This is a genomic window from Paraplanobispora siamensis, from assembly GCF_016863175.1.
Taxonomy (GTDB): Bacteria; Actinomycetota; Actinomycetes; order Streptosporangiales; family Streptosporangiaceae; genus Planobispora; species Planobispora siamensis.
Genome location: NZ_BOOJ01000035.1, coordinates 1 through 43,896 on the forward strand (window position 1 = coordinate 1; position 43,896 = coordinate 43,896).

34 protein-coding genes and 1 riboswitch are annotated in these 43,896 nt (G+C 71.1%); of the genes, 9 read left to right on the top strand and 25 right to left on the bottom strand.

Annotated features, from left to right (window positions below; all coding sequences use genetic code 11):
- Positions 1–1,066: DMT family transporter (locus tag Psi01_RS21560; RefSeq protein WP_204065883.1), on the bottom strand; the 1,066-nt coding region annotated here is incomplete at its 3' end.
- 160 nt (positions 1,067–1,226) lie between these two features.
- On the opposite strand from Psi01_RS21560, the gene Psi01_RS21565 reads away from it, so the two are divergent.
- The gene (locus Psi01_RS21565) at positions 1,227–1,523 is read left to right on the top strand and encodes a hypothetical protein (RefSeq protein ID WP_204065884.1); all 297 of its coding nucleotides are present in this window, start codon (positions 1,227–1,229) and stop codon (positions 1,521–1,523) included.
- A gap of 63 nt (positions 1,524–1,586) precedes the next feature.
- On the opposite strand, the gene Psi01_RS21570 is transcribed toward Psi01_RS21565, so the two are convergent.
- From Psi01_RS21570 to Psi01_RS21625, 12 genes are all read right to left on the bottom strand, one after another.
- The gene (locus Psi01_RS21570; protein ID WP_204065885.1) at positions 1,587–2,573 is read right to left on the bottom strand and encodes a phosphotransferase family protein; all 987 of its coding nucleotides are present in this window, start codon (positions 2,571–2,573) and stop codon (positions 1,587–1,589) included.
- Positions 2,574–2,608: 35 nt separating this feature from the next.
- Positions 2,609–3,505: an aldose 1-epimerase family protein gene (locus Psi01_RS21575; RefSeq protein ID WP_204065886.1), complete on the bottom strand. Its 897-nt coding sequence runs from the start codon at positions 3,503–3,505 to the stop codon at positions 2,609–2,611.
- Between the two features lie 99 nt (positions 3,506–3,604).
- Positions 3,605–4,612: a LacI family DNA-binding transcriptional regulator gene (locus Psi01_RS21580; RefSeq protein ID WP_204065914.1), complete on the bottom strand. Its 1,008-nt coding sequence runs from the start codon at positions 4,610–4,612 to the stop codon at positions 3,605–3,607.
- Positions 4,613–4,645: 33 nt separating this feature from the next.
- Positions 4,646–6,070: a GH1 family beta-glucosidase gene (locus Psi01_RS21585; RefSeq protein WP_204065887.1), complete on the bottom strand. Its 1,425-nt coding sequence runs from the start codon at positions 6,068–6,070 to the stop codon at positions 4,646–4,648.
- Positions 6,067–6,948: a carbohydrate ABC transporter permease gene (locus Psi01_RS21590; RefSeq protein ID WP_204065888.1), complete on the bottom strand. Its 882-nt coding sequence runs from the start codon at positions 6,946–6,948 to the stop codon at positions 6,067–6,069. Before Psi01_RS21590 ends, Psi01_RS21585 begins: the two co-directional genes overlap by 4 nt.
- A complete protein-coding gene (locus Psi01_RS21595; RefSeq protein ID WP_204065889.1) occupies positions 6,945–7,925 on the bottom strand; it encodes a carbohydrate ABC transporter permease in 981 nt (326 codons plus the stop codon). Before Psi01_RS21595 ends, Psi01_RS21590 begins: the two co-directional genes overlap by 4 nt.
- A gap of 82 nt (positions 7,926–8,007) precedes the next feature.
- Positions 8,008–9,345, bottom strand: coding sequence for an ABC transporter substrate-binding protein (locus tag Psi01_RS21600; protein WP_204065890.1), 1,338 nt, complete (start codon positions 9,343–9,345; stop codon positions 8,008–8,010).
- A gap of 888 nt (positions 9,346–10,233) precedes the next feature.
- Positions 10,234–11,043, bottom strand: a complete 810-nt coding sequence (locus Psi01_RS21605) for a calcium-binding protein (RefSeq protein WP_204065891.1) — start codon at positions 11,041–11,043, stop codon at positions 10,234–10,236.
- Positions 11,044–11,369: 326 nt separating this feature from the next.
- Positions 11,370–12,068 (bottom strand): CHAP domain-containing protein, encoded by a 699-nt coding sequence (locus Psi01_RS21610; protein ID WP_239127907.1) that lies wholly within the window; start codon positions 12,066–12,068, stop codon positions 11,370–11,372.
- 61 nt (positions 12,069–12,129) lie between these two features.
- Positions 12,130–12,265, bottom strand: a riboswitch (cyclic di-AMP (ydaO/yuaA leader).
- 229 nt (positions 12,266–12,494) lie between these two features.
- Positions 12,495–13,322: an aldo/keto reductase gene (locus Psi01_RS21615; protein ID WP_275424587.1), complete on the bottom strand. Its 828-nt coding sequence runs from the start codon at positions 13,320–13,322 to the stop codon at positions 12,495–12,497.
- A gap of 25 nt (positions 13,323–13,347) precedes the next feature.
- Entirely contained in the window at positions 13,348–13,926 is a 579-nt protein-coding gene (locus Psi01_RS21620) for a TetR/AcrR family transcriptional regulator (RefSeq protein WP_204065894.1), read from the bottom strand.
- Positions 13,927–13,941: 15 nt separating this feature from the next.
- Positions 13,942–14,814 (bottom strand): oxidoreductase, encoded by an 873-nt coding sequence (locus Psi01_RS21625; RefSeq protein WP_204065895.1) that lies wholly within the window; start codon positions 14,812–14,814, stop codon positions 13,942–13,944.
- 224 nt (positions 14,815–15,038) lie between these two features.
- Between Psi01_RS21625 and Psi01_RS21630 the strand changes: the two genes are divergently transcribed.
- Both Psi01_RS21630 and Psi01_RS21635 read left to right on the top strand, forming a co-directional pair.
- Positions 15,039–16,058 carry a hypothetical protein gene (locus Psi01_RS21630; RefSeq protein WP_239127908.1) on the top strand — a complete coding sequence of 340 codons (1,020 nt, stop codon included), beginning with the start codon at positions 15,039–15,041 and terminating at the stop codon, positions 16,056–16,058.
- An 11-nt stretch (positions 16,059–16,069) separates the two neighbouring features.
- Entirely contained in the window at positions 16,070–17,290 is a 1,221-nt protein-coding gene (locus Psi01_RS21635) for a DUF6716 putative glycosyltransferase (protein WP_239127909.1), read from the top strand.
- 101 nt (positions 17,291–17,391) lie between these two features.
- On the opposite strand, the gene Psi01_RS21640 is transcribed toward Psi01_RS21635, so the two are convergent.
- A complete protein-coding gene (locus tag Psi01_RS21640) occupies positions 17,392–18,717 on the bottom strand; it encodes an alpha-2,8-polysialyltransferase family protein (protein WP_204065898.1) in 1,326 nt (441 codons plus the stop codon).
- A 43-nt stretch (positions 18,718–18,760) separates the two neighbouring features.
- The gene (locus Psi01_RS21645; RefSeq protein ID WP_204065899.1) at positions 18,761–19,690 is read right to left on the bottom strand and encodes a glycosyltransferase family 2 protein; all 930 of its coding nucleotides are present in this window, start codon (positions 19,688–19,690) and stop codon (positions 18,761–18,763) included.
- Between the two features lie 248 nt (positions 19,691–19,938).
- Between Psi01_RS21645 and Psi01_RS21650 the strand changes: the two genes are divergently transcribed.
- Complete coding sequence (locus tag Psi01_RS21650) at positions 19,939–20,802, top strand: SDR family oxidoreductase (RefSeq protein ID WP_204065900.1); 864 nt, start codon at positions 19,939–19,941, stop codon at positions 20,800–20,802.
- 861 nt (positions 20,803–21,663) lie between these two features.
- Here the strand turns inward: Psi01_RS21650 and Psi01_RS21655 are convergent.
- The 3 genes from Psi01_RS21655 to Psi01_RS21665 all read right to left on the bottom strand — a co-directional run bounded on the left by Psi01_RS21655 (position 21,664) and on the right by Psi01_RS21665 (position 26,028).
- The gene (locus Psi01_RS21655; RefSeq protein ID WP_239127910.1) at positions 21,664–23,076 is read right to left on the bottom strand and encodes a phytoene desaturase family protein; all 1,413 of its coding nucleotides are present in this window, start codon (positions 23,074–23,076) and stop codon (positions 21,664–21,666) included.
- Positions 23,077–23,446: 370 nt separating this feature from the next.
- Positions 23,447–25,567: an N-acetylneuraminate synthase family protein gene (locus Psi01_RS21660; protein WP_204065901.1), complete on the bottom strand. Its 2,121-nt coding sequence runs from the start codon at positions 25,565–25,567 to the stop codon at positions 23,447–23,449.
- Between the two features lie 248 nt (positions 25,568–25,815).
- On the bottom strand, positions 25,816–26,028 hold the full coding sequence (locus tag Psi01_RS21665) for a hypothetical protein (protein WP_204065902.1): 213 nt from the start codon (positions 26,026–26,028) through the stop codon (positions 25,816–25,818).
- 207 nt (positions 26,029–26,235) lie between these two features.
- On the opposite strand from Psi01_RS21665, the gene Psi01_RS21670 reads away from it, so the two are divergent.
- Positions 26,236–27,156, top strand: a complete 921-nt coding sequence (locus Psi01_RS21670) for an NADP-dependent oxidoreductase (protein WP_204065903.1) — start codon at positions 26,236–26,238, stop codon at positions 27,154–27,156.
- A gap of 21 nt (positions 27,157–27,177) precedes the next feature.
- Here Psi01_RS21670 and Psi01_RS21675 read toward each other — a convergent pair whose 3' ends face one another.
- Positions 27,178–28,221 (bottom strand): alpha/beta hydrolase, encoded by a 1,044-nt coding sequence (locus tag Psi01_RS21675; RefSeq protein WP_239127914.1) that lies wholly within the window; start codon positions 28,219–28,221, stop codon positions 27,178–27,180.
- Between the two features lie 265 nt (positions 28,222–28,486).
- Between Psi01_RS21675 and Psi01_RS21680 the strand changes: the two genes are divergently transcribed.
- The 3 genes from Psi01_RS21680 to Psi01_RS21690 all read left to right on the top strand — a co-directional run bounded on the left by Psi01_RS21680 (position 28,487) and on the right by Psi01_RS21690 (position 31,727).
- Positions 28,487–29,269, top strand: coding sequence for a hypothetical protein (locus Psi01_RS21680; RefSeq protein ID WP_204065905.1), 783 nt, complete (start codon positions 28,487–28,489; stop codon positions 29,267–29,269).
- 395 nt (positions 29,270–29,664) lie between these two features.
- The gene (locus tag Psi01_RS21685; protein ID WP_204065906.1) at positions 29,665–31,092 is read left to right on the top strand and encodes an AAA family ATPase; all 1,428 of its coding nucleotides are present in this window, start codon (positions 29,665–29,667) and stop codon (positions 31,090–31,092) included.
- A 26-nt stretch (positions 31,093–31,118) separates the two neighbouring features.
- Positions 31,119–31,727: a DUF4276 family protein gene (locus Psi01_RS21690; RefSeq protein WP_239127912.1), complete on the top strand. Its 609-nt coding sequence runs from the start codon at positions 31,119–31,121 to the stop codon at positions 31,725–31,727.
- 68 nt (positions 31,728–31,795) lie between these two features.
- On the opposite strand, the gene Psi01_RS21695 is transcribed toward Psi01_RS21690, so the two are convergent.
- The 3 genes from Psi01_RS21695 to Psi01_RS21705 all read right to left on the bottom strand — a co-directional run bounded on the left by Psi01_RS21695 (position 31,796) and on the right by Psi01_RS21705 (position 33,058).
- Positions 31,796–32,245, bottom strand: coding sequence for an SRPBCC family protein (locus Psi01_RS21695; RefSeq protein WP_204065908.1), 450 nt, complete (start codon positions 32,243–32,245; stop codon positions 31,796–31,798).
- Positions 32,242–32,478 (bottom strand): hypothetical protein, encoded by a 237-nt coding sequence (locus tag Psi01_RS21700; protein ID WP_204065909.1) that lies wholly within the window; start codon positions 32,476–32,478, stop codon positions 32,242–32,244. The genes Psi01_RS21695 and Psi01_RS21700 overlap by 4 nt, the downstream gene beginning before the upstream one ends.
- Positions 32,479–32,563: 85 nt before the next feature.
- Positions 32,564–33,058: a hypothetical protein gene (locus Psi01_RS21705; protein WP_204065910.1), complete on the bottom strand. Its 495-nt coding sequence runs from the start codon at positions 33,056–33,058 to the stop codon at positions 32,564–32,566.
- 104 nt (positions 33,059–33,162) lie between these two features.
- Between Psi01_RS21705 and Psi01_RS21710 the strand changes: the two genes are divergently transcribed.
- A complete protein-coding gene (locus Psi01_RS21710; protein WP_204065911.1) occupies positions 33,163–33,639 on the top strand; it encodes an NUDIX domain-containing protein in 477 nt (158 codons plus the stop codon).
- Between the two features lie 48 nt (positions 33,640–33,687).
- On the opposite strand, the gene Psi01_RS21715 is transcribed toward Psi01_RS21710, so the two are convergent.
- The 3 genes from Psi01_RS21715 to pulA all read right to left on the bottom strand — a co-directional run bounded on the left by Psi01_RS21715 (position 33,688) and on the right by pulA (position 43,622).
- On the bottom strand, positions 33,688–35,589 hold the full coding sequence (locus Psi01_RS21715; protein WP_204065912.1) for a serine/threonine-protein kinase: 1,902 nt from the start codon (positions 35,587–35,589) through the stop codon (positions 33,688–33,690).
- A 93-nt stretch (positions 35,590–35,682) separates the two neighbouring features.
- Positions 35,683–37,533 (bottom strand): carbohydrate-binding module family 20 domain-containing protein, encoded by a 1,851-nt coding sequence (locus tag Psi01_RS21720; RefSeq protein ID WP_239127913.1) that lies wholly within the window; start codon positions 37,531–37,533, stop codon positions 35,683–35,685.
- 188 nt (positions 37,534–37,721) lie between these two features.
- Positions 37,722–43,622: a pullulanase-type alpha-1,6-glucosidase gene (pulA, locus tag Psi01_RS21725; RefSeq protein WP_204065913.1), complete on the bottom strand. Its 5,901-nt coding sequence runs from the start codon at positions 43,620–43,622 to the stop codon at positions 37,722–37,724.
- Positions 43,623–43,896: the final 274 nt, after the last annotated feature.

Consider the following 43,896-nt stretch of genomic DNA (forward strand, 5'->3'; position numbering starts at 1 on the left):
CGGCAGGGCCACGGGACTCGGCAGGGCCACGGGACTCGGCAGGGCCACGGGACTCGGCAGGGCCACGGGACTCGGCAGGGCCACGGGAATCGGGCCCGGCGGCTTCCCCGGATCCCGGCCCTGCGGTCTCCCGGGATCCCGGCTCGGCGCTCTCCCCGCGCCGTTCCCGCCGCAGCCCGCCGGGGGCGCGACCGTGCCGGCGGGCCTCGTCCGGGGAGGACAGGACACCCCAGACCGCTCCGGCCAGCACGATCGCGCCACCGGCGAGCTGCGACGCGGACAGCAGCCCGTCCAGCAGCAACCAGGCGGCGACCACCGCGACCACGGGTTCGAACATGCTCAGAAGCGACGCGCGCACCGGGCCGAGCGCCGAGGACCCCACGAAGAACAGGCACATCGCGATCACGGTCGACACGATCCCCACGACCGCGGCCCAGCCCCACCCCGCGGGCGCGAACCCGAGGTCCGGCCCGCCGCGGGCCAGCTCCAGCAGCAGGAAGGAACCCGTCGCGAACATCGCCAGGTAGGCGGTGGTGACCGCCGGTGACAGCTCCGCCGACACCCGGCTGCCCACCACGACGTAGCAGGCGTACGCCAGGGCGGACCCGACCGCCGCCAGCAGGCCGACCGCGTCGAGCCCGGCGTCCAGGGGCCCCACGACCAGGGTCAGACCGGCGAGCGAGACGAGCAGCGCGCCGGTGACGGACCAGCCGGGCGGGGTCCTTCCCGCCGCCGCCATGATGACGGAGACGAGCGCCGGATACAGGTACAGCAGCAGGACGGTCAGGGCCGGCGAGATGCGCTGGACCGCGGTGAAGTACAGCAGCGACTGGGTGGCGTACACGCCCCCGCCCAGCAGGGCGAGCAGTCCCCACTGCCGCCGGGTCGGGCGGACCATCCGGCCGCGCAGCCCGAGCCACGCCAGGAACACCGCCGCCGCCGCGGCGAAGCGCAGCATGAGCAGCGTCGTCACCGCCATGCCCGTGTCGTACGCGTAGGACGCGAAGACCGGCATGAGCCCGAACGCCGCGGCCGAGACCAGCGTCGCCGCGACACCACGCCGCATCGGCATCCCACCTCCGGGGAGCCATTGTGACCGACGGGTAGCCCGGCGGCACCCCCTCTGAACAGGGATATCGCCACTGTGTCATTTCGCGTGCTCAGTCGGTTACATCTCGATAGGCAGGGGTAACGATACGTACGAACCATCATCGGGGGGTTGAGAAATGATCAGCATGCTTCACAAGATGGGCGTGAAGTCCGGCATGATGTACGCCGCCGGAATCGGCTCGATCGGCCTGTCCTTCGTCTCGTGGCTGACGTCGAAGACGGCCGAGAACGCCGGTCTCGATCGGGCCGACCGCTGGGGCATCTTCATCGGCGAGTGGGCGCCGACCTTCTTCGCGATGGGCATCGCCCTGCGCATCGAGGAGACCCACAGCAGTAACGCCCAGACGGCGGAGCGTGAGATGTTCGACAGCTCCTACGCCGAGGGCAGGATGCCGTCGCACGCCCGGATGTAGCCGGGACGGAGCACATCACGGGCCGTGCCCTCGCCGAGGGCGCGGCCCGTGGCGTGTCCCGGGTCAGGCGGCGGGGGAGCCCAGGAGCTCCAGGGCCCGGACGACCGAGGCGGCGCTGTTGTCGCGCAGGGGGGCGTACTCCTGCTCGGGATACTGCCGGGGCCCGTTCTCCACGAGCAGGATCAGGCCCAGATAGAGCCGGTAGCAGGCCATCCGCAGACGCGCCGCCTCGTCGAAGGGCACCACGCCGCCCGCCTCGCGGTAGCCGGCCACGATCTCGTCGGTCTCCCGCAGCTCACCGAAGATCGTCGGGGTGACGAAGTCGGCCAGCGGGTCGCCCCAGAACGCGCGCTCGTGGTCGATGATCGCCTGGACGCGGGGAGCGCCGTTCGGCGGGCCCGGGGTGAGGAAGACGTTGCCGGGCCAGACGTCGAAGTGGACCAGGCGGGGCGAGGTCACCTCGTCCAGGGCGCCGGCGCGGGAGCGGACCGCCGCCATGATCTCCTCGGCCGTGGCGGGCAGCGCGATGTCGTAACGCCGGGCGTCGTCCAGGAGCGCCCCCACCATCGTCAGGAAGGCCGAACGCCAGGTGGGCCCGGTCAGCCCGGCGTGCGGGTAACCGTACACCTCGCCGGTGACGGTGTGCAGCCTGGCCAGGTGCCCGCCGACCTCCCGCCACAGGTCTCCGGTCTCGGGCGGCTTGGCGTGGTTCCACGACACCCCGTCCAGCGCGGACAGGATCAGGTAGTCGCCGCCGAGCACCGGATCGTCGAACCCGGCGCACAGCAGCTCGGGACCCGGCAGGGGGGCCAGGCCGTAGACCATGGCCTCGGTGCGCAGCAGGTCGCGCTCGTAGCGCAGCTGCTCCAGCTCCGGCGGGGGCGACAGCTTGAGCACCACCTCGCGGCCGTCGCCCAGGGTCAGCCGCCACACGGCGTTGGCGAAGCCGTCGGTCAGCTCGGCCGAGGAGACCACTCCGGTCCCCATGGCCCTGCGCAGCAGCGCGTCGAGCTGGCCGGGGGTGAGAGACCGTTTGGTTTTGCTGTCCATCGCCGTCCTCTCCGGGGGGGTGCACCCGCCGGGTCTCAGCAGGGAGAGATCGTCCAGGAGTGCTCGGCCTTGTCGCCCGGCTGCAGCACGATCAGGTCCGTACCGGAGTTGTAGGCGTCCGGCGGGCAGCTCATCGGCTCCACGGCCAGTCCCGCGTAGCCGAGCCCGGTCCCGGTGCACACCTGCGCCCAGGGCATCGAGGCGGCCTCCCAGGCGATCTCGACGCCTCCCTCCGGGCCGCGCACCCGGATCCGGACCAGCCCGTCACCGTCCGGGACGAGCCCGGCGAAGGCGTGGTCCACGGGCGTGGCGCCGATCGCACGCGGCGTGCGGAAGTCGTACGGCGTCGCGGCGACGTCCTCCAGCGAGCGGGGGAGCAGCAGGTCGTCCACCAGCAGCACCCGCTCGGCGGGCACGTGCAGCTCGTAGTCCTCGACGACGGGCCCGGCCAGCAGCCAGGGGTGCGGGCCGGCGCCGTACGGCGCGGCCTCCCGGCCGATGTTCTCGGCGGTCAGCGTCGTGGTCAGCCCCTCGGGGGTCAGGGCGTACAGCACCTGCAGGGCCAGTGTGAACGGGTAGCCGGGGACCGGGGTGATCGTGTGCGTCAGCCGTACCGAACCGTGCCCGTCCCGCTCTCCGGACCACTCCACCATCTCCCAGTCGACCTCGGCGACCAGCCCGTGCAGGGCGTTGCCCAGGTTCTCCTCGTTGACCGGCAGCCGGTGGGTCCGCCCGGCGAAGGAGTAGCGGGCGCCGCCGACGCGGTTGGGCCAGGGCGCCAGCAGCGTGCCGCTGTAGCAGGGGATGGGGCCGTCGGCGGGCCAGCTCGCCACCAGGTCGCGCTCACCGTGACGGAGCACGCGCAGGGCCGCGGCCCGCTCGGTGATCTCAGCGCTCAGGGCGCCGCTGCGGAGGGTGAACTGCCGGGACACAGGGGTCCTTTCGCCGAGGGGGACGGGGGAGGGTGGTGGGAACACAGGGAGACAGCGGTCATCCGGGGACGCGCGCGGGGTGTCCGGGACGGACGCCGATCACGCGGAGTCCCGCTCGACCAGGTGGGTGTCCAGGATCACCACGGGCTGCTCGAGCTGCTCGCCGTTGATCCGGGCGACCAGCAGGTGGGCCATCTGCCGTCCCATGGCCTCGGTGGGCTGGTGCACGCTGGTGAGGGTGGGCGAGGAGTGCGCGGCCGCGGGGGAGTCGTCGAAGCCGATCACCGCGACGTCGCCGGGGATGCTCCGGCCCGCCTCGCGCAGCACGCGTATCGCGCCCAGGGCCATGGGGTCGGAGGCGGTGAAGACGGCGTCCACGTCGGGATTGCGCTCTAGGAGAGCGCGCATGGCGATCATGCCGCTCTCCTCGCTGAAGTCGCCGTAGGCCACCATCTCCGGGATCCCGGTGGCCAGCAGCGCGTCGCGGTAGCCCGCCAGACGGTCGACGCCCACGCCCATGTCCTGCGGACCGGCGATCGTGGCGATCCGGCGCCGGCCCTTGCCCAGCAGGTACTTCACCGCCTGCCGGGCGCCGGCCCGGTTGTCCACGTCGACGTAGCTGTAGGGGTCCAGGCCGATCGGGCGGCCGCCGATGACGGTCGGCACGCCCATCTCCTCCAGCCGTCCGGGCAGGGGGTCGGCCCCGTGCAGGGAGATCAGCAGCACGCCGTCGACGTGCTGGCCCGTCAGATAGTGCTCAAGCCGTTCGTGTTCCTGCTCCGACTGGGCCATCGCCAGGATGAGCTGCAGACCGGTCTCCGACAGCGCCGATCCGATCCCCCGGATGGTCCCGGCGAAGTAGGGCTCGTCGAAGACCCGCAGCTCCGACTCGGAGACCACGAGGGCGACGGTGTCGGTGCGCCGGGTGACCAGGGCCCGGGCGGCCCGGTTGGGGACGTAGCCGAGCTCCTGGATGGCCCGGTGCACCGCGTCGCGCGCCTTCTCGCTCACCTTGGGTGAACCGTTGATGACCCGCGACACCGTGCCACGGCCGACACCGGCCAAGGCCGCGACCGCCTCTAGCGTCGGACGACGGTCGCCGTTCATCTGCTTCGCCCCCATGGATGGACTCGTAGCGTCTTATTCTGCCGGACCGTTCAGGCCTCCGCGCCTGATGGTCCCGGAATACCAGAGAGCGCTCTCTTTCGGAACCCTGCGCTGGGTTCCGTAATCGACGTGAACCAGTCCGAACCGCTTGCCGTAACCCCAGGCCCACTCGAAGTTGTCCATCAGCGACCAGGCGAAGTAGCCCTGCAGCGGCACGCCCGCCTCGATCGCGGCGTGGCAGGTGCGCAGGTGCGCCTCGATGTAGGCCAGACGCTCGTGGTCCAGTACGGCGCCGGCCTCCGTCACGACGTCGTCGAAGGCCGCGCCGTTCTCGGAGATGACCAGCGGGACCCGCGGGTACTCCCGGGCCAGGCGGAGCAGGATCTCGTACAGCCCGGAGTCGTCGATCTCCCAGCCCATGGCCGTGACCGGCCGCCCGGCGTTGACGAACGACACGTGCTCGCTGCCCACCCACGGCGAGCCGCTGTCGGTGGGGGCCGCCGCCGCCGAGGCCGCGCCGCCCGGAACCCCCGAGACGGTGAAGCGGCTGTAGTAGTTGATCAGCAGCATGTCCAGCGGCACCGAGATGACGTCCATGTCGCCGTCGCGGACGAAGTCGGCCATCGGGCCCAGGTCCTGCAGCACGTCCTCGGGGTAGGCGCCCTTCAGCAGCGCGTCCAGGAAGAACCGGTTCTGCAGCCCGTCGATGCGGCGGGCGGCGTCCACGTCGGCCTCGGAACCGGTCTGCGGGGAGATCGCGTAGAGGTTGACGCAGCCGCCGATCCGGGTGTCCTGACGCTGGGCGCGCATGGCCTGCACGGCCAGTCCGTGCGCGCGCAGCAGGTTGTGCGCGGCGTGCATGGCCTTGGCCGGCTCGCGCCGTCCGGGGGCGTGCTCCCCGGAGGCGTAGCCCAGGAAGGCCGCGCACCACGGCTCGTTGACCGTGCTCCAGTTGCGCACCCGGTCGCCGAGCGCGTCGTGCACGATCGCCGCGTAGTCGGCGAAACGCTGGGCGGTGTCGCGGGAGGGCCAGCCGCCCGCGTCCTCCAGGGCCTGGGGCAGGTCCCAGTGGTAGAGCGTCACCCAGGGGTCGATGCCCTTGGCGAGGAGCTCGTCGACCAGCCTGCTGTAGAAGTCCAGGCCCTTGACGTTGACGGCACCGCTGCCGTCGGGCTGGATCCGGGGCCATGAGACGGAGAACCGGTAGGCCCCGAGGCCGAGGTCGGCCATGAGCGCGACGTCGTCGCGGTAGCGGTGGTAGTGGTCGATGGCCACATCGGCGTTCTCGCCGTTGACCACCCGGCCGGGCTGACGGACGAAGGTGTCCCAGATCGAGGCGCCCCGACCGTCCTCGGAGACGGCCCCTTCGATCTGGTAGGCGGAGGTGGCCGCTCCCCAGGCGAAGTCGGTCGGGAACACCAGGATCGGGCTCTGAGTATGCGTCTCTTGCGTGGTCACGCCTTGACCGCACCTTCCATGAGGCCGCCGACGATCTGACGGCCGAACAAGATGAACACGACGAAGAGGGGGAGGACCGAGGCCGCCGTGCCGGTGAAGAGCATGACGTAGTCGGTGCCGTGCGCCTGGTTGAGCGCGGCGATCGAGGTCTGCACCACCGGGTTGTCGGGGTTCAGCACGATCGACGGCCACATGAACTCGTTCCAGTTCTGCATGAAGGTGAGCAGAGCCAGAACGGCCATGCCGGGGCGGACCGCGGGCAGTACGACGCTGGCGTAGATGCGCATGGTGGAGGCCCCGTCGACGCGGGCCGCCTCGACGAGCTCGTCCGGGACCGCCTGGGTGGTGTACTGCGTCATCATGAAGACACCGAAGCCGTTGACCAGGAACGGCAGGATCACCGCCTGGATCTGACCGGTCCAGCCCAGGTTCACCATCATCTCGTACAGCGGGACGATGCCCATCTGCTGCAGCGGGACCATCATGGTCAGCAGGATCGAGCCCAGCAGGATCTTGCTGCCCCGGAACTTGAGCTTGGCGAAGGCGAAGCCGGCCAGGGTGGAGATGAGCACGACCGAGACGGTCACCGTCGTCGAGATGATGATCGAGTTGATCAGTCCGGTGGCGAAGTGGGCGTCCTCGGTGCTGAGCAGCCGGCTGACGTTGTCGCCGAGGTTGCCGCCGGGCAGCAGCGGCGGCGGGGTGTCCAGGGCCTCGTCGTTGGTGCGCGTGGCCATGATGAACATGTAGTAGATCGGGAAGGCCGACAGCACGAGCGCGAAGGCGAGGACCACCTTCGTCAGCGGGCCGGCGTCCCAGATGCGGTTGGCCGCCGAAGCGGGCTTCGCCGGGCGACGGCGGGTCTGGATCGCGGTCACTTGTTACCCCCGATCCGGCGGGTGAAGGAGTAGTTGATCAGGATGCCGACGAGGATCAGCGCGAACAGCATCCAGGCGGCCGCCGAGGCGTAGCCCATGTCGAAGTCACGGAAGGCCTCCTTGACGATGAACATGGCCACCGTCTGGTACTGGCCGGTGGCGCCGCCCGCCATCGTCGGGTTTCCTTCGAACATGACCGGCTCGGCGAACAGCGTCAATCCACCGATGGTGGAGATGAAGACCACGAAGACGAGCGTCGGGCGGAGCATCGGGATGGTGATCTGCCAGAACTGCCGGCGGGGCGAGGCGCCGTCGAGGGAGGCGGCCTCGTAGAGGTCCTTGGGGATCGTCTGCATGGCGGCCAGCAGGATGATCGCGTTGTAGCCGGTCCAGCGCCAGTCGATCATCGTGGAGATGGCGATCCACGCCGTCCAGCTCTGGTTCTGCCACTCGATGGGCTCGACGCCGAAGAATCCGAGGAACCAGTTGATCATGCCGTAGTCACGGCCGTAGAGCTGGGTGAAGACCACCGCCACCGCGACGACCGAGGTCACCAGCGGCAGCAGGATTCCGAGGCGGAAGAAGAGCCGGCCCCGGATGCGCTTGTTGAGGGCGTTGGCGAGCATCAACGCCAGGATGAGCTGCGGGATCGTGGAGATGACGAAGATTCCGACGGTGTTGACCACCGCGTTCCAGAAACCGTCGTCGGCGATCAGCTCGACGTAGTTGTCGATGCCCAGGAAGGTCTTGTCGCCGCCGAGCTCCCAGTCGTGCAGGGAGGCCCAGAGGGTGTAGCCCAGGGGGAACAGACCGAAGAGGGTGAACAGCAGGAAGTACGGCGAGACGAGGAAGTACGGGGTCGCCCGGAGGTCGAACCTGGTGAGGCCGCCCCCGCCCCGTCCCGTGGCCCGGCGTCCGGACGACCGGCGGGGGCCGGGGCGCCGCGCGGGGGCGGGAGTGTCGATGTTCAGAGTCATCGGAGAGCCTTTCAGCGCAGGGCAGGCGACGGGCCCGGCGGCGGGGTGGCCGCCGTCGGGCCCGTCGATCGGGGAGAGGGGATCAGCCCGCTGCCTTGGTGCCGGCCTCGACGAACTTGGTCCACGCCTCGGCGTAGGGGATGGAGCCCTTGTCCATGCCCTCCAGGACCTTCTCCGCGGCGGTCTTCACCTGAGCGTGCTTCTCACCGAGGAACACGGGGAGCAGGTTCGCGGTCGAGTCGCCGAAGATCTTGCCCACCGGGGCGTCGTTGAAGAAGGCGTTCTTCTTCTCGGAGACCTTCGGGTCCTGCTGGCCGGACAGGGAGCTCGGGAAGGCGTTGGCCTCCTCGAAGGCCAGGACGTGGCCCTCCTTGCCGGTCAGGAAGTTCAGGACCTCGGCGGCCTCCTTGGGGTGCTTGCTCTGCGAGGGGATGGCCAGGTAGGAGCCGCCCCAGTTGCCGGCGCCACCGGGAACCGCGGCCACGTCCCAGTTGCCCTTGTTCTCCTCACCGGCCGCACCCTCGATCACACCGACCATCCAGGCGGGGCAGCCCATGACGGCGAAGCCGCCCTTCTTGATGGCCGCGTTCCACTCGGGGGTGAAGGAGGCGAGCTTGGCGGTCAGGCCCGCCTCGCTGTAGGCCTTGACGGTGTCGAAGGCCGTCTTGATCGCCGGGTTGGTCTCAATGATCAGCTGGTTGCTCTTGTCGAAGTAGGCGACGTTGCCGTTCTTCGGCGCCTCCTGCGACAGGACCGTGTTGTAGAGGGTGTTCGGGCCGTCGAGGAACTTGGCGTCCTTGACCTTCTCCTGGAACTTCTTGCCGGTCTCCATGAAGGAGTTCCAGTCCGGCCAGAGCTTGCTGACCTCGTCACGCTCGCCCGGCAGGCCGGCCTTCTCGAACAGGTCCTTGCGGTAGCACATCGCCATGCCGCCGATGTCGGTGCCCAGAGCGAAGAGCTTGCCGTCCTTGTTGATGCCGTTCTCCCACTTGGCGGCGGGGAAGTCGCTCTTGCGGTCCTGCAGGCCGTACTGGCCCAGGTCGGTGAAGAACTGCGGACGCTGGGCCATCAGACCCATGGCGCCCTCGTCGATGCCGACGATGTCGGCGGTGCCGCTTCCGGCCTGCAGCTTCTGCAGCAGCTGGGGCAGGTAGACATCCTCGAAGCGGTCGGTCAGGTTCTGGTACTTGACCTGGATGTTGGGGTGCGCGGCATTCCACGTCTCGACGGCCTTGTCGTAGCCGAAGTTCTCGCCACCGCCGAAGGTGTGGACGGTGATGGTCACCGGCTCGGCGGGGGCGGCGGAGCCGCCGCCGGCGTTGCTGGCAGGCTCGTCAGAGCCGCAGGAGGTCAGCGCCAGGGCGGTGGCCGCCGTGACGGCGATCGCGGCGAGCTTGCCGTGCCGCTTGTGGTTCAACATTCCGGACCCCTCTCAGGTGGTCGCCCGAATCGATGGGAGGTGGCATCGCAGACCCGTCCCCGACAGCGTGGTCTGCGATGGGATGGATCGTCAGCGTTTTTGGGAGCGCTCCCACGAAGAGTGGACGATGGGCAACCAGGCCGTCAATATGCCGAAACTCAAACGTTACATCGAGGCCATATTCGCAGGACAGACGGGTATCTTCGACCTCATACCGCCCAACCGGGTGTTTGGGAGCGCTCCCATCACGGAGGTGTCATCAGGTCGGTTACCGGCCCATATGCCGCTTCGAAGGCTTGTGATCACTGTGTGACGCAGGTGGTCCGGGTGCCCGGGGCGCGGCGGTGGGCCGCGGGAGATGTTTGGACGCGCCGGCGGTGAGAAGGAGGAGAGGTTCGGATGTGCCGGCGGTTCGGCGTCCGGTCCAGTGCCGATTCATGGGGCCGCGGTGAAAGCGCCTGGGAAACGATCCCGGATAACCGGTCCCGGATGATCTGTGCGAATCGACGGAGAAAGCCGGTGGAATCGATTTCCTGCCGGCGGACCTCGGATTCGCTGAATTCGGGCTGAGCCGGTCCGGTCCTTTCTCCGGGGTGAGCGGGCTTCCCTCTGGGGCGGATGGGCCTCTCATCTTCGGGGGTACGGCGGCCGTGGTGACCGGCCGGAAGCGCTCTGCCGGAGAGCCTGATTGCCATTCGTCCCTCTCGCGGAGATCTCACGGAGGCGGGACGAATGGCGAATGTCAATGACTGTGCGAGCGGAAAGCCGTCCGCGGGATAAACGCTGGGATATGCGGCCGGAGAGGACCTTGGACAGCGCTCTCCGGCGGAAGTCGTGATGTTCTCCGGTGGCAGGTGCGGCTCCCCTGGGAAGCGCACCCGCTGTCGATCACCGGTTGACGGTCTCGCAGCCGGTCGGCTGGTCGACCGCGTCGGCGTCCGCGATGTCGCCGGTGCCGCCGCCGCAGTTCACCGCGGAGTCGATGCCTCCGTCGTCGGCCACGATGCGGTCGTTGCCGCCGTTGGCCGTCAGGCTGTCCCTGCCGCCGAGACCGTTGATGATCTCCGGCGCGTTGTCGCCCTCGATGGTGTCGCCGAACTGGCTGCCCACGACGACCTCGATGTCGCCGAGCACCTTGTCGCGGTCGATGTTCCCGCCGGCGTTGCGCCCGTCGTTGTTGACGGCGTCCTTCCTGATGAAGACGCTGACGTTCGCCTGGGCGTAGCTGACCATGTCGCTGGAGCCCGCGCCGCCCTGGTAGGTGAGGGCGGTGCCGCCGCCGGTCGACAGGCCGGCGTTGAAGACGTCGGAGCCGTCGCCGCCGACGACCGCGCCGGTGAGCGGGACGCGGGCGGTGAAGGTGTCGTTGCCGCCGCCCAGGTTCGCCGACAGGCCGGTGACACCGGTGCCGCAGTCGACCACCTTGGAGTTGACCTGGTTACAGCCCTTGCCGGGGGTGGCCTTCAGGGTTCCGGTGGTGTTGGTCACGCGGAAGACCGAGCCCGCCTTGACCACCTCCACGGTGTCGTTCACCGCGGTGCTGCCGGGCTGGATCGTGATGGCGCCGGACACGCGCTCGACGATGAGGTCGCCGGGGGCGGCGGCCTGGCCGGTGCCGGGGACCGAGGCCAGGGCGGCGACGAGGCCGCCGAGCATGGTCAGGCGCAGCGCGCCTCGCTTGAGGCTGAGGGTGTTCATGTTCGCTTCCTTCTATGAGATGGAGTCGGGAGCGGGCTGAATCGAGCCCTGCTCACCTTTCGCCCTCATGATCTGAAGGAAGGCCGCTCCGCATCTGCGCAAAACTGCACATTTCACGGGCTTTTCGATAGGTAAAGATCCTCACTGTGATCTTGGCCATGCCGTCCGGAGCGGTTCGTGCCGCGCACGTGAGCCGGACGGGGGCGCGTGACGGGGCCGGGTGGGGGCGCGTGACGGGGCCGGGTGGGGGCGCGTGACGGGGCCGGAAAAGCGTGAAGGGGTACGGCTCGCGTAAGCCGTACCCCCCGGATGTGACGGGCGGGAGATCAGCCCAGGTAGACCGGGTAGCCGTAGCCGACGACCTGCGACTTGGGGCGGATGCGCTGCTCGACCTCGCCGTTGCCGGTGTTGCCCTCGACCGTGATGATCGTGCCGTCGCCGTTGTCGTGCTCGACGAAGCCGACGTGGTCGATCCCGTAGACGCTGTCGCCGCCGTTCCAGTCGAAGAAGACGACCGCGCCCGGCTCGGCCTTGGTGCCCCAGCGCTTGTTGTTCTTGAACCACTCGGCGTGGGTGACGGTGTAGGCGTCCCAGCCGACGACCGGCCGGATGCCGGCCTGCTCGCCGACCCAGGAGACGAACATGTCACACCAGGGGGCGTTGGCGTAGCCCCGGACGTTGCCGCCGTCACGCGCGATGGTCTCCTTCACCCGGGGGGAGCTCATGTACCAGGAGTGGAACTTGGTCCCTCCCCCGGAGGAGTTCTCCTTCACGCCGATCTGCTCCTTGGCGATGGCCAGCAGCTGCCGGGCCGAGACCTTGGGCAGTCCTTCGGCGATGCTCAGCAGGGGGCTGCCCGACGTCTTGGCGGGCGCGGAGTTCGCGGCGGAGACCCAGGAGAGCTGGGGAACCTCGGCGGCGGGGGCGTTCAGCGGGTTCTGGGCGCCGGTGCCGGCCAGGGCCGGGGGCGTCATGACGGCGCTGCCGGTGACGGCGAGCGACACACCGATGGCGACGCGGGCCATATGGCGCTTCTTGGCAGGGGAAATGCGGCGATGCTTGCCCATAGAGGGGTTCGACTCCTTGATCGGCTTCCATTTCGCCTACCGGGTTAGCTGACGGGTTCGGGCTGGGAAGTGCCCTACAACGGCGAGCGCGTTGATTCACCCCGGAAAACCTGGGTTCCCGGCTCCGCGTGATGCGGATTCGGCGTCCGTGTACCTCCCATCGGCAGGAGTTCCGACCTGGTGAGTCACGGTGCGGCAAGGGTCGGGTAAACGACGGCCCGGAAATTCCCCGCAGTGTTTCCGTACGGCACGCAAAGGCGAAGGAGACGGTAAAAGCCGGGCCCGGCCGGAGAACCGGCCGGGCCGCGGAGAAGGAGCCGGACGGGCGTCAGCCCGCCTGGTCGAACGTGGCGGGGTCAGCCCGTCCGGTTGAACGTGGCGGGGTCAGCCTGCCCGGTTGAACGTGGCCGGGTCGGGGCCCAGCCGGGTGCCGGTGTCCAGGGCGGCGATCGCGGCCATGTCCCCGGCGTCCAGCTCGAAGCCGAAGACGTCGAAGTTCTCGGCGATCCTGGACGGCGTCACCGACTTGGGGATCACCACGTTGCCCAGCTGCAGGTGCCAGCGCAGCACCACCTGGGCCGGGGTCCTGGCGTGCTCGGCGGCCAGCTCGGCCAGGACCGGCTCGTCCAGCAGCCCGCGTCCCTGACCGAGCGGGCTCCAGGCCTCGGTGAGGATGCCGTGCTCGGCGTGGAAGGCCCGCAGCTCGGCCTGGGGGAGCATCGGGTGCAGCTCGATCTGGTTGATCGCCGGGACGACCTCACCCTCCTCGAGCACGTGCTCCAGCTGCTCGACGGGGAAGTTGGAGACCCCGATGGCCCGGACCCTGCCGTCGGCGTAGACCTTCTCCAGGGCCCGCCAGGTCTCCACATACTTGCCGTGGGCGGGGAGCGGCCAGTGGATCAGGTAGAGGTCGAGATAGTCCAGGCCGAGCCGGTCCATGCTCGCGTCGAAGGCGCGCAGGGCGCTGTCGTAGCCGTGGTCGTCGTTCCAGAGCTTGGTGGTGATGAACAGCTCCTCGCGTGGCACGCCCGAGGCGCGTACGGCGCGGCCCACACCCTCTTCGTTGCGGTAGAGCTTGGCGGTGTCGATGCTGCGGTAGCCCGCCTCGATCGCGGTGGCGACCGCCACGGCCGCTTCGGCGTCGGGCACCTGCCAGACGCCGAAACCGAGCTGTGGCATCCGCACGCCGTTGTTGAGAGTGACGAATTCCATGGTCGTCATACTCTCGTACCGGTCGTCACACTCCCGCGCCGGTCCAGGAGCGGATCAGCGGCAGCAGCGTCCCGTCGACCGCCTCCTCGGCGAACTCCCGGTCCAGCGGCTCGCCGGTGACCAGCAGCCGGTGCCAGACCAGCGCCTCGACGACCGTCCTGAGCCGTGCCGGATCGATCCGCCCGACCGGCTCGCCCCGCTCGCGGGCCCGTTCGATCAGCGGGGCGGTGCCGGTGACGTCGGGACGGCGCAGGTTGCCGCGCAGGGCCGCGGCCAGGGAGGCGTTGGTGAGCAGAGAGGGAAGGAGGCCGAAGATCATGTCGTGCCTGCGCCGCAGGACCTCGCAGAATCCGGTCACGGCTCCGACGAGGTCCTCGCGCATCGAGCCGGTGTCCGGCGGCGGCGGGACGTCGATCTTTATGTGGTTGCAGATCAGGTCCGCCACCAGGGCCTCCTTGCCCGGCCACCGGCGGTAGATCGTGGCCTTGCTGGCGCTGGCGCGTCTGGCGATCTGGTCGATCGACATCCGGTCGAACCCGACCTCCGAGAGCAGTTCCTGTGTCGCGTCGAGGATGGCGCGCTCACGGGACGGGTCGAGACGCAACGTGCCTCCGATGTGCTACTGGTGCCGGTCGAGCATCTCGAATCGTACGCCGGTGAGCTTCTCCGACTCCTCCCACAGGCGCCGCGTCACCTCCTCGTCCAGCGCGTGCGGCCTCGGCTGGAGCTCCTTCGGCCCGGGGCCGATGAACTCGCCGCCGTGGACGGCCGGGGAGGTGGCCGCGTACAGGGTGGGGACCGCGCCCTTGTCCGGCGTCTGGATCAGCAGCCGGCCGAGCGCCGCGATCGGCCTGGTGAGCGGGCCGAACTTCACGATGCCGGTCATCGTCGTGCCCGGATGCACGGCCACGCTGATCAGCCGGTCCTGAGCCCGGCGCTGGAGCTCGCGGGCGAACATCAGGTTGGCCAGCTTGGAGCGGCCGTAGGAGGAGAACCTGCGGTAACCGCGCTCCAGGGCCAGATCGTCGAAGTCGATCCTGCCCGCGGCGTGCGCGTCGCTGGAGACGGTGACGACGCGGGCGCCGGGCCTGGTCAGCAGGTGCGGCAGCAGGAGCCCGGTCAGCGCGAAGTGCCCCAGGTGGTTGGTGCCGAACTGCATCTCGAAGCCGTCGACGGTGGTCTGCCGGGGGATCAGCCCGATGCCGGCGTTGTTGATCAGCAGGTCGACCGGTTCGTCCACCTCCGCGGCGAAGGCGCGCACCGACGACAGGTCGGCCAGGTCCAGCCGCCTGAGCTCGATCCGGGCCTCGGGAACCCGCGCCGTGATCTCTGCGGCCGCGGCGCGGCCCTTCCCGAGGTCGCGGGCGGTCATGATCACCCGGGCGCCGCGCGCGGCCAGGACCCGGACGGTCGGTATGCCGATGCCGCTGCTGGCGCCGGTCACCAGCGCGGTGGAGCCTGTCAGGTCGGGGATGTCGGCGGGGGTCCACATGGCGTGCTCCTCGAATGGGCGGATGCAGTGTACGGAACCGTTTCGTACACCACGCTACGGCGGCGCCCCCGGCCCTGCAAGCCTCCGCCCCCCGCAGGCCCTCTCGCCTGCCGCCGCCGTACCGGGTGGCGCATATGGGTGTAGGCGGTTGTTCACCTGCGGTTCCCGGGCGTGTAAGGCCGCCGGGCTACGGTGAGGCGATCGTGAACGGGTCATCGCCCGGCGTGGACGAATACGGTCGGGACCACGCGCGGAAGCAGGGTTCGGCCGTCGCCTGGGTGGAGTCCCCGCTGCAGATGCTCTGCGCCGTGGAGGCCCACCACGCCGGGCTGCTGGGCGACCGTACCCGGCTGGTGCCGCGGGCGAAGCTGCGCCCGCTCACCGTCACCGGCCGCGAGCTGTCCCGGCTCGCCCTGCCGGACGGGCTGGAGCTGGCCGGGCCGGAACCCGGCATGCCCCGGCCGCCCCACCGCCGGACCTGGGTGGTCGGCGACGCCTTCTCCGGGAAGGTGCAGGTGGGCTGGCTGACCGCCTTCCCCCGCCGCATCGTCGTGGTCGACGACGGGCTGGCCACCATCAGACTCCTGGAGCTGCTCTCCGGGCGGGTGGGCACGCCGCTGCTGCGGGCCCGGGCCTCCGCCGGTCCGCTCAGGACCGCGCTGGGAGCCGCCGCCGGGCTGCGGCTGCGCGCCGCCGCCAGATCCGGCAGGCTGTCGATCTTCACGGCGCTCCCGGTCCCCGCCGAGCTGGCGAAGGCCGTACAGCAGACCGGGGCCGAGCTGGTCACCCACGACTTCTCCTGGCTGCGCTCCCAGCCGCTGCGCAGGCCCCGTCCCGAAGAGCGCACCGTCGTGCTGGGCACCTCGCTGGTCCGCAACGGGCTCATCCACCGCGACCGCTATCTGACCTGGCTGGCCGGCCTGGGCGCGGCCGAGCCGGTCGCCTACTTCCCGCACCGCCGGGAGGACCCGGACGATCTCGCCCGGGTCAGGGAGCAGCCCGGGATCAACGTCTACGGCGGCGGCGCCCCCGCCGAGATGACCCTGCGCGGCCTGGCCGCGGAGCAGCGGGTGCTGAGCCTGCCCTCCACCGCGGTCACCTCGCTGCGGGTCCTGCTGGCGGCCCGCGGCGTCGCGGTGGAGACGGTGGAGGTCCCCGAGGAGTGGTGGACCCCCCGGGCGGCGCCGTCACTGCGCTCCCACCTTTCCATGTTCGCCCATCACGACACGGGAGTAACCCGTTGAAAGTCCTGGCCGTGGCCGACTCGGATTCCTACCTGAAGTGGGCCGCCTGCCTGCTCGCGGACCTGCCCGCGGGTTGTACGGCGGAGCTGACGGTGATCCGCACCCCCATCACGCCGTCCCCGGCGCAGATCCACGCCGCCGTCGCCGGGACGCCGGGGTACGGGACCTCCGGGGGGACGGCCGACCCGGCGGTGCTGTCCGCGCGGGCGCTGCGCCGTACGGCCGAACGCCTGCGGCCCGACGCGGTGCTGGTCGCGTGCACCGGGCCGGTGGTCGACATCCTGGTCGCCGAGGTGCTCGCGAACCTGTCGCCCCGGCCGGTGTTCGTGACCGGGCTGCCCGGGATCTCGGTCCCGGCGACCGAGAAGGCGTGGCTGTTCCGCAGCGGCTGCGACCTGTTCGTCCTGCACAGCGGGCGTGAGGTCGAGGAGTTCTCCGAGATCGCCCGGCGGCTGGGCGGCGGCGGCCGGGTGGGCCTGGCCCGGCTGCCCTTCCTGCGCGGCCGCGCGTCCGGTGGAGACCTTGCGGGCGGCGTGGCCCCCGCCGGGCCGCGCGACCGCGTCGTGTTCGCCACCCAGGCCAAGGTGCCCCGGCGGCGCGAGGAACGTGAGCGCATCCTCACCGCCCTGGCCACTCTGGCCGAGCGCCGCCCGGACCTGGACGTGGTGGTCAAGCTCCGCGCGCTGGACGGCGAGCGCCAGACGCACAACGAGCGCTACCACTACCAGCGGCTCTGGCAGGAGCTCGGCGGCCGTGAGGACGCGCTCCGTTTCGCCGCCGGGCCGATGCACGAGCACCTGGACCGCGCGGCCGGGTTCGTCACGGTCAGCTCGACCGCGGCGCTGGAGGCGATCGCCCAGTCGGTGCCGCTGCTGGTGCTGTCCGACTTCGGGGTGAGCGCGGAGATGATCAACCTGGTGTTCGAGGGCAGCGGGCTCCTGGGCACCCTCGACGACCTGGCCATGGGGCACTTCCGTGCCCCGGAGGAGGCGTGGTGCCGGGCCAACTACTTCCACGGCAGCGCCGATGACGACTGGTCGAGCCGGCTGGTCACCCTGGTCGGCCAGGCCCGCTCGGGCCGCCTGGCGCCCGCGCGCTCGCTGCTCGACGGACCCCAGTACGCCGCGGCCCGCCGCCGCGCCCGCCTGCGCGTGGAGGTGCCGCCCACCGTGCTGCGGGCCGGTTACCGGGCCAAGCGCCGGATGCGCCGCTATCTGAAGGCCCTGGGCTGAGCGGCTCCCTGGGGGCGCTGTCCTGATCCCCGGTCCTGGCCCCTTGCAGGCCCGCGCCGGGATCAGGGCAGCGCCGATCAGGACGGATCAGGGCGGATCGATCAGGAAAGGGCCCGCGCCAGGCGGCGGCGGAGTCTGCCCAGCGTGCCGGCCGCCGGGCCGCCGGGGACGGCAGAGACGCCGGAGGGCAGCAGGTCCAGGGCGGCCAGGCGCTGCCGCTTGAAGTAGCGGTCCGGGCCGCAGGCCTCCAGGTAAGCGGCGGCCCCGGTGCGCAGGTCCGGGTAGGCCTCGCTCTGCATGCAGTAGCCGACCGCGCGGACCAGCGCCTCCAGGTCGACCGGCGGGGGTTCCACGAGCGAGCCGTCCGCCTCCAGCCGTGGCAGGAGGGCGTCGGTGATCGTGACGGGGACGCGGTTGCTGTTCTCGTACGGCGTGAGCCGTTCCAGGACCAGTTCCCCTCCGACGGCCGCCGCCTGGAGGCCGAAATAGCGCCGGGCGGTGATCAGGGCGGTGGAGAAGCAGCCGACCACCAGTTCCGGCCGCGCCGAGGCGAAGTACGACTCCGCCGGGACGGTCCCGTCCGCGACGGTGAGGCGGACGCCGAGCTCGGCGGCCGTCTCGCGCAGCTCCATGGCGTGCCGCCGCCCGGCGGCCGGGTGCGGCTTGAACAGCACCGAGTCGAACCCCCTGGCGGCCAGCCCGCGCAGCATGCCGGCGTGCAGGGCGGCCTCCTCCTCCGGAGTGACGATCTCCAGCGCGGACAGGTACTGCCCCAGGATCATCGCGCTCCCGGACCCGGGCGCGTCGGCTCCGAGTGCGTCGGCTCCGGGGGTGCTCTCGCCGGATGCGGTCTCGCCGAGGACGCGCAGGAACGCCTCGTCCGGGATCATCTGCGCCCGCACGCCGTACTCCGACAGCAGCAGGGGCGACAGGCCCGGCACCAGATCGAGGTGGAGCAGCCGGGTGATCCGGCCGGCGATCTCGATGGGCAGCGGGTCGCGGGTCGGGCCGTAGCTCATCAGGCCGTCGGAGTAGACCGTGACGGGGCAGTCCCGCAGCAGCCCGGCGATGGTCCGCGCCGGGGGTACCGCGACGGACTCCACGACCAGCTCGCGCGGGCCGCCGTCCAGGGACAGGCGGGAGGCCAGCAGGCGGCCGATCATCGGGACCTCGATGACCCGCGCCTTCCAGTCCGACGGATGCAGCGGAGCCACGATCTCGTTCCACGACCACACCTCGTCGAAGCGCGGGCGCAGCGCGGCGAACCCGGGCGCCTCGTCCAGCGGGGGCGTGATCTCCGGGATGGCCGCGTTGTTGGACACCAGCAGGATCCGGCGGTCCTCGCGTGGACCGAAGACGCCCTCGTCGACGGCGGCGGCCAGCGTCATCGCGCCGAACAGGGTGGAGGCGTAGAACACCTGGGTCATCGAAGCCTCCGGGACGTACGGATCACGGGACGCGGGGCGTCGCTCATCGGGTCTCCACCAGCCGGCGCAGGGTCTCGTCGCGTTCGGGGTCCAGCCGGGTGGCGTCCAGCAGTTCCGCCGGAAGCCGCCGCAGGGCCGCCGCGCCCCGCTCCTCGAAGCGGGCGCGCAGCTCCGGCGAGAAGCGCTCGCGCAGTTCCAGGTGGTGGGCCAGCAACGCGCAGAACTGGCGGACCGCCTTGGGCGCGAACTCGTCGGGAAGATCGGCGAAGACCAGCTCGAAGGCGTCGAAGAAGTGCAGCTGGCGCGCGTCGCCGATCTGGGTCAGTGAGCCGGACACCATCCGCCGGTAGAAGAGCCCGGCCAGGGAGACCACGGCGAAGGAGCCGGCCTCCAGGTGCAGCCGCCAGATCCACGGCCGGTCCTCGGCGGTGTGCAGGCTCCCGGGGAAGGTCAGCAGCTCGCCCAGGTCGCGGCGGTAGATCCCGGCCCAGGCGTAGGGATAGTCGACCATGGTCCTGGATCGGGCGGGCAGGATGTGCTCGCGCGGTTTGAGCACCGTGTCGCGCACCGACAGCGGGGCCCGGTGGGTCACCCGCTTGCGCCCCTCGGCCTGCACGTGGTCCACCCGGACGAAGTCGCAGTCCAGCCGCTCGATCGCGTCGACGAGGGAGGCCAGATAGCCGGGCGCGAGCCAGTCGTCGCCGTCCATGTACGTCACGTAGCGGCCGGAGGCCAGCGACAGCCCGAGGTTGCGTGCGTCGGCCAGTCCCACCGGGGTCTCGTTGCGCAGCACGATGAGGCCGGGCAGGTCGCCCCGGAAGTCGTCGATGATCTGCCCGGTGGCGTCCACCGACCCGTCGTCCACCACGATGAACTCGAAATCCCGGTGCGCGTTCCTGACCAGCGAGGTCATCGCGTCGGAGATGTAGAGCCCGGCGTCCCGCACCGGGACGACGACCGACAGCTTGATCAAGTTTTTCCCTCGCGGGCTCCGTGCGGATCCGGACGCCTGAACCGTAGCGATCCGCGGAGGTGCGGGGCTGAACACGCGGGGACGCGGCGGTGAACACTGGGAGCGCCGTACGTCCGCGGATCCGGACCTATCGAGGACATGTCCCGTCCTATATCGGTTCTAGCGTGGAGAGAACGATCGGGAACATCGGGAACCCGGCACAAGGGCGATCGGGAATCCGGTACGGCGAGCAGGGAGGCGGACGGGACATGAGGATCCTGGTGACGGGCGCGACGGGATTCGTCGGCCGGAACGTGGTGGGCGGGCTCCTGCGGGCGGGGGCGGAGGTGCGCGCTCTGACCCGCGATCCGGCGGCGGCACGGCTGCCCGGGGCGGCGGAGGTCGTCGGAGGCGACCTGACCGAGCCCGGGAGCCTCGCGCCGGTCCTGGAGGGCGTCGAGCGGATGTACCTGTTCCCGGTCGAGGAGACGGCCGAGGAGGTGATCGGCCTGGCGCGCGAGGCCGGGGTGCACCGCATCGTGGACCTGTCCGCCGCGTCCGTCACCGCCGGCCTGCACACCAACCCGGTGGAGCAGGCGGTCGAGGAGTCGGGAGCGGAGTGGACGCACGTGCGGCCCTGCGGGTTCATGGCGAACATGCTGCAGATCTGGGCGCCGTCCGTGCGCGCCGAGCGCGTCGTCCGCTATCCCTTCGCGGACGAGCCGATGAACCTGATCCACGAGGCCGACATCGCCGACGTGGCCGTGGCCGCGCTGCTGGAGGACGGCCATCACGGCAGGGCGTACACCCTGACCGGGCCCGGGACGATCACCGTGCGCGAGCAGGTCCGGGCCATCGGCGAGGCGCTCGGCGAGGAGGTCCGCTACGAAGAGGTGACGCGCGAGCGGGCGCGGGAGCTGATGAGGGCCCAGGGCGGGTTCGCCGCCGAGAGCGCCGACCTCATGCTCGGCTTCGTGGAGTACGGCGGCGAGCAGCCCTCGAGCGAGGACGGCTACGCCGACCAGGACTGGTCGGCCCTGATGCGGGTGTGGCCCGACGTGGAGAAGGTCACCGGCCGCCCGCCCCGCGACTTCGCCCAGTGGGCCATGGACCACGCCGACGACTTCCGCTGACCGCCGGGCCGCGGCCGGTGCCGGTATGGCCTGCGGTCCGGCCCGTCGGGCCGGTCGCCCGGGATCCGAGGTGGGCCGGTCATATGACGCGCAGCACCGGGTGGGTACGGCGGCGCGGGCCGGCTGACGGGCCCGGCCGTGGAGCATCTCCGTCCGGGTGAGGGGCCCGCCCGTGGGGTGGGTCCGTGGCGGGGCGGGTGTTGCCCACCCAGACTGCGCCGTACGGCAACCCGGGTGAGCACGTGCTGCGGTTGACGTCCTGGGGTCCGGTCCGGCGCCATCGGGAAATCGTGGCCGGGTGACGGGCCGGTCGGCGGCGTGGTGGTGCTCAATCACGGGGACCGCACCCCTACCGGCGTCCGGTGAGGCGAACGCTGTCCCTGGGTAGGCGGTGTCTGCGGTGCGCCTCTCCGGCGAGACGGTCCGGTGCGCGGGGCGGTGCGCGACTCGATCAGCGGACGGATCGGGACGAGAGATCTGTTCACCCGGGCGGGTGGTTACCTGGAGATCGGCCACAACCGCCCCACCCCCTGAGCCCGGTCCGCCTCCGGGGCAAGCGATGTCTTCCCCTTCGTCCCCGTGCCGTCGGTGATCGGCAAGCCGGGGCGCTCGATGATCTATCGTCGCCGTGGCCGAGAGACCTGTCCGTACCTGGTGCTCGGCGACTCTTGAGGACGGCCGACGCCCGATCTCGAGACGGCCGACGGCCGGGTGGCCGGGGCAGGCTCGACTGCGGTGCGGCGCGGCCTGGGTGGGCAGCACCCGCCTCACCCGGGACGTGCCCCACGGACGGACCTGCCGGCCGGGCCGCACCCGTTCTCGGCTTCAAGACCTGCCCTTCCCGTCGTCCGGAAGGTCCGGTCATCGGGCGCGCAGCGCCAGGCGGGCGGCCTGGTAGCCGCCCATGCCGTGTACGCCGGGGCCGGGCGGGGTCGCGGCAGAGCACAGGTAGACGCCGGGCAGCGGGGTCCGCCAGGGGCGTGCGGAGTACACCGGGCGGCCGGCGAACTGGCGCAGGTCGGCGGCGCCGGCCCCGATGTCGCCGCCGACGTAGTTGGCGTTGTGGCGCTGCATGGCGCCGGAGTCCATGGAGTGCCGGGCCAGGATGCGATCGCGGAAGCCGGGGGCGAAGCGCTCGATCTGGCCCTCGATCGCGGCGGTCATGTCCGCGGTGGAGCCGTTGGGCACATGGCAGTAGGCCCACAGGGTGTGCCCGCCCGCGGGGGCGCGGGAGGGGTCGGCCACGCACGGCTGTACCAGCAGCACGTACGGACGCTCCGGATGCACGCCCCGGGCGACCTGGGCCTCACTCAGCGCGATCTCCTCCAGGGTGCCGCCGAGGTGGACCGTACCGGCCCGGCCGACCGCCGGGTCCTTCCACGGCACCGGACCGTCCAGGGCCCAGTCCAGTTTGAACACCCCGGGTCCGTACCGGTAGCGGGCCAGGCGACGGGCGTAGCCCGGCGGCAGCCGGTCACCGGCCAGGGCCAGGAACTGGCGCGGCGTGACATCCAGCAGGACCGTGCCCGTGGGCGGGAGGTCGGCCAGGGAGGACACCCGGTGCCCGGCCACGGTCTCGCCGCCCAGCTCGCGAAGCCGGGCCGTCATCAGGTCGGCCAGCCGTTGCGAGCCGCCGCGAACCACCGGCCAGCCCGCGTGGTGCGCCAGGGCCGCCAGCAGCATCCCGAAGCCGCCGGTGACGGGGGAGCGCAGGTCCAGCATGGAGTGGGCGGCCATCCCGGCCAGCGCGGCCCGGCCCGGGACCGTGCGGAAGGCCGTCCGGGCCAGCATCGTGGCCGGTTGCAGCCCGAGAACCCCGAACCGGGCGGCGGCCAGCGGCGCCCGGGGCGGGCTGAGCGGGGCCAGCAGGGTGTCCACCAGCGGGTTCCCGGCGCGGGCGGCCGCCCCGATCACGGCCTGCCAGGCCCGCCCGTCCCGGCCGAGGTCCGCCGCGGTCCGCGCCGGGTCGCGGTGCACGAGCACCGCGGAGCCGTCGTCGAGCGGGTGCGCGGCGGGGACCGGGGGATGGGCGAAGTCGACGGGCAGGTCGAGCGCGCGGAACGCGACCGAGACCCCGGCCATGGGCAGCACCGTCGCGCACACGTCGTGGACGTGGCCCGGCAGCGTCAGCTCCTCGCTGCGCAGCCCGCCGCCGAAGCGCTCCTCGGCCTCCAGCAGCAGCACCCGGCGCCCCGCCCGCGCCAGGAGCAGCGCCCCCGCCAGGCCGTTCGGCCCGGAGCCGACCACCACCGCGTCGAACCCGTCTGCGCCCACACCCGCGCTCCCGTCTCGTTCCGGTCCCGTCCCCGCGCCGCCGCAGCGCCGTCGCACCGTCGAACGCCCTCGTGCCGTCACACCCGTCGAACGCTACGGCACCCCTTCGCGGACCGCCGGAGCGGCGTCCGCGAGCGGTACGGCGAGGCGCTCCAGGCTCCGACTGTCCTCCTTCCGAACGGCCCGGCCAACCGGATCCGGAACGACCGACGGCGGATCCGTCCCGTGCGGCACGGACAGGGCCCGGAACGGCGGATGGCGGGTCCGGCCCGTACGGGCCGGACCCGCCATCCGGGGTCGCACCGTGGTGACGTCCTCTCCGGGGACGGGACGCCGCGCCGCGTCCCGCCGCCCGGTGAGGGACGTGTCGTCAGACCGTGACGCGGCGCAGGCGGGACTTGGGGGCCTCCTCGCCGGGGAAGACCCGCTTGACGCCGTCGCCGAGGGCGGTCTCGATGATGCGGATGTCGCGGACCAGGTGCTCCAGGCCGGACGGCTCCAGCGAGGCCGCGTGGTCCGAGCCCCACATGGTGCGGTCCAGCGTGATGTGCCGCTCCACGGTCACCGCGCCCAGCGTGACGGCCGCCAGGGAGATCTGCAGGCCGCGCTCGTGGCCGGAGTAGCCGACGGGCACGCCGTACCGCTCCTGGAGGGTGACGATGGTGCGGAGGTTGGCCTCCTCCGGGGGCAGCGGGTAGGTCGAGGTGGCGTGCATCAGCACCAGCCTGGAGGTGCCCAGGATCTCCACGGCCTGGTCGATCTCCTCCAGCGTGGACATGCCGGTGGACAGGATGATCGGCTTCCCGGTCGCGGCGAGCGCGCGCAGCAGCTCCAGGTCGGTCACGCTGGCCGAGGCGACCTTGTGCGTGACGACGTTCATCTCCTCCAGGAACTCCACCGACGGCACGTCCCACGGCGAGGCGAACCAGTGCAGGTTGCGCTCGGCGGCGTACTTGGCGATCTGGGTGTACTCGTCCACGCCGAACTCGGTGCGGATCTTGTACTCCATGTAGGTCATCTCGCCCCACGGCGTCTGCCGGATCTGGTCGCGCTGCTCCAGCGGGACGCAGATCTCCGGCGTGCGCTTCTGGAACTTGACCGCCTGGCAGCCCGCGTCGGCGGCCACGTCGATCAGCCGGCGCGCGATGTCCAGGTCGCCGTTGTGGTTGATGCCGATCTCGGCGATCACGTACACCGGCTGACCGGCGCCGACCAGCGCGTCACCGATCTGGACGGGCTTGGCGACCGGGGACAGCCGCAGCTCGGCGCGGGGCGCGGGAGTCTCGGCGACCTCCTCGGGACGGGCCGCGAGGACCCGGTCGCACAGCTCCCTCACGGCGCCCGCCCCGCCCGGCCGGGTGAGCACGATCCTGGCGGCGGCGCGGACCCGGGGGTGGGCGTCGGGGACCGTGACGGGCCAGCCGACGTCGCTCATCGGGCCCAGGTCGTTGACGTCGTTGCCGACGTAGGCGACCCGCGCCGGGTCCAGGCCCTCGATGGCCAGCCAGTCGCGCAGCACGGTCCGCTTGTCGGTCAGGCCCTGCAGGACGGGGACGCCGAGCTTGCGGGCGCGGGCCGCGACCACCGGGTTGTGCTCGGTGGACATGATCATCAGCTTGACGCCGGAGCGGCGCAGCAGCGATATGCCCATGCCGTCGGAGCGGCTGACCGCGACCATCTCGCGGCCGTCCTGGTCGACGTAGGCGCGGTCGTCGGTGTGCACCCCGTCGAAGTCGGTGATCACGGCGTCCACGTCGATCGGCTCGGGCCGGTCGACGAACGGCGCCAGCGCCCGGACGACCTCCAGGTCCTCCGGCGTGTCCACCTCGACGGCGTGCTGGGAGGGAACCGGCTGCACGGCGACGGAGCCGAAGAAGCGGTGCCCGTGCTCGCGCAGGCCCTCGGTGCGCATCACGTAGAACGCGCCGGTCTCGCGGTAGTGCGGTTCCCGGTCCTGGCGGCGCGGCCGGAACGCCGGGTCGTGGTTGACGCCGTTCACGGTCGTGACCGCCGCGGCCCCGTCGCGCGCCTCCTGCCCGTTCGCGGCCTGCCGGCCCTCGGCGCCCTCGGCGCTCCACAGGAACTCGTGCGTCTCCAGCCCGGAGAAGACCACGTCGGCGGTCCCGTCGAGGACCTTGACGACGGCGGCGTCCAGGTCGGACGGGTCGATGAACGCGCTGGTGCACTGGACGAGCACGACCACGCCGGGGTCGGCGGGCAGCTGGTCGAGCGCGTGCAGGACGGCGGACTCGCTGGAGGCCGTCGCACCGCTCAGTTCGCCGGGCCGGTCGACCACGACGGCGCCGGCCGCGCGGGCGGCCTCGGCGATCTGCGGGTGGTCGGTGCTGACCACGACCTCGTCGATCAGCTCGGCCTGGACGCAGGCCCTCACCGCGCGGGCGACCAGGGGGATTCCTCCCACGGGGGCCAGGTTCTTCAGCGGGACGCCCACCGAACCTCCGCGGGCGGGAATGACGGCCAGGACTCGCAAGGTGACTCCTCTTACCTACGGCAGCGCCCCTGAGCTGGGGTGTTGAGAACGCTAGCCAGGGGGGTGACCGGTAAGGGGTGCCTGAGCTGAACGCCCAGAGTCGCCCGGCTGAACTTTCTCCGTGGCGCGGAAGGGAGTCCCGGAGGGCCCTCGTGAGGACCTTCGTGGCACGGAAGGCGCCGCGGGCGTTCACATCGCCCGCGGCGCCGATGATCCGGAACGTCCGTCGTGGGACGCCGGTGTACCCGTTACGGGGTGAAGGTGTCCCGCAGTTCTTCGGGGTTCTGCCTGGACTTGTTGCCGGGCTGCTTGGACGCCTGCCGGTTCTTGTTCCCGGACTGCTGGGCGCGGTTGCGGGACTGTCCCTGCCCCTGATGGCTCCTGCCGGCCATGCCGCCGTCGCCGTTCGGCGTGCTGGAGCCGCTCCTGGCCTTGCCCCGACTCTGATCGGAGTTCGTCATGCTCTTCCCCCGTTGAATGACAGGTTGTCGAGCACGTGATAACCGGAAATAGAGGCGACAATCGCGATCTATATATCTTTAGCGGACACGACACTCACCCCTGGTGACCGGTTTACGCGTCTTCCGGCGGTTGACCTCAACGAGGCTTGAGGTTGCATCGTGATGATCGGTCGGGCGCCGTCCGGTGCCCGGGGGAAGGGACTGATCATGAAGGCGGTCGCATTCGTCGTGCCCGGCGGGCCCGAGGTGCTGGAGCTGATGGAGGTCGGGGACCCGCAGGCCGGGCCGGGCCAGGTGCGGGTCAGGGTCAGGGCCGCCGGAGTGCAGCCGTACGACCTGGCGATCCGGGCCGGTTGGGTCCCTCCGGGAGTGGAGGCGGTCTTCCCGCGGATCCCGGGCAACGAGTTCGCGGGCGTGGTGGACCAGGTCGGCCCCGGGATCGCCGGGATCGCCGGAGCCGAGGTGGGCGCGGAGGTCATGGGGTTCACCCGGCTGACCGCCTACGCCGAGTACGTGGTGGTCCCCGCCGGCCAGATCACCCCCAAGCCGGCGGGCATGCCGTGGGAGGTGGCCGGCGGTTTCCCCGCGGCCGTCATGACACCGCACATCGCCCTGCGGGAGCTGGGCGTCGGCCACGGTGACACGGTGCTGGTCCACGCCGCCGCCGGAGGGGTGGGCACCGTCGCGGTGCAGCTGGCCCGCGAATGGGGCGCCACGGTCGTCGGTACGGCGAGCGAGGCCAACCACGACTACCTCCGCTCGCTCGGCGTGATCCCGGTGACGTACGGCGAGGGCCTGGCGGAGCGGGTGCGGGCGGTCGCGCCCGGCGGGGTGGACGCCGTCGTCGACGGGGCCGGCGGCGACGCCCTGACCGCCTCACTCGAACTGGTCAAGGACCCCGCGCAGATCATCACACTCGTCGAACACGCCAGGGCCGCGGAGCTGGGTGTGCGGACCACGCCCGACAAGCGCTCCGCGGACCGGCTGGCCGAGGCGGCACGGCTCTACGAGGCGGGACGCCTGCGCATCCACGTGCGCGGGACGTTCCCGCTGGAACGGGCGGCCGACGCCCACCGGCAGGTCGCCACCGGGCACGGCCGGGGGAAGACGGTCCTGCTCGTCGGCTGACGCGCCGGGGAGTCCGGCGCGTCAGGCGGGGGCGCCGACCGCGGTCATGAGCATGGGCAGGGCCCGTTCCAGGCCGCGCTTCCAGTACGGCCAGACATGGGTGCCGGGACCGTAGAAGTCGGCGGTGACCTCGACCCCGTCCCGCTCGGCGCGCCGGACGAACTCCCTGGACTGGCCGAGCAGGGTGGCCTCCCCGCCGTCCCCGCCCGTGCCGGAGGCGTCCAGCGGACCGGGGGACCCGTCCCCGCAGGAGACGAACAGCCGCACCCCCTTCAGCCGGGACGTCAGGTCGACCGGGTTGTGCGCCGCCCACTCGGGACCGCCCACGGCGCCCCACAGGTCGTCGGGGTCCTCGCCGTACCGTCCCAGCAGCCAGGGGGCGCTGTGCGTGGTGTCCAGCACCCCGGAGAAGGAGGCCGCCGCCTGGAACATGCCCGGATGGCGGGCCGCGTAGGAGATCGCGCCGAAGCCCCCCATCGACAGCCCGGCCACCGCCCGCCGGTCCCCGGCGCCGTAATGCCGCTCCAGGATCCCGCGGACCTCGCTCAGGTGGAAGGTCTCCCATCCCGGGCCGTCGCGCCAGTCGGAGTAGAAGCCCACCATCCCGCTCTCCGGCATGACGACGATCACCGGGTAGCGCGCGGTGAGCTCCGCCGCCCCGCCCTCCGACGCCCAGGAGTCGTAGGCGGGCTGGCAGCACCCGTTCAGCAGGTACAGCACCGGCCACGGACCGGAGCCCGGCGACCACCCCTTGGGCAGCAGCACCCTGGCCCTGGCCTCGCGGTCCAGCGCGGCCGAGGTGATCGTGAGCACATGGTCCCGGCCGGTGCGGCGCTCCACCCGGAAGCCCGGCACCGTCCCCGTACCCGTCTCCGAAGCCTCCGCAGAGGAGCCGGAGGCCCCGGCGCCCGGCGAGGCTGAGGCGCCGGTCCCGGGGGAGGCCGAGGTCCCCGCCCCCGGCGAGACCCCCGTCTCCGGCGACGGGGAGGACAACGGCACCCACAGGGCCAGCGCCACGACGGCGATCACCAGCCCCGCGATCAGGAGCAGCGCCGGGCGCTTCATCCGGTTCACGAGATCAATCCTGTCCCCCCGCTCCGGCCACGGGAAGCCCCGCGTACGGCGGAGCCGGCCCGGCCCCCGGCCCCCGCGCCCTCGATCCGCCCCCCGTACGACCCCGCCCGGGCTCCGTACCGCCCGATGGGCGCGGTCGCCGAGGCGCTGCGCACCATCCCCTCCTGCTCAGGCGTCCACCGGTGACAGGTTTCTGGCGTTGCCGGGAGATCGAGGGCGGAGGATCCTCGGGGAATCCCCTACGGAAGGAGTCCCCGTGTCCATCCCCTTCCACAGCTATGCGGTCAAAAGCGCCGACGGCAGCTTCAGCTTCACCGTCCTCGACGTGAAGTGCGATGTGACGCCCGATCTGGAGGCGACTCGTGACTACGCCGACGAGGACCAGGACGACGCCGACTGCCAGGTGGCCGGCGGCGTCGAGTTCACCGGACAGATCTCACTCGCCGGGCCGCCCGCGTCCGGCAAATGGCAGGTCGGCTGGATCCAGACGATCTACCCCTGCAGGCAGGCCGTCACCTACCGGAGTCCGGACGGCAGCCGCCTGGGCAAGATGGTCTCCGACGTCACACAGAGCATGCGTGACGGCGATCCTGCGCATTCCGTGCCCGGTGGGCACTGCATCTGGTACGACATGACCCAGTCCTCGGAGCCGATCGAACCCTCGTCCTCCCCCGTCGACGTCGGGATGGACGACCAGCCGAACGTCCCCTTCCACGACGTCTACAACGGCAAGGCCGTCCCCTGGATCAAAGGCTGGAAGGCCGTCGCCGTCGAGGGCACCAAGTCCTTCTGCACCTGGCTGGTCGCCGAGGCCACCGACGACCACGAGATCGTGTACCTCTATCACGTCATCTGGGAGTGCGATTACACGACCTCCCTGAAGGACGGCCAGCTCGTATCCCCCTCGGGCGGCACGAGAATCGTCTCGCACGGTCCCGGCATCGGTTCCAAGACCCCCGACCTGAGCGACGACTCCATCGACGAGGACAGCTTCCCGTACGAACCCGACGCCGACCTCCTCAGCGCGAAGCCCGCCTAGCCCTTTTCACGCCTTTCCCGGCCCGGTCCTGCTCTGCGGTTCCGGCAGGAGCGCGAGGTCTACCGGGATCTCCCGACGGGCCTGCTTCACCGAGCCCGCTGATGAGCCAGCACGGCCTCGTCGACTTCGCCGCCCCCTGCTCCACGTCCACCACACGTCCGGATGGCACCGGAAGCCCCGGAGACGCGCCGGAAGCCCCGGAGACGCGCCGGAAGGGACGCCTGTTTCCCCGCCCGATCGACCGCGTGGCAGGAAACCGGCGAGTGGGCGATCCACTGAGCTCACCCAGCGCTCAGGGAATGTTCGGTATGATCAACGAGGCCGTCGAAGGCACCAAGGTCGGGGATGATGCAGGTGAGTGACCGTGGCGGTGCGGAACCGAACGGTGGTGCCGGATGCTGACCAAACTTGAGGTACGAGGCTTCAAGAACCTGCTGGACGTCCAGGTGGAGTTCGGCCCGTTCACCTGCATCGCGGGAGCGAACGGCATCGGTAAGTCGAACGTTTTCGATGCCATCGAGTTTCTCTCCTACCTGTCCAGCGAGAGCCTGGTCGAGGCGTCGCAGCGGGTCCGGGGCGCCTCCGGAATCCGTGGCGGCGATCCGCGCGACCTCTTCTGGGACGGCTACCGAGACCACCAGAGGCGCATCTCCCTGGCCGCAGAGATGATCGTCCCCGCCGAGGTCGAGGACGACCTCGGGGCACCCGCGCGGGCGACCACGACGTTCCTGCGCTACGAACTCGACCTGGAATACGCGCCTCCCGAGGGGGAGAGCAGCGTGGGACGTCTCACTCTGGCCAGAGAGGAACTCCGCCACATCACGAGAGGGGACGCCTCCCGGCATCTCCGCTTTCCGCACAGCGTGAAGAACTTCCGCAATTCCGTGGTCGTGGGTCAGCGTCGGGGGGGAGCGTTCCTGTCCACCGAGAAGCGGGAGAGCGGGACCGTCATCAACGTCCACGGCGACGGCGGGAGCTTCGGCAAACCGCAGCCCCGGGCCGCAGCCAGGGCGGGCCGCACAGTTCTCAGTACGGTGACCACCAACGACTACCCGACGATCCTGGCCGCGCGCCGGGAGATGCAAAGCTGGCGCCGCCTCGCCCTGGAGCCCTCGGCGCTGCGCGCGCCCGACAGCTTCGGGGACCCTCGCACGTTGGGCCCCGACGGCCGCCACCTGGCCGCCACCCTTTTCCGCATCGCCAACGAGAGTGGGCACCTGGCCGGCGCTCCTGATCCGGAGGCGGTCTACGCACAGGTTGCCGACCGGTTGTCCGACCTCGCCGCAGTGGGTGTGGAGAGCCTGAGCGTCGAACCCGACCCGGTCCGTGAGGTCTTCACCCTCTTCCTCCAAGAGCGGGGCGGCCTCCGCCTGCCGGCGAGGGCTCTGTCTGAGGGGACTCTGCGCTTCCTGGCGCTCTGTGTGTTACTGGAGGATCCGACGGTCACCGGGCTCATCTGCATGGAAGAACCCGAGAACGGCATCCACCCGGCCAACCTCCCGGCCATGGTGGATCTGGTAAGAGACCTCGCGGTGGACCCGGGAGAAGCCCCCGACGCCACCAACCCCTTCCGGCAGGTGATCATCAACACGCACGCCCCGGGCGTCGTGCAGCTATGTGGTTCCGAGAACCTGCTTCTGGCCGAAGGACGCTCACAGCGGGCTCCGGACGGTTCAATGGTCTCCGCCCTCTCGCTCGTCCCCTTCAGCGGCTCATGGCGGGCCGTACCGGGTGAGCCGACTTTCTCCGAGGCCGACGTGGTCGCCTACCTTGTAGAGCCTCCCGGCACTCAGCTACGCCTCCCCCTGGACCTGGTCGGATGAGCAGTCGATTCTTCACGGGACTGTTCGTGGCCGAAGGAACCTCGGACATGCCGCTCGCGGATCTCGTCGAATCCCTGTTCGCCGACAGAGGTATAAGGCTCAGACTGAGCAAGCCGGACTTCTCACTCCTCGACAAGGTTCCCAAGGATGTCAGATCACGTGTGACGGCCGGGGCGAAGCTGATGCGCGAGCCCATCGACCTCGTCGTCGTGCACCGCGACTCCGACAATGTCGGACACGAGATCCGCCGGAGCGAGATCGAGAAAGCCGTTCTGGCCGCGGGAGTGATGTCCTCAGTCGTTTCGGTGATACCGGTACGCATGACGGAGGCATGGTTGTTGCTCGACGAGGACGGGATACGCCAGGTGGCCGGCAACCCGCGCGGACGACATGACCTCAAGCTTCCTAAAGTCCACCAAGTCGAAGGCGTCGCCGATCCGAAGCAGCTCTTGAAGGAGTGTCTCGTCAAGGCGGCCGACGTGACCGGCAGACGTCATGACCGGATCACGAAGCGCTTCTTCCAGCACCGCCGCCAGCTCCTGGAGAGGTTGGACTGTACGGGCCCGGTCTCGGAGCTACCGAGCTGGAAACGGCTGGTGACCGATATCGACACGATCACCGAGCAGTGGGCTTGAACCGGGCCTGGGTACGGTGTTCTCTTCCTGACCGGCTTCTCCCGCGGAGTGTCACGGCCTTCTCGCTCTCACGCGGGACGGTTGTCTTCGCGGGACAACCAGGCCTCGATGGCGCTCTGCCACGAGGTGAGGAAGGCGGGATAGCCGTCGGCGAACTCGCGCAGTTCCCGGGCGGCCGCGTCGGTGAGGGGAGTGAGGTCGTAGGTGATGGTGACCCGGCTGTGCCGTCCGGGCTCTCCGGCCGGCTCCAGGGCCACGGCGACGGTCCCGGCGCGGGAGCCCGGAGTGACCCGGGCGTAGGAGATGCTCCGGCCCCGCAGGCGTCCGAGCACCACCCAGACGGTCGTCTCCCCGTGAGTCCGGGTCTCGAAGACGGTGCCGGGCTCGGTGTCGTCCTCGACGGGGACGGGGAAACGGGGGTGCCAGCCGTCCACCCAGTCCTCCTCCCCGCGGGCGGTGAACAGTCGGAAGGCCTCCTGTGGGGGGAGGGGGACGGTGATGGTCCCGGTGAGTCTCACGGCTCCTCCTTGAGTTTGTGCGCGTCGGCGGAGGTCAGGGTCAGGGAGTAGACCTCCTTGAGCTGATCGATCTTGGCGATCGTCTCCGGGGAGAACGGCGCCTTGCCCTCGAAGGCGTGCAGGACGATGCCCTCCACGAGATCTCCGAGGGGCATGTCGAGATATTCGGCCAGGCCCTTGAGGACCTTCAGCATGCTCTTCTCGATCCGGAAGCCTGTCTGCACTCGCTCCACTGTTACCATGGTAACAATATAACTCACCTATGGGTGCCGGTGAAGGGCGCACGCCGGGGCCGCCGTCACCCGCCGTCACCCGCCGTCACCCGCCGTCCTGGCGCGGGCCGGTCCATGCCTCCGTGACACGGCCGTCCGGCAGCGTGATGTCCAACTGCCGGCACCACGGTCGCGTCGGCGTCCATCCCTCAACCGGCGTGAAGCTCACCCGTAGCAGGCGGGCCGGGCGGGGAACCGGCCCACCCAGGTCGCGGGTCCCGTGCGCGGCCTCCTGACCGTCTGAATCGTCGAAGGCGCCACTGTTGTCGTCGCGGTAAACGGTGCCGAGGTCATCCTCGGTGGACAGGGTCCAATACCAGAAGAACGGTCCTTTGGCCTCCCTCTCGTGTCGCCGCAGGCCGGGGACGAACTCGTAGTGCAGCACGCCGCCGGTCTCCGACATCTCCAGTCCGCGGGCGACCACGTGGTGGCCTTCCAGCAGTTCCCCGAGGTCGATGTCGAAGACGATGTCGAGACGCCTCGACCCGCCTGCCCTGGTGAAGAAGGCGTCGGTGGCCGTACGCGGCGGAATTCTGATCACGACGCCCAGCATCGGACACGATCGCGAGGCCGGCCAGCCGATATTCGGTCCTGCGACGCTCCGGAGGAACCGTGGCATGATCTCGGCGGGGTATCTTGATCCGGATGAGTGAGCCCCTTCTGGAGCCGGAGCAGTGGTACGCCACGCTGCCGACGGCCTTCGTCTCGGCCTGCCTGCTGCTCACCGACGCCGACGGCCGCGTGCTGGTGGTCAAGCCCAACTACCGGCCGTACTGGATGATCCCCGGAGGCGTCATCGAGCCCGGGGAACTGCCCGAGGAGTGCGCGGCGCGGGAGATCGGCGAGGAGCTGGGCCTGGAGGTGCGGGCCGGGGAGCTGCTCGTCGTCCACTGGTCCCCGCCGGTGGACGACCGGCCCCGGGTGATGGTCAACTTCCTGTTCGACGGCGGTGCGGTCGCCGACCCGGGCGCCATCCGGCTGCAGGAGGACGAGCTCGACGAGGCGGCGTTCCTGCCCTGGGAGGAGGCGGCCGCCCGGCTCGCGTTCCACACCGCGCCCCGCCTGTCCGCCGCCCGCCGGGCCCGCGAGACCGGACGGACCGTCTACCTGCCGGGCTGGTGAACCGCCTGCCGTGAAGGGGCACGGGACGGGGACGGCGCCCCGCCGGGATCAGTTGAGCCGGAAGGTCCTGTCCAGGGTGTCGACGTGCGTGCCCGCCTCGGCCCACTGGGCCTCGGGAGTGAAGAACCAGAACAGCCCGACGCCGCCGGAGTCCCGGACGAGGCACCGGGCGTGGAAGCGGAAGGCGCCGCCCGCGCCGCTCGGATGGGAGAAACGGAATTCCAGCTCGGCGGCCCGGCCGCCGGGGTAGGGGACCTCCTTGCGGCTGAGCTCCCGGTAGGAGGCGGGATCGATCAGCTTCTGGTCGTCCTGCAGGACGGTACGGAGCTCGTCGAGCATGGCGGCCGGGCTTCTGGTCTCTTTCCTCGCGGGGTCGGCGAAGGCGCCCAGGTACCAGGAGGGGGACAGGATCGAACCGCCGCGCTCCCAGCTCACCTGGTTCCCGGACTCCTCCTTGGTCCAGCCGTCGGGCACCGCGATGGAGAATCCGCGCCGGTCCGTGTGGAGGGTGAAGCCGCGCGGCAACGCGTCCGGGGCCTGGGAGGAGGAATCCGTGTCCCGGCCGGATGACGGGGCGGTTTCGTTCGAGGAAGCGGTGTCGTTCGAGGAAGCGGTTTCGTTCGAGGGAGCGCCGGAGCCCGCGGGGGTCCGCTGAGCGGAGGAGCCGGCTGACGGGGTGACCTCGGGGGAGGAGCCCGCGCCGGCGTGCTGTACTCCCCAGATCACCGCGGCGGTCACGGCGGCCGCGGCCAGCACCGACCCCGCCGCCACGGCCACCCGGCCGCGCGGCGACCCGGCGGACGGGCCCGGCCCGGTCGGCGGGTGCGAGGGCGCCCCGCCCGCCGTCGGAGGCGTTCCACCCGGGACGGGGCCGGGAACAGCCCCGCCGTGACGGCCGCCGGCAGAGGCGGGAACCGCTCCGCCGTCCGCAGAGCCGAAAACCGCCCCGCCGTTCGCGAGGCCGGGAACCGCCCCGCCGGGGCCGTCATGCGCGAGGCCGGGAGCCGCCAAGCCGGGGCCGCCGTCCGCGCCGTCGTGGTGAGCGTCCGCAGGGCCGGGAGCCGCCCCGCCCGGACCGCCGTTCCCGGTGCCGGGGTGGCGTGGGCTCCGCCCGGGGGCGGTGCGGGTTCCGGCGGCCGCCGGCGCGAGCAGCGTCATCGCCTGGTCGGCGGTCAGCCGTCCGGCCGGGTCCTTCACGAGCAGGCCGTCGAGCACCGGGCGGATCAGGTCCGCGTACCGGGGCGGGTCCGGGGGCCTGCTGATGATCGCGGCGATCAGGGCCGCCGCGCTGTCCCTCTCGAACGGCCGGCGGCCCTCCACCGCCTGGTACAGCGTCACGCCCACGGCCCACAGGTCGGATGCCGCGGAGGCGCCCCGGCCCTCGATCTGCTCGGGGGCCAGGTAGGCGGGCGTGCCCATCATCTGGCCGGGCGCGGTCAGCTCGGAGGTGTCGTGGGAGGCCGCCGCGATCCCGAAGTCGGTGAGCATCGCCCGGCCGTTCTTGAGCAGGATGTTGGCCGGCTTGACGTCGCGGTGCACGACCCCGGCCACCTCGGCCGCGGCCAGCGCGGAGATCACCTGACGGCCGAGCTCGGCGGCGCGGGCCTCGGGCAGCCGTCCCTCCCTTTTGATCACCTCGGCCAGGGACGGGCCGTCGACCAGCTCCATGACGATCCACGGCAGCCCGTCCTCCTCGACCACGTCGTAGACGGTGACGATGCCGGGATGGCTCCTGAGCCGGGCCGCCGTGCGCGCCTCGCGGAGGGTCCGCCGCAGCCGCCGCTCGCGCTCCTGGGCGGGCAGGTGGGCGGGCAGCGCCACCTCCTTGATGGCCACGGGCTGATGGAGCAGCTCGTCCCAGGCCCGCCAGACCAGGCCCATCCCGCCCTCGCCGAGGGGCGCCTGCAACTGGTAGCGCCGCGCCAGTGCGCGCAACCGATCTTTCGGCATATTGGGCAAGATATCCCGCCTGGCTCCGCCGGGAGGCCGGAAAGGGCGACGGGGACGCCCCGAGACGTCCCCGTCGCGCGATCGCGGGCCGGATCAGCGCCAGGTGTCGTTACGGGTCGCGGTGCCGGTCGCCGGGGTGGTGAAGGAGCGGTTGGGGTCGCTCTCCCAGGTCACCGAGCCGTCGGGGTTCTTCTTGATGTACTTGTAGGAGATCGTCTTCCCGGCGGGCAGGTTCACCGTGGCCTTCCAGACCGGATAGCTCGCCGACGACAGCGCGACCGCGTTCGCCGGGTTCCAGGAGCCCAGCTCGGCGACGTCGCCGACGACGAAGACGTTCTGGCCCCAGTTGGTGGTCACGTTCGCGTTGAAGGAGGTGGCGACCTCGCCGGGGCTCACCGTCGGGGACGGGGTGGGCGTCGGGGTGGGGGTGGCGCCGCCGCCGACGTGGACGGCCACCGCACTCTTGGCGGGGACGGTCACGTTCGCGGTGCCGTCGCCGTTCACCGTCACCGAGCCGCTCCCGGCGGCGTTGGCGTAGGTGCCGGCGGGCAGGCCGGTGGCGAAGGTGCGGGTCAGCGAGCCGCCGCCGTTGTTGATCGCGACCCAGCCCTTGTTCCCGCGGCTGAAGGCGATCACGTTGTCGTTGTTGTCGTACCAGTTGCCGACCGCGGTGCCCGCGACGGCCTTGTGGAAGCCGACCATCCCGGCCATCTGCCGGTGGAAGCAGGTCCAGCGCCCGTTGCCGCAGTCGGTGTCGGTGACGAACCCGCCGTTGGCCGAGGGCGGCCCGGCCTCCTTGTCGCTCCAGGTGAAGCCGGAGTAGACGCGCGGCGTGCCGTACGGCCAAGCCAGCATGAAGACGTTGGCCAGCCGGTAGGTGTCGCCGTACTTGTAGTTGAGCGTGGAGCCGTTGCGCTCGGTGTCGTGGTTGTCGACGAACGTCACGGCCTTGTCACCGGGCACCGAAAGGCCCCAGCTCTGCCCGAACGTCTCCAGCCAGTGGACCTGCCCGGTGAACTGCTCCTTCATCTTGCGGCCGAAGACGAACTCGTGCACGTCGCCGACCCCGGTGTACTGGCTCGGCTGGACCGCCTCGCCGTCGCCGTGGATGACCTCCTGGTGGATGTACGGCGAGCCGGTCAGCTTCGCCTTGATGGCCGCCAGGTCGCCCGGGGGGATGTGCTTGGCCGCGTCGACGCGGAAGCCGTCCACGCCGAGCGAGGTCAGCCTGTTGAGGTAGCCGGCGATCTGGTTGCGCACGTACTCGGAACCGGTGTTGAGGTCGGCCAGTCCGACCAGCTCGCAGTTCTGCACCCGCCAGCCGTCGTTCTTGTAGTCGGGGTCGTTGATCGTGCAGGTGGGCGCGTTGTGGAAGTCGGCGGCGGAGTAGAGGCCGGGGTAGTTGTACTTGCCGAAGGAGTAGCCGCCGTAGCTGGTGCTGCCCTGGCCGGTCATGTGGTTGATGACCGCGTCGACGTGCACCTTCAGGCCCGCGCCGTGACAGGCCCTGATCATGTCCTTGAAGGCGTTCTCGTCGCCGAACTTGCTGGTGAGCGCGTAGCGGGCGGGCTGGTAGATGTCCCACCAGACCGAGCCGCCCTTGCTCATCGAGTCGTGCGGCGGGGAGACCTGGACGGCGCCGTACCCGGCCGGGCCGAGCACGTCGGTGCACTCGCGCGCGACCGACTTCCAGTTCCAGCTCCAGAGCTTGACCATGGGGCCGGTGCCGGCCGGGGGCGCGGCCTGGACGGCGGCGGCGGAGGAGGCGGCGCCGAGCGCGACGGGCGCGAGCACGGCGGCGCCCGCCGTCAGCACGCTCAGCGCGGCGGCGGCCAGCGGCGTGCGGACACGCGACCGGCGGGACGGGGGACGGGGGGACGAGGGGCGTGGAGACGAGGGATGCGGGGATGAGGGGTGGGGGGCGGGGGATTTGTAGGATTCCACGGTGGGGCCTCCAGGAGCGATGGATGGGTTCCCGTGCCGGGCCGGGTGCTGCAACACCCGGCCCGGCGGCGTTCTCCGGACGGTCCGTCCGGATCTTGCCGGGGCCGTTCCCCGGACGGCCCCGAGCCTGCTCGGACTGTTCGGACTTGCTCGGACTTGCTCGGACTTGCTCGGACTTGCTGGGACCGCTAGGACTGCACGAAGACGGCGACCGTGCGGGCCGGGACCGTCAGCGTGCCGGTGGCCGCCTCGAAGCGCGACTGCTTCACGACGGGGTCGCCGCCGTCCGCCTGGACCGGGTGGAGCGTCACCCGGCCGTCCTTGAGAGCGGGTACGGCCTGCGCCTGCTCCTGCGGGGTGGCGTTGAAGACGACCGTGACGGACTTCCACTTCGGGTCGATCCCGGAGGCGTCCAGGTGCATGGTCACCACACCCGGGGTCTCCGCGCTCCCGCTCACCGGGAACGACAGCCGCTTCTGCACCTCGGCCAGGGAGCCGAGCGCGAAGGTGGGGGAGGAGGACCGGATCTTCAGCAGCTCGCCGTACCCGGTCCGGGCCGCGCCGATCGCGGCGCAGTCCGGCTTGAGCGCCGGGTCGGCCAGCAGCGGCCTGGCGTAGGGCCACTTGTCCTCGTTGTCGGCCTTGGGCGGCAGGCCCGCGCCGAAGCCGTTGCCCTGGGCGCAGTCCCACAGCAGCCGGTTGAACCAGTCACCGGAGTCGAAGGAGTTGCGGTCCAGCGACTTGGAGCGCAGCCGCTCGCTGCCGGCGTGGACGAACGCGGTGCCCTGCGACAGCGTTGCCGTGGCCAGCGACAGCGACTGCATCCGCACCCGGTCGGCCACGGAGGTCGCCTGCGGCAGCTTGAAGGCCAGCGCGTCGAACAGCGTCTCGTTGTCGTGGGCGTCCACGTAGGTCACGGCCTCGCCGGGCGCGGCGGTGTAACCCGCCGGGGAGCCGTTGTAGTCGACCTCCGACCCCTTGACCTCCTTGCCGGAGGAGGCGGTGAAGCGGTAGTCGCGCAGGTTCCCGGTCAGGCCGACCTTGATCAGGTCGTGGTAGCGCAGCAGGCGCGCCCGCTGCTGCTCCTCGGTGCCGTTGGCGGGCGAGCCGTTCGGATCGCCCGCCAGGCCGGAGCCGAAGCCCTGCACCCGGGGATCGGGGTCGAACGGGCCGCCGCCGCGCACCGCGTCGCGCAGCCGGTCGTTGAAGGTGCCGATCCCGGTCCCGGCCATGTTGAGCTGGGTGGCCTGCTCGAAGCGGGCGTCGTCGGCGACCTCGCCGAAGTTCCAGCCCTCGCCGTACAGGATGATCGACTTGCCGTCCACACCGTCCCTGGCGAGGGTCAGCTCGTCCAGGGCCTTGCGCACGGCGACCATGTTCGCCTTGGGGTGGTGGCCCATCAGGTCGAACCGGAAGCCGTCGATCTTGTACTGCTTCGCCCAGGTGACGATCGAGTCGACGACCAGCTTGCCCATCATCGCGTGCTCGGGCGCGGTGTTGGCGCAGCAGGTGGAGGTGGCCACCGCGCCGTCGTCCAGCAGCCGGTGGTAGTAGCCGGGCACGATCCGGTCGAGTACCGAGGCCGGGTCCTGGCCGGCGGCGTGGGTGTGGTTGTAGACCACGTCCATGACCACCCGCAGGCCCGCGCCGTTCAGGCCCGAGACCATCTGCCGGAACTCCTTGATCCGCGCCGTGCCGTCCGGGTCGGAGGCGTAGGAGCCCTCCGGCACGGTGTAGTGCCGCGGGTCGTAACCCCAGTTGAAGCCGTCCTTGGCCGCCGTCTTCGCCACGCACTCCTGCTGCCGGTCGGAGTCTGCGGGCAGCGCGGCCAGGTCGCAGTCGGGCTCGGTGCGGTCGGCCTTGCGCTCGGGGATGGTGGCGATGTCGAAGACCGGCAGCAGGTGCACGTGGGTCAGGCCGTCCTGAGCCAGAGCCCGCAGCTCCTTCATCCCCGCGGAGTCACCGGTGAAGGCGGCGTAGGTGCCGCGCCGCCCGGCCGGGACCGTCGCGTCGGAGGCGGAGAAGTCGCGCACGTGCAGCTCGTAGACCGACGCCTTGTCCTGCGGCACCGCCCCGGGCTTGGCCAGGGAGGCCCAGCCCTCGGGCCGCAGGGACCGGTCGGACAGGTCCACCAGTTGGCTGCGGACCGAGTCGGCGGCCAGCGAGACGCTGTAGGGGTCGGTCACCTCGTTGGTGACGACCTTGCCCGCGGCCGGGGAGTAGACCGTGACCAGGAAGGTGTAGTAGCGGCCCTTCCAGCCCGGCAGGCCCCGCACCGACCAGACGCCGGTGTCGTCGTCGCGCTGCATCCGGTGCACGCTGCGGCTCCCGCCGGACGGGTCGCGGTAGAGCGCCAGCTCGACCTTCTGGGCGGTGGGCGCCCACAGCGCCAGCCGGGGCAGCGCGCCGGAGGCGTCCGGGCCGAGCTCGGCCGTGGCCGCCCCGGCGTAGACGTCGTCGAGCACGCCGGGGATCTGCACCCCGGTGGCGGTCAGCAGCGCGCCCGAGGCGTCCCGCTCGACGGCCACGACCTGGCCGCGCAGCGCCTCCTCCACCAGGTCGGCGTCACGCGGGTCCACCGTGAGCGCGGCGTGCCCGGCCAGGTGCGGCCACCTGGCCTTCTGCGCGTCGGTGAGCGCGCCCGGGTTCAGCCGGATGACCCGGTGATCGCCGGTCAGCTCGCCCTTGGCGTAGGCGATGTCGCCCTTGGCGGAGAAGGCCAGCGTGTAGCGGAGCGTGGCCGAGGGCCGGACCTTCCAGGCGACGGTGCCCCGGTCGATCCAGTGCGCGGCGGACTTGGTCAGGTCGGCGTCGGCGCCGCGCGCCGCGGCCTGCGGGAGCACGTGGCCCTCGGCGGCCGCGACCCGCCAGACCTCGTGCCCGTCGGCGCTCAGGTCCAGGGCCTGGTCGCCGGGCAGGTCCTTGTCGTCGCCCTTGTGGATGATGTAGCTCACGTTCTTCGCCCCCTCCTTCAGAGGGACGCGGAAGAATACGCCGAAGCCGTCACTGCCCGCGGGCTGCAGAGGAGCGGCCCACTCGGTGGGAGTGGCGACGTCGCCCCACAGGTGCAGTCCCCAGCCGTCATAGTTCCCGTCGGGCCGGTGGTAATGCAGGATCGCGACGTTCTCCGCGGCGGCGCGGGTCGGGTGGACCGTCGCCACCCCGGAGTTGACGTAGGCCTGCGGCTGGAGCGCCGGGGTGAAGGCCTGGTCGGGGCCGGGGTCCTTGGTGTCGCCCTTGTGGATGATGTAGTTGACCGGGAGGGAGGCGTCCTTGAGCGGGATCTTCCAGAACGCGCCGTAGGCGTCGGTGCCGTCCGGCCTGCGCGGCGCGGACCACTCGGTGGGCACCCCGTCGGCCAGGCCGTCGCCCCACAGGTGCAGTCCCCAGCCTTCGTAGGCCTTGTCAGGCCGGTTGTAGTGCACGGTCGCGTAGCCCTGGGCGGCGGCGCGGGAGGTGAAGGCGTCGGCCCTGCCCTCGGCCAGCCAGATCTCGCCGGTCTTGGCCGGGTTGACGATCCGGTCGCCGCCGTCCTTCTCGTCGCCCTTGTGGGCGATGATCCCGACGTTCGTGGCGCCCGGCTTCAGCTTGATCCAGGCGAAGCGGCCGTAGGCGTCCTCACCGGTCAGCGGCAGCGGCTCGGCCCAGTCGGTGGGGTTCTCGACGTCGCCCCACACGTGCAGGCCCCAGCCACTGTAGGGATCAGACGCGGTGTCGGCGCGCTGGTAGTGCACGACGAGCCAGTCGCGCTTGACCGCGCCGGGCTCCTCGGGCTCCGGCTCGGCCCCGACGGTCGCCTCCGCGCCCGCAGAGGCGAAGCGGCCCGCAGAGTCCTTCACCACGGCCTTGTAGGAGACCTTGGTGCCCGCCGCGATCCCCTTCAGGTCATGGAAGACCCGGAAGGTACGGCTCTCGCCGCCCTGCGCATCGCGCGCCGCCGGCACGACCACGTTGGGCGCGTCGTCGGTGCCCAGCACCTTCCAGCCGCCGTCGCCCACCTTGGCGGCGAAGGTCACCTGGTCGAAGCCGCTGCCCGGCACGGTCGCGGTGACCGGGATCCGGCCGTCCTCGGCGGTGCCCCTGATCTCGGCTCCCGGCAGGGCGATGGAGACGGCCGGGGCCGCCGCCGGCCTGGCGAGCCTGGCCGAGGCCTTGTAGACCACGGCCGACAGGGCCGGGACGGTCACCGCCAGCTTGGCGTCCGCGCCGGTGGTCGCCGAGGCCGCGGCCTCGCCGTACACCCTGGTGAAGCCCATGGACGGGGAGTAGGTCGGCACGCTCACGGTCGCGGCCTGCTCGGCGTTGTTGACCGCGACGACGTACTCGACCTGGGCGCGGGCGTCGATCCTGGAGAAGGCGTAGACGCCGCCGGAGGCCAGCCGCTCGACCTGAGCTCCGTCGGCCAGCGCCGGGTGCGCGTCGCGCAGCTTCGCCAGCGCGGAGATGCCCTGGTAGAGCGGGTGTGAGGGGGTGTAGTTGTCCTGCGCGTGGGTGGCCTCGGTGCCGATCAGATCATTGGAGAGATAACTTGCGGTTTTGGAAGCGAACATGGACTGGCGGGCGTCCTGGTCGCCGCCGGAGCCTTCGGTGGGGCCCGTGAAGCCCTGTTCGTCTCCGTAGTAGACGACCGGCTGACCACGGGTGAGGTACATCAGCTCGTGCGCCAGCAGGTCGCGCCGGAGCAGCTCGGCGTCGGGCGCGCCCGGGTTGTCCTGGCTGATGAAGCGGCCGATGCGGCCCATGTCGTGGTTGCCGAGGAAGGTCGGCAGCGAGGAGGCGTTGCCGTCGGCGTCGGTGTGGTAGTCGTCGGCGGCGAACAGCTGGGCCAGTCGGGAGCCGCCCGCCGTACCGCCGCTGAAAGACCTTGCAGCTTCCTGGAAGGGGAAGTCGAGGGTGGCGTTCATGGCGCCGCGCGTGGAGTAGCGGCTGGTGAAGGCCGGATCGCTGGAGTAGACCTCACCGAACATGAAGAAGCGCTTGTTGCCCTGCTGGGCCGCGTAACCGCGCAGCGCGGGGGAGAAGCGCTCCCAGAACTCCATGTTGACGTGCTTGGCGGTGTCGATCCGGAAGCCGTCGATGCCGGTCTCGCGCACCCAGGTCCGGTAGATGTCGATCATGCCCTTGACGACCTCGGGACGCTCGGTCCACAGGTCGTCGAGGCCGAAGAAGTCGCCGTACTCGGAGTTCTCGCCGCTGAAGGTGGAGTCGCCCCGGTTGTGGTACATCGTCGGGTCGTTGAGCCACCTGGGCGTCTTGACGTCCTTGGGGGCGACCGGCGTGTAGGGGAAGGACTCGGTCGTGACCTTGGGGAAGGTGTTCCCGCCGGCGTAGTCGCGGTCGTCGAACGGGGCGCCGGAGGCGTCGACGTAGGGGTAGGCGCCCTTCGGGCGGTAGGAGTACGTCTTCTCCGCGTAGTCGACCACGTCGGCCGTGTGGTTGGTGATGATGTCGAAGAAGACCTTCATCCCGCGCTTGTGGGCCTCCTTGACCAGCTTCTTCATCTGGGCGTTGGTGCCCAGGTGCGGGTCGATGCGGGTGAAGTCGGTGATCCAGTAGCCGTGGTAGCCGGCCGAGACGTTGTCGCCGGTGCCCTGCACCGGCCGGTTCTCGAACGCCGGGGTGATCCAGATCGCGGTGCTGCCGAGCTTCTGGACGTAGTCGAGCCGGTTCAGCAGGCCCGCCAGGTCGCCGCCCTGGTAGAAGCCCTTGTGGGCGGGGTCGAAGCCGGTGGCGAGCCGGTCGCCGGACAATCCGCCCCGGTCGTTGCCGGGGTCGCCGTTGGCGAAGCGGTCGGTCATCGCGAAGTAGAAGCGCTCACGGCTCAGGTCGGCGCGCAGCGCGTCACGGGCCAGGTCCCGGTCGGAGGGCTCGGCGGTGCGGCTCAGCGGGGAGACCAGCGGCTGAGCCGTACGGCCGGGGCCCGCGGCGGAGGCCGGGAGGGCGGGCGCCGTGAGGGGGGCGGAGGACGGGGCCGCCGCGGCGGCGGGAGGGGCGATGGCGGCGAGCGACGCGGTGACCAGCGTGACCGCTAACGCGGCGCCTGTCGGGACGGTCGTTCTCGCTCGCCGTGGGGGGAGTGGCCAGACCACCGGGGCCTCCACGGGGGTTGTTTCGGGGGTGTTGCCCGGAAGTTACTCACTGGACATGATCTGTGCAATCCCTTACCGCAACTTTCTGAATCGTGACAGCGGTCACCGCCGCAGGGCAGGGGTGAAGGCCCTGGTGGCGGCGGGACAAGGCTGGTCATAACCGATCTGACCTGCACATATGCTCGATATCACCGGCGGCGGCCGAGTTGTCGCAGTTCACGAGGTTGGACGCATATGTAACAAGTTTGCAGACTCTTGCAGCAAGTTCTTCCAA

Excerpts from the sequence above, each read along its gene's own strand:
- Psi01_RS21565 (WP_204065884.1), top strand. The coding sequence starts at position 1,227 with ATGATCAGCATGCTTCACAAGATGGGCGTGAAGTCCGGCATGATGTAC.
- Psi01_RS21570 (WP_204065885.1), bottom strand. The coding sequence starts at position 2,573 with ATGGACAGCAAAACCAAACGGTCTCTCACCCCCGGCCAGCTCGACGCG.
- Psi01_RS21580 (WP_204065914.1), bottom strand. The coding sequence starts at position 4,612 with ATGAACGGCGACCGTCGTCCGACGCTAGAGGCGGTCGCGGCCTTGGCC.
- Psi01_RS21595 (WP_204065889.1), bottom strand. The coding sequence starts at position 7,925 with ATGACTCTGAACATCGACACTCCCGCCCCCGCGCGGCGCCCCGGCCCC.
- Psi01_RS21600 (WP_204065890.1), bottom strand. The coding sequence starts at position 9,345 with ATGTTGAACCACAAGCGGCACGGCAAGCTCGCCGCGATCGCCGTCACG.
- Psi01_RS21605 (WP_204065891.1), bottom strand. The coding sequence starts at position 11,043 with ATGAACACCCTCAGCCTCAAGCGAGGCGCGCTGCGCCTGACCATGCTC.
- Psi01_RS21610 (WP_239127907.1), bottom strand. The coding sequence starts at position 12,068 with ATGGCCCGCGTCGCCATCGGTGTGTCGCTCGCCGTCACCGGCAGCGCC.
- Psi01_RS21615 (WP_275424587.1), bottom strand. The coding sequence starts at position 13,322 with ATGGAATTCGTCACTCTCAACAACGGCGTGCGGATGCCACAGCTCGGT.
- Psi01_RS21625 (WP_204065895.1), bottom strand. The coding sequence starts at position 14,814 with ATGTGGACCCCCGCCGACATCCCCGACCTGACAGGCTCCACCGCGCTG.
- Psi01_RS21640 (WP_204065898.1), bottom strand. The coding sequence starts at position 18,717 with ATGACCCAGGTGTTCTACGCCTCCACCCTGTTCGGCGCGATGACGCTG.
- Psi01_RS21650 (WP_204065900.1), top strand. The coding sequence starts at position 19,939 with ATGAGGATCCTGGTGACGGGCGCGACGGGATTCGTCGGCCGGAACGTG.
- Psi01_RS21665 (WP_204065902.1), bottom strand. The coding sequence starts at position 26,028 with ATGACGAACTCCGATCAGAGTCGGGGCAAGGCCAGGAGCGGCTCCAGC.
- Psi01_RS21670 (WP_204065903.1), top strand. The coding sequence starts at position 26,236 with ATGAAGGCGGTCGCATTCGTCGTGCCCGGCGGGCCCGAGGTGCTGGAG.
- Psi01_RS21675 (WP_239127914.1), bottom strand. The coding sequence starts at position 28,221 with ATGAAGCGCCCGGCGCTGCTCCTGATCGCGGGGCTGGTGATCGCCGTC.
- Psi01_RS21685 (WP_204065906.1), top strand. The coding sequence starts at position 29,665 with ATGCTGACCAAACTTGAGGTACGAGGCTTCAAGAACCTGCTGGACGTC.
- Psi01_RS21710 (WP_204065911.1), top strand. The coding sequence starts at position 33,163 with ATGAGTGAGCCCCTTCTGGAGCCGGAGCAGTGGTACGCCACGCTGCCG.
- Psi01_RS21715 (WP_204065912.1), bottom strand. The coding sequence starts at position 35,589 with ATGCCGAAAGATCGGTTGCGCGCACTGGCGCGGCGCTACCAGTTGCAG.